This window comes from Lentibacillus cibarius, assembly GCF_005887555.1.
Classification (GTDB): domain Bacteria; phylum Bacillota; class Bacilli; order Bacillales; family Amphibacillaceae; genus Lentibacillus; species Lentibacillus cibarius.
In genome coordinates, this window is record NZ_VCIA01000001.1 from 980,412 (window position 1) to 1,038,082 (window position 57,671).

General features: G+C 43.6%; 50 protein-coding genes, 1 tRNA gene and 1 pseudogene (1 of these 52 only partly in view). 11 read left to right on the forward strand and 41 right to left on the reverse strand.

Annotated features, from left to right (window positions below):
* Positions 1-209: 209 nt before the first annotated feature.
* From FFL34_RS04805 to FFL34_RS04880, 16 genes and pseudogenes are all read right to left on the reverse strand, one after another.
* Complete coding sequence (locus FFL34_RS04805) at positions 210-521, reverse strand: hypothetical protein (RefSeq protein ID WP_138601973.1); 312 nt, start codon at positions 519-521, stop codon at positions 210-212.
* Between the two features lie 124 nt (positions 522-645).
* Positions 646-1,590, reverse strand: coding sequence for a ribose ABC transporter substrate-binding protein RbsB (gene rbsB / locus FFL34_RS04810; protein WP_138601975.1), 945 nt, complete (start codon positions 1,588-1,590; stop codon positions 646-648).
* 23 nt (positions 1,591-1,613) lie between these two features.
* A pseudogene (locus tag FFL34_RS04815) lies at positions 1,614-2,548 on the reverse strand (ABC transporter permease subunit).
* A 2-nt stretch (positions 2,549-2,550) separates the two neighbouring features.
* Positions 2,551-4,050: a sugar ABC transporter ATP-binding protein gene (locus FFL34_RS04820; protein WP_138604673.1), complete on the reverse strand. Its 1,500-nt coding sequence runs from the start codon at positions 4,048-4,050 to the stop codon at positions 2,551-2,553.
* 20 nt (positions 4,051-4,070) lie between these two features.
* Positions 4,071-4,466, reverse strand: a complete 396-nt coding sequence (gene rbsD, locus FFL34_RS04825; RefSeq protein ID WP_138601977.1) for a D-ribose pyranase — start codon at positions 4,464-4,466, stop codon at positions 4,071-4,073.
* On the reverse strand, positions 4,463-5,359 hold the full coding sequence (gene rbsK, locus FFL34_RS04830) for a ribokinase (protein ID WP_138601979.1): 897 nt from the start codon (positions 5,357-5,359) through the stop codon (positions 4,463-4,465). Before rbsK ends, rbsD begins: the two co-directional genes overlap by 4 nt.
* A 4-nt stretch (positions 5,360-5,363) precedes the next feature.
* Positions 5,364-6,350 (reverse strand): LacI family DNA-binding transcriptional regulator, encoded by a 987-nt coding sequence (locus tag FFL34_RS04835; protein WP_138601981.1) that lies wholly within the window; start codon positions 6,348-6,350, stop codon positions 5,364-5,366.
* Between the two features lie 395 nt (positions 6,351-6,745).
* Complete coding sequence (locus FFL34_RS04840; protein ID WP_138601983.1) at positions 6,746-7,537, reverse strand: SDR family oxidoreductase; 792 nt, start codon at positions 7,535-7,537, stop codon at positions 6,746-6,748.
* A gap of 314 nt (positions 7,538-7,851) precedes the next feature.
* Positions 7,852-8,511 carry a hypothetical protein gene (locus FFL34_RS04845; RefSeq protein WP_138601985.1) on the reverse strand — a complete coding sequence of 220 codons (660 nt, stop codon included), beginning with the start codon at positions 8,509-8,511 and terminating at the stop codon, positions 7,852-7,854.
* Complete coding sequence (locus FFL34_RS04850) at positions 8,508-9,179, reverse strand: ABC transporter ATP-binding protein (protein ID WP_138601987.1); 672 nt, start codon at positions 9,177-9,179, stop codon at positions 8,508-8,510. The genes FFL34_RS04845 and FFL34_RS04850 overlap by 4 nt, the downstream gene beginning before the upstream one ends.
* On the reverse strand, positions 9,172-9,972 hold the full coding sequence (locus tag FFL34_RS04855) for an ABC transporter permease (RefSeq protein WP_234031548.1): 801 nt from the start codon (positions 9,970-9,972) through the stop codon (positions 9,172-9,174). Before FFL34_RS04855 ends, FFL34_RS04850 begins: the two co-directional genes overlap by 8 nt.
* A 25-nt stretch (positions 9,973-9,997) precedes the next feature.
* Entirely contained in the window at positions 9,998-11,311 is a 1,314-nt protein-coding gene (nosD, locus tag FFL34_RS04860) for a nitrous oxide reductase family maturation protein NosD (RefSeq protein WP_138601991.1), read from the reverse strand.
* Positions 11,304-11,870 carry a hypothetical protein gene (locus FFL34_RS04865; protein WP_138601993.1) on the reverse strand — a complete coding sequence of 189 codons (567 nt, stop codon included), beginning with the start codon at positions 11,868-11,870 and terminating at the stop codon, positions 11,304-11,306. Before FFL34_RS04865 ends, nosD begins: the two co-directional genes overlap by 8 nt.
* A gap of 117 nt (positions 11,871-11,987) precedes the next feature.
* The gene (gene nosZ / locus FFL34_RS04870; RefSeq protein ID WP_138601995.1) at positions 11,988-13,853 is read right to left on the reverse strand and encodes a Sec-dependent nitrous-oxide reductase; all 1,866 of its coding nucleotides are present in this window, start codon (positions 13,851-13,853) and stop codon (positions 11,988-11,990) included.
* 14 nt (positions 13,854-13,867) lie between these two features.
* Positions 13,868-14,329 carry a c-type cytochrome gene (locus FFL34_RS04875; protein WP_138601997.1) on the reverse strand — a complete coding sequence of 154 codons (462 nt, stop codon included), beginning with the start codon at positions 14,327-14,329 and terminating at the stop codon, positions 13,868-13,870.
* Between the two features lie 241 nt (positions 14,330-14,570).
* Complete coding sequence (locus FFL34_RS04880; RefSeq protein ID WP_138601998.1) at positions 14,571-15,254, reverse strand: Crp/Fnr family transcriptional regulator; 684 nt, start codon at positions 15,252-15,254, stop codon at positions 14,571-14,573.
* A gap of 312 nt (positions 15,255-15,566) precedes the next feature.
* On the opposite strand from FFL34_RS04880, the gene FFL34_RS04885 reads away from it, so the two are divergent.
* From FFL34_RS04885 to FFL34_RS04895, 3 genes are all read left to right on the forward strand, one after another.
* Positions 15,567-15,639, forward strand: a tRNA-Ala gene (locus FFL34_RS04885).
* Between the two features lie 346 nt (positions 15,640-15,985).
* The gene (locus tag FFL34_RS04890) at positions 15,986-16,549 is read left to right on the forward strand and encodes a nitroreductase family protein (protein WP_138602000.1); all 564 of its coding nucleotides are present in this window, start codon (positions 15,986-15,988) and stop codon (positions 16,547-16,549) included.
* A 263-nt stretch (positions 16,550-16,812) separates the two neighbouring features.
* Positions 16,813-17,289 (forward strand): hypothetical protein, encoded by a 477-nt coding sequence (locus FFL34_RS04895; RefSeq protein ID WP_138602002.1) that lies wholly within the window; start codon positions 16,813-16,815, stop codon positions 17,287-17,289.
* Positions 17,290-17,346: 57 nt separating this feature from the next.
* Here FFL34_RS04895 and panD read toward each other — a convergent pair whose 3' ends face one another.
* From panD to FFL34_RS04910, 3 genes are all read right to left on the reverse strand, one after another.
* Positions 17,347-17,736 (reverse strand): aspartate 1-decarboxylase, encoded by a 390-nt coding sequence (gene panD, locus FFL34_RS04900; RefSeq protein ID WP_138602004.1) that lies wholly within the window; start codon positions 17,734-17,736, stop codon positions 17,347-17,349.
* A gap of 69 nt (positions 17,737-17,805) precedes the next feature.
* Entirely contained in the window at positions 17,806-19,200 is a 1,395-nt protein-coding gene (locus FFL34_RS04905; RefSeq protein ID WP_138602005.1) for a M17 family metallopeptidase, read from the reverse strand.
* Positions 19,201-19,331: 131 nt separating this feature from the next.
* The gene (locus FFL34_RS04910) at positions 19,332-20,810 is read right to left on the reverse strand and encodes an aldehyde dehydrogenase family protein (RefSeq protein WP_138602007.1); all 1,479 of its coding nucleotides are present in this window, start codon (positions 20,808-20,810) and stop codon (positions 19,332-19,334) included.
* A gap of 340 nt (positions 20,811-21,150) precedes the next feature.
* Between FFL34_RS04910 and FFL34_RS04915 the strand changes: the two genes are divergently transcribed.
* The gene (locus FFL34_RS04915; RefSeq protein ID WP_138602009.1) at positions 21,151-22,851 is read left to right on the forward strand and encodes a thiamine pyrophosphate-binding protein; all 1,701 of its coding nucleotides are present in this window, start codon (positions 21,151-21,153) and stop codon (positions 22,849-22,851) included.
* 538 nt (positions 22,852-23,389) lie between these two features.
* Here the strand turns inward: FFL34_RS04915 and ilvA are convergent.
* The 10 genes from ilvA to FFL34_RS04965 all read right to left on the reverse strand — a co-directional run bounded on the left by ilvA (position 23,390) and on the right by FFL34_RS04965 (position 36,013).
* Positions 23,390-24,337, reverse strand: a complete 948-nt coding sequence (ilvA, locus tag FFL34_RS04920) for a threonine ammonia-lyase (protein WP_138604674.1) — start codon at positions 24,335-24,337, stop codon at positions 23,390-23,392.
* A gap of 90 nt (positions 24,338-24,427) precedes the next feature.
* Positions 24,428-25,009, reverse strand: coding sequence for a 3-isopropylmalate dehydratase small subunit (leuD, locus tag FFL34_RS04925; RefSeq protein ID WP_138602011.1), 582 nt, complete (start codon positions 25,007-25,009; stop codon positions 24,428-24,430).
* Positions 25,010-25,021: 12 nt separating this feature from the next.
* Entirely contained in the window at positions 25,022-26,431 is a 1,410-nt protein-coding gene (gene leuC, locus FFL34_RS04930) for a 3-isopropylmalate dehydratase large subunit (RefSeq protein WP_138602013.1), read from the reverse strand.
* Between the two features lie 18 nt (positions 26,432-26,449).
* Entirely contained in the window at positions 26,450-27,556 is a 1,107-nt protein-coding gene (gene leuB, locus FFL34_RS04935) for a 3-isopropylmalate dehydrogenase (RefSeq protein ID WP_138602015.1), read from the reverse strand.
* 42 nt (positions 27,557-27,598) lie between these two features.
* Positions 27,599-29,140: a 2-isopropylmalate synthase gene (locus FFL34_RS04940; protein WP_138602017.1), complete on the reverse strand. Its 1,542-nt coding sequence runs from the start codon at positions 29,138-29,140 to the stop codon at positions 27,599-27,601.
* Positions 29,127-30,173, reverse strand: coding sequence for a ketol-acid reductoisomerase (gene ilvC, locus FFL34_RS04945; protein ID WP_138602019.1), 1,047 nt, complete (start codon positions 30,171-30,173; stop codon positions 29,127-29,129). Before ilvC ends, FFL34_RS04940 begins: the two co-directional genes overlap by 14 nt.
* Before the next feature lie 44 nt (positions 30,174-30,217).
* Positions 30,218-30,736, reverse strand: a complete 519-nt coding sequence (gene ilvN, locus FFL34_RS04950; RefSeq protein ID WP_138602021.1) for an acetolactate synthase small subunit — start codon at positions 30,734-30,736, stop codon at positions 30,218-30,220.
* A complete protein-coding gene (ilvB, locus tag FFL34_RS04955; RefSeq protein ID WP_138602023.1) occupies positions 30,733-32,457 on the reverse strand; it encodes a biosynthetic-type acetolactate synthase large subunit in 1,725 nt (574 codons plus the stop codon). Before ilvB ends, ilvN begins: the two co-directional genes overlap by 4 nt.
* A 764-nt stretch (positions 32,458-33,221) precedes the next feature.
* Positions 33,222-34,913, reverse strand: coding sequence for a dihydroxy-acid dehydratase (ilvD, locus tag FFL34_RS04960; RefSeq protein WP_138602025.1), 1,692 nt, complete (start codon positions 34,911-34,913; stop codon positions 33,222-33,224).
* Positions 34,914-35,038: 125 nt separating this feature from the next.
* The gene (locus FFL34_RS04965; RefSeq protein WP_138602027.1) at positions 35,039-36,013 is read right to left on the reverse strand and encodes a bile acid:sodium symporter family protein; all 975 of its coding nucleotides are present in this window, start codon (positions 36,011-36,013) and stop codon (positions 35,039-35,041) included.
* 182 nt (positions 36,014-36,195) lie between these two features.
* Between FFL34_RS04965 and FFL34_RS04970 the strand changes: the two genes are divergently transcribed.
* On the forward strand, positions 36,196-37,302 hold the full coding sequence (locus FFL34_RS04970) for a branched-chain amino acid aminotransferase (protein ID WP_138602029.1): 1,107 nt from the start codon (positions 36,196-36,198) through the stop codon (positions 37,300-37,302).
* A 147-nt stretch (positions 37,303-37,449) separates the two neighbouring features.
* Here the strand turns inward: FFL34_RS04970 and FFL34_RS04975 are convergent, their stop codons facing one another.
* Positions 37,450-38,466 carry a proline dehydrogenase family protein gene (locus FFL34_RS04975; RefSeq protein WP_138602031.1) on the reverse strand — a complete coding sequence of 339 codons (1,017 nt, stop codon included), beginning with the start codon at positions 38,464-38,466 and terminating at the stop codon, positions 37,450-37,452.
* A gap of 333 nt (positions 38,467-38,799) precedes the next feature.
* Positions 38,800-39,150 carry a hypothetical protein gene (locus FFL34_RS04980; RefSeq protein WP_138602033.1) on the reverse strand — a complete coding sequence of 117 codons (351 nt, stop codon included), beginning with the start codon at positions 39,148-39,150 and terminating at the stop codon, positions 38,800-38,802.
* Between the two features lie 179 nt (positions 39,151-39,329).
* Between FFL34_RS04980 and FFL34_RS04985 the strand changes: the two genes are divergently transcribed.
* Positions 39,330-39,845: a GNAT family N-acetyltransferase gene (locus tag FFL34_RS04985; RefSeq protein WP_138602035.1), complete on the forward strand. Its 516-nt coding sequence runs from the start codon at positions 39,330-39,332 to the stop codon at positions 39,843-39,845.
* 117 nt (positions 39,846-39,962) lie between these two features.
* Here FFL34_RS04985 and FFL34_RS18160 read toward each other — a convergent pair whose 3' ends face one another.
* Complete coding sequence (locus tag FFL34_RS18160; protein WP_171046275.1) at positions 39,963-40,118, reverse strand: hypothetical protein; 156 nt, start codon at positions 40,116-40,118, stop codon at positions 39,963-39,965.
* 153 nt (positions 40,119-40,271) lie between these two features.
* A complete protein-coding gene (locus tag FFL34_RS04990) occupies positions 40,272-41,213 on the reverse strand; it encodes a carbohydrate kinase family protein (RefSeq protein WP_171046276.1) in 942 nt (313 codons plus the stop codon).
* Positions 41,214-41,325: 112 nt separating this feature from the next.
* On the opposite strand from FFL34_RS04990, the gene FFL34_RS04995 reads away from it, so the two are divergent.
* From FFL34_RS04995 to FFL34_RS05005, 3 genes are all read left to right on the forward strand, one after another.
* The gene (locus FFL34_RS04995; RefSeq protein ID WP_138602039.1) at positions 41,326-42,312 is read left to right on the forward strand and encodes a LacI family DNA-binding transcriptional regulator; all 987 of its coding nucleotides are present in this window, start codon (positions 41,326-41,328) and stop codon (positions 42,310-42,312) included.
* 290 nt (positions 42,313-42,602) lie between these two features.
* Positions 42,603-44,003, forward strand: coding sequence for a sucrose-specific PTS transporter subunit IIBC (locus tag FFL34_RS05000; RefSeq protein ID WP_138602041.1), 1,401 nt, complete (start codon positions 42,603-42,605; stop codon positions 44,001-44,003).
* A gap of 101 nt (positions 44,004-44,104) precedes the next feature.
* A complete protein-coding gene (locus tag FFL34_RS05005; RefSeq protein ID WP_138602043.1) occupies positions 44,105-45,574 on the forward strand; it encodes a glycoside hydrolase family 32 protein in 1,470 nt (489 codons plus the stop codon).
* 88 nt (positions 45,575-45,662) lie between these two features.
* Here FFL34_RS05005 and FFL34_RS05010 read toward each other — a convergent pair whose 3' ends face one another.
* Positions 45,663-45,875 (reverse strand): hypothetical protein, encoded by a 213-nt coding sequence (locus tag FFL34_RS05010; RefSeq protein WP_138602045.1) that lies wholly within the window; start codon positions 45,873-45,875, stop codon positions 45,663-45,665.
* 176 nt (positions 45,876-46,051) lie between these two features.
* Between FFL34_RS05010 and FFL34_RS05015 the strand changes: the two genes are divergently transcribed.
* Together FFL34_RS05015 and FFL34_RS05020 are read left to right on the forward strand one after the other, a co-directional pair.
* Complete coding sequence (locus FFL34_RS05015; protein WP_138602047.1) at positions 46,052-46,930, forward strand: ATP-binding protein; 879 nt, start codon at positions 46,052-46,054, stop codon at positions 46,928-46,930.
* Positions 46,931-46,940: 10 nt separating this feature from the next.
* Positions 46,941-48,857 carry a vWA domain-containing protein gene (locus FFL34_RS05020; RefSeq protein WP_138602049.1) on the forward strand — a complete coding sequence of 639 codons (1,917 nt, stop codon included), beginning with the start codon at positions 46,941-46,943 and terminating at the stop codon, positions 48,855-48,857.
* Between the two features lie 148 nt (positions 48,858-49,005).
* On the opposite strand, the gene FFL34_RS05025 is transcribed toward FFL34_RS05020, so the two are convergent.
* From FFL34_RS05025 to FFL34_RS05055, 7 genes are all read right to left on the reverse strand, one after another.
* Positions 49,006-50,481 carry an APC family permease gene (locus FFL34_RS05025; RefSeq protein ID WP_138602051.1) on the reverse strand — a complete coding sequence of 492 codons (1,476 nt, stop codon included), beginning with the start codon at positions 50,479-50,481 and terminating at the stop codon, positions 49,006-49,008.
* 297 nt (positions 50,482-50,778) lie between these two features.
* Complete coding sequence (gene xsc / locus FFL34_RS05030) at positions 50,779-52,554, reverse strand: sulfoacetaldehyde acetyltransferase (protein ID WP_138602053.1); 1,776 nt, start codon at positions 52,552-52,554, stop codon at positions 50,779-50,781.
* 60 nt (positions 52,555-52,614) lie between these two features.
* The gene (locus FFL34_RS05035; RefSeq protein ID WP_138602054.1) at positions 52,615-53,523 is read right to left on the reverse strand and encodes a selenium metabolism-associated LysR family transcriptional regulator; all 909 of its coding nucleotides are present in this window, start codon (positions 53,521-53,523) and stop codon (positions 52,615-52,617) included.
* 54 nt (positions 53,524-53,577) lie between these two features.
* On the reverse strand, positions 53,578-54,933 hold the full coding sequence (locus FFL34_RS05040; protein ID WP_138602056.1) for an aminotransferase: 1,356 nt from the start codon (positions 54,931-54,933) through the stop codon (positions 53,578-53,580).
* Positions 54,934-54,964: 31 nt separating this feature from the next.
* Entirely contained in the window at positions 54,965-56,101 is a 1,137-nt protein-coding gene (gene ald / locus FFL34_RS05045; protein WP_138602058.1) for an alanine dehydrogenase, read from the reverse strand.
* Positions 56,102-56,378: 277 nt separating this feature from the next.
* The gene (locus FFL34_RS05050) at positions 56,379-57,101 is read right to left on the reverse strand and encodes a GntR family transcriptional regulator (protein ID WP_138602060.1); all 723 of its coding nucleotides are present in this window, start codon (positions 57,099-57,101) and stop codon (positions 56,379-56,381) included.
* Between the two features lie 188 nt (positions 57,102-57,289).
* Positions 57,290-57,671: the final stretch of an EamA family transporter gene (locus FFL34_RS05055; protein ID WP_138602062.1), read on the reverse strand. It continues 479 nt past the right edge of the window; the window shows 382 of its 861 coding nt (coding positions 480-861); its start codon lies off the right edge, out of view; the stop codon is at positions 57,290-57,292.

Sequence of the window (57,671 nt, forward strand, 5' to 3'; positions counted from 1 at the left end):
GCAATAAAAAATTGAATAATAATGTTAATATTAATTATAATCATTCGGTATGTAAGTAACACACAGCTTATACCATACTTAGAAAAACTCAGGCCTATCCTCGTCTTATAGCAAATGTCGAGTTTTTATTATAAGGTTATCCATATTTTATACTTTCTGACGATACAAAAAACAGCTCCTGGTTGCAGCAGCTGTTTTTTGTGAAGACGTTATTTATGCTCCTCGCTGTGGATTGTTTCCTCATGGAAAATTTTAGCATCCGTATGGTCATGAACATCACAATAATAGACAACTGATTTCAATTTGTAGGAGATATTGCATGTTCCTGTATGTTCAATAAAATTTCTCCAAAAGGTATATTCGTGGGTACCAACATCAACAGTCTCAACGTGTGTACTGTATTCCTGCCAGTTGTGTGCCCCACTGTCTTCTGCAGCTAAGGATTTCACTTCTGTTTCATTTAAACTGAACAAGAGACAAACCAGCATGAGTACAGTTATCTGTATGTAGATCTGCCGCATAATTATCACACTCCATTACAAACTCTAACTTAGGATGGCTTATTTGCGGCAAAATATGCTGCTTCCTCAACTTTTTAACGAACAAAAGCCACATCAACGCGTGACATGGCTTTTCTAAATTACTCTATTCCGTCACCAATTGCAATTCAACCGGGATGAATTCATCAACCGAATTACCTTTGGCAACTTTACCAGCTGCATCAATTGCTTTTTCGCCAATCACTTTTGGCTGCTGAGCAATGGTTGCATCCATGGTTCCTTCTTTCACAGCGGCACGGGCATCATCTGTCGCATCAAACCCAACAACAAGAACATCTTCTAGCATACCATTGGATTTAAGTGCCTCGACTGCACCAAGCGCCATTTCATCATTGTGAGCGAATACAGCACCCATTACATCTGTACCCTGGATGATATTCTCCATTACGTTCAAACCTTCCGAACGGTTAAAGTTGGCTGTTTGCTGAGCAACTACTTCCAGGCCATCCATCGAATCAACAATATTATGGAAGCCTTCTCCTCGTTCTCTTGTAGCAGATGCACCAGGTACCCCCTGAAGTTCAACCAGTTTTCCGCTTTCCTCCAGCTTTTCGGCAATGAATTCACCGGCCATTTCCCCGCCGGATACGTTATCAGAAGCAATGTGGGTAACAACTTCTCCATCAGCTGCACTACGGTCAACTGTGATTACTGGCACATCCTTATCATTTGCCGATTCAATTGCAGTTACAACAGCCTCAGAATCAACAGGGTTTACCAATAATACATCAATATTTTGCTGCAGCAAGTCCTCAATGTCGCTCAATTGCGTAGAGGCATCATCCTGTGCATCCGTTACCACAATGTCATGACCAGCCTTTTCTGCAGCAGCTTCCGCACCATCACGTAACGAGACGAAAAACGGGTTATTTAGCGTAGAAACGGACAAGCCAATTTTTACCGTATCATCCGAATCCCCTTCTGCACTGTCCCCTTTATCCTTCGACGAACCAGGGGCGTCCGTGGAACAAGCCCCCAATACGAGGATTAACACTGTCAAAAGTCCTAATCCTTTTAGCCATTTAGCCATTTTAAATTCCTCCTTTTTCATAATTATTTAGATTTTCTATCCATCAATACAGCAAGTAGTATGACGCCGCCCTTTACAATCTGCTGATAGAACGACGAGACGTTCAATAGGTTCAGCCCGTTATCGATCACACCGATAATCAATGCACCCACAAGTGTCCCAAAGATACGTCCGCGTCCGCCCATTAGGCTTGTTCCGCCAATAACTACTGCTGCAATGGCATCAAGTTCAAACATTTCGCCGGCGGTAGGCTGTGCTGAATTCAATCGGCTCGTTAAAATAATTCCCGCCAACACCGAAAGCATCCCGGTAAGTGAGTACACCCATATTTTCACCCGGTCAGCCTTAATACCAGACAATACGGATGCTTCCTCATTCCCACCAACCGCGTAAACCTGCCGGCCAAAAACAGTTTTTGTCAAAATAAAATAAAGTATTAGAAAAACACCAAGCATAAGAATAGCCGGAAATGGGATGCCAAATACATAGCCGCCGCCAATCATTTCAAATACGAAGCTGTCCGATAGACCGGTGATCGGCATGCCATCTGTATAAACGAGTGTCGCACCCCGGTAAATCGTCATCGTTGCGAGTGTCGCAATAAACGGAGCCACTTTCCCTTTAGTGACAATTAGCCCGTTGACAGCTCCTAAACCAAGTCCAATCAACAGTCCAAGAAAAACACCCAGCAAAGGATCCATACCGCTTGCAAGCATTCCCGCTGTCAGTGCACTTCCCAGGGCCAGAAGTGACCCGACAGACAAGTCAACCCAGCTGTTAAGATAACAAACGTCATTCCAAAAGCAATTAACGCGTTAACTGAAATTTGTCGTAATAAATTAAGTATGTTATCAAATGTAAAAAAGTCCTCACTTAATGCACTTAAAAAAATTACCATGACAATAAGCCCGATTAACGGTCCTAATTTAGAAAAGTTTTGGAACAATTTCGCTTTCATTGTTATTCACCTCCTGCTGCAGCAGTCATAATCTTCTCCTGATCTGCTTCTTCTCTATCCATTATCCCGGCAACGGTCCCTTCATGGATGACCATGATGCGGTCGCTTACTCCCAGTATTTCCGGCAGTTCTGAGGAAACCATGATAATAGCTACCCCGCTTTCGGTCAGTTCATTCATAATGGAATATATTTCTTTTTTGGCACCAACGTCCACTCCACGGGTCGGCTCGTCCAGGATGAGCAGCTTCGGCTTAATCCCAAGCCACTTAGCAATGACCACTTTCTGTTGGTTACCGCCGCTCAATGATTTTGTTTCCTGACTCGGGCCGGTCGCCTTTACACCAAGTCGCTTCATCAATTCATCGACAAGCTGCATCTCCCTCTTGGATGCAATGACGCCATTACTGGAAACCGTTTTCAAATTGGTCAAAGCAATATTGTCGCGGATAGAAAATTCCGTTAGTAACCCTTGGGATTTCCGATCTTCTGTAATGAAACCAATTCCTGCCTTGATCGCGTCAGCCGGATGTTTAATTACCAGTTCCTTTCCATTTAGGCGAACCGTGCCACGCTGCTTTTTCGCATAACCGAAAATCGTTTCCATTATTTCAGATCTTCCAGCGCCCATTAAGCCAGCTATACCGAGTATTTCACCCGAGCGAACGAAAAAATTTACATCATCGAACATCCCTTTTCTAGCCAATCCGTTCACTTCAAAAATAACGTCCCCAGGAGTATTGCCCCGTTCCGGGAAGCGCTGGCCAAGTTCACGCCCAACCATCATTTTTACAATAGAGTCAAAATTGACATTGGTAATCAGTTCGGAACCGATATATTCACCATCTCGCAACACCGTAATTGCATCACAGATTCGAAAGATTTCTTCCATTCGGTGTGAAATATAAATAATCGCTACGCCCTGCTGCTTTAAGGATGCTACTACATCAAATAGACTCTCGATTTCTCGATCGGTCAGCGCAGCAGTAGGCTCGTCCATTACAATAAGCTTGGCATTGGTGGATATCGCCCGGGCAATTTCAATCATCTGCTGTTTTCCGACCGATAAATCACCAGCGATGTCATCCGGGTGAATATTGGAAACACCCAGTTTCTGTAAATGCTTCATACATTGCTTCTTCATTTCCTTTTTGTTCAGGATACCTGACTTTCCATAGGTAATATCTTTGCCGAGAAACATGTTTTCTGCCACGGTCAGATGCGGGATAATGTTCAATTCCTGGTGGATGACCATAATCCCTTCCTGCTCCGCCTCTTTCGGATGGGAAAAATGCACCTCTTTCCCATTCAATCGAACCGTACCTTCATCACGTTTATGAATGCCAGTCAATATTTTAATCAACGTGGACTTACCCGCACCGTTTTCACCAACCAACGCATGAACCTCTCCTTGCTTAATGGAAAGATTCACCTTCTTCAGTACCTGGTTCCCAGAAAAAGACTTATCAATCCCCTGCATTTCTACAAATGGTGCTTCTGTCATCATGTGTCACCTCCGCTCCGTTAAAAAATAACACCGGATTGCACAATCGCATTGGCGAACGGGGTTGCTTCCCCTGTTCGGATGACCGCTTTCGCATTTTTCACAGACCGCTTTAAATCTTCGTGGGTCATATAGTTGATAGGAACATCCTGATAGTCCGCACATAGCTTACGATGCAATGACAGGTTATTTGTTTTGATTTCTTCCGCTAAGGTCAGGTCTTCGATATCCACGTGATAGATAATCATTGCCAGCACTGCTGAAAAACTTGGGGTCCCGAGTTTTAAAGAAAGGTCAATGCAAGGCGTATCATCCGGAATCGGTAGCCCGCAATCGGCGACAATAATTGTATCGGTATGTCCCATTCTCGATAGTACGGAAGCCACATCGCGGTTTAATGGACCTGTTTTCTTCATTTTGATGCCTTCCTCTCCTGTAAAAATGCTTCCACTTCCTGTTTGGTTGGCATACCACCTTGTGCACCGACTTTTGTTACCGATAAGGCTGCTGCGGCATTGGCCATCCGAACGGCTTCGTCCATTGCTGTACCACGGGCAATCTCTGCGGTTAATGCACCATTGAATGTATCGCCAGCACCTGTCGTATCCATTACAAATATCCCATAGCCCGGCACATGACGCTCCTGTCCATTTATAGTAAAACTAGCACCTTTATCACCACGGGTAATGATTAATTTTTCCTGAATCATGTCATAAAGCGGATCTTCTGCAAATCCCTTTGCCTCCAGTTCATTCGGCGTCATCCAGTGAACTCCTTGAAGAACACTATCCGGCAACGACTGGTATGGCGCAGGATTCAGAATGACCGGGACACCGCTTTCTGCTGCTGCTTGCACCGTGTACACAATCGTCTCCATCGGCACTTCCAATTGGAGGAGCACGACGTCACTACCAGTAATCTTACTGCGGTGACGCTCGGCAAGTTCCGGGGTTGCACAATGATTGGCTCCCGGTGCAACGATAATGCGATTATCATTATCTGACAGGATAATTGTCGCTGTTCCGGTCGCCGTTTCCGGTATCGTCTCCACTCCGCCTGTTTGAATACCTTCATTCGCAAAATTGGTCAATAGCTTTTCACCAAACGCGTCGTCCCCGACCGCTCCGATGAAATGCACATTAGCCCCCATACGTGCCGCAGCAACGGCCTGATTGGCACCTTTTCCGCCAGGGTTTGCAAAAAATTCACTCCCCATAACCGTTTCACCCTGTTGCGGGATTTTATCGGTAGTAACTGTCAAGTCCATATTTATACTACCAACAATGCATACATTTGGTTCAGCATTCATTCAATCACACCTTTCGCTTTGTTGATTCCCGTTCAATTAGCCTAACCGGCAATTCTTCCGAAATAACGGCAGAAGTTCCTTTTTCGATTTGAGTAATCACCATATCTGCAGCCTTTGCCCCAATATCATAAATTGGCTGTGCCATCGTCGTAAGCGCCGGTGTGACCGTTTCACCAATCGTAATGCCATCAAAACCAATCACAGATACATCCTCAGGCACCTTTCTTCTCAATGCAGCTGCCGCTTGCAATACACCCACACCCATTAAATCATTACCAGCAAAAATACCATCCACCTCAGGATAATTCTGTAATAGGTGCATAGCAGACGTTCGTGCTGTGTCTATATCGTACGCACCTGACACCACATAGTCGCTATGAAACCAGTCCTCATCCATCACTTCATCAAGGTAGCCACGCATACGGAGTGCCGCATTATCTGCATGTTCTAGCCCGCAAATATGAGCAATCCGTTTGCAGCCAATCGACTTCAAGTATTGCACCGCCTGCCTGCTTCCACTGCGGTTATTCACCGTTACAGAGGAAATAGACCGACCAGTAATCCGGTCTAATGCAACCATTGGCACCCTAATCTCTTGCAGTTGCACATCCGAAATCGAACTCGATACAATGATAAACCCATCAGCCGACTTCTGCTGCAGCGCATTCAGATAGGCGCTTTCCTTCGCAGGATCATTATCCGTATTACAAAGAACAAACGTAAAATCACGTTGGTTTGCAATATCCTCCACAGCTCGAGCCATTGCCGGAAAAAACGGATTCGTAATATCCGGAACGAACAGGGCAATCATTTTGGAACGCCCTTTAAAGAGACTCCGGGCCACATCATTGGGTACGTAATTTAGTTGATCAATTGCTTCTGTTACCCGCCGCTTTGTCTCCGCATTCACGTAACCATTCCCGTTAATGACCCTGGAGACTGTTGCAGTAGAAACATCAGCAAGCTTTGCGACATCACGAATTGTTGCCATCAATAACCCTTCTATCTCTTTACTCTATTCAAACTAGTTTATTGAAAAATTATGTAACGGGTTACATAAAGGTAATAGAGGGGATGCATGTAACCCGTTACATATAGCTTATAGCGATTAGATCCATCTGTCAATAACGAAATGATCAGTAGAAGGAATAATCTTTGAAGAGCTGCGAAGTGTTTTTTGTTTAGAAAAAAGCAGTTTTTTGCATCAAACGTAAAGAATGATAGAGTTAGTTGTGGATTCAATCTATATAAAAAAAGATGCTTAGGATTACATACTGGGAAATTTCAAGAAGATGGCGGAATATGCACTTGCAAAATAAATCCGCCATAAGCCTCAGTTAGCCTGAGGCTCTTTTAAGTTATAGGCGGGATAACAGGAATATTCAGCTATAACGCTTTAACCATGCCTCCATCAACAAGCAATGATTGTCCTGTAATATACGTATTTGCTTCCGAACAAAGGAACACGGCCAGCTTGGCAAATTCATCAGGTTCTCCGTACCGCCCTATTGGAATTTCTTTTTCATTAGCTGCTTTCAAATCTTCCACTTCCATGTCAAGTGCATCCGCTTTTATAGAATCGAGCGATTGTACACGGTCTGTAGAAATTCTTCCTGGTCCTATAGTATTAATTAAAATGTTATCACCCGCTAACTCCTGCGATAAACTTTTCGACAAACCAGTGATACCTGCCCGGAATGTGTTGGATAAAATCAGATTGTCAATTGGCTGTTTAATCGATGAGGACGCAAAATTGACAATATGACCACCCCCACGCTTTCGTATATGCGGCAACACTTCCCGAATAGCTCGGGTGAAACTTAGTAAATTTAGTTCAAACGCGCGCTGCCAATCCTGGTCGTCAACATCATCAAACAATCCAGCTGGCGGCCCACCTGTATTATTCACAAGCACATCAATCCCGCCATTTATTCGGGCAGCATCCGCAACAAGCTGTTTGATGGAGTTGTAATCTGTCATATCACAAACCGAAAAAGCTACATGGGGGTTATCGGTTTCCCTTTTAATTTCTTCAGCCGTCTGCTGTAATGCTTCCTCGTTTCGGCTTGCCAAATACACCCGTGCTCCCTCTGCTGCAAACTGGGCTGCCGTTGCTTTTCCCAGTCCTTTACTAGAAGCCAGTACTAATACTGATTTATCTTTGAGCCCAAGATCCATGGAATCATCTCCTTTTACTTACAGAAGTTATTTTGCCATTGAAAGTGGTCCATGTTTTGTATCTCTTTTAGTGAAGACCCTTCCTAAAATAATAATTAAAATAGTGAAACCAGCTGCATCCGTCCAGATACCAGGCAACAGGCCAGTCCAATGCTTCACAGTATTATTTACATTTATCTTAACATAGATTAGCTAATGATAAGACAATAATTGGTATTACTTTTGTCTAGCAATACTAAACAAAAAAGCTGAAAGAGACGGTTATCCTTCAGCAATTTTTCACCATATAAATTTGTGGTGGGACTTCTATCGGCTTAGAGATCCTCCAAGTGAACCTCCACATCCATATCTGACAGCTTTTCCTGAATTAATTCATCCAATTCCTTACGTGCATCAAACTGTAATGCTTGCTTCTTATAATCCGGATGGTCTTTTCGAATATCTTCCATCAACATGCTGATAAGTTTCTCTGCTTCAATAATGATTTCATACCGGTCCATTTCCCTGGACCAGAACGCTTCTTCGTCCATCCCTTTTAGTGCTTCATCATAACCGTCAGCTGTTTCTGCATCTTTCCGAACCTTTTGCACCCGTTGTTCCTGTACCGTTTGTTCCACTGTGATTCCTTCTTGTTCAGCAATTTCGTGAATCACTAAATTTCGAATGCTTTCTTTGACAGCTATTTTCGGTGACGGTTCTTCGTTACCTGGACCGCCCCCTTGTAACGCATTGATTAACGCAAGTCGTTTCATTTCATACTTTAGATCGGCACCTGTAATTGTATCATCATCTACTTCAGCGACAACTGTTTCCGGGTCTATTGTTTCAAGATCAATTTGTTGTTTGTTTTCAGATGGGCTAGTCGTTTCCGTTTGTTTGTCTTGTTTCGGTTCATCCGCGTTATCTGTTTCCGAAGACGGAGAACAACCAAATACAGCTAACGACAATCCAAGTAAAAGCATTAATTTTTTCATCGTAAGTCATCCTCTTCCAATTGTTGTAAAAACTCTCCCACCTCTATTTTTTCAACGGTTTTATCGTTGAAATATAGAACATGGGTTGCCAGTTCCCGGACTTCATCCATATGATGTGTCGTAAATAACAGACTTCTATCTGGTGAAGTAATGTCCCCCATAAGTTTAAGCATCTCTCGTCTGCCAAATAAATCCAGTCCTGATGTAGGCTCATCCAACACCACCCAATTTGGTTCCCCTAGAAGTGCAATGCTTAAGCCTACTCGTTGCAGCATCCCTTTGGAGAGTGCGCCTATTCGTTTTTGTCTGTCATCCCACATACTCGTGTGCATAAGGACTGTTTGTACATCCTCCATCCCCAGCCCCATTATTTGCGCAAAATAATGGACATTTTCCTCTACTGACAGTTGACTATAAAGCTGGAACTTTTCCGGCAAAAATGAAAAACTACCTTGCCAGGCATTCGGTTGATGAACTTCTTTTCCATCAATAGTAATCGATCCTTTCGCCAGCCGGGAAAAACCGGCCAATGCATACAGAAAAGTTGACTTACCTGCCCCATTTCTGCCCACAATCGCCACGCATTCACCATGTTCAATGGTAACATTTACTTGATCAAAAACTATCTGTGAACGATGCTTCTGTGCTGCATTTGTAATATTAATCATGAGAGACACCCTTCCGTTTTAATACGAGAATGGACAACCCGATTGTACCAGCAACCCATATCACCATATTTCCAATCAGAACGAGCCACGGTGATTGAAACGTGAAATGGTCGTATAGAACACTCATATCGGAAAATTCGTATACATTCAGCTTTATAAATAAAAAATACTGAACAGCATGTAATGGAGATAAAAAGTAAATAATAGAAAATCCCAAAACATCCTTCATAGCAACATTCGGAAGCCAATACATAAGCAAAAGATCAATGAAATATATAAAAGCTAACCAAGTACCAATAATAAATCCAACGAGTGTCAGTTTTTGACTGATCACCGAACCGAGTAGCATCCCGATTGCAATAAAAATCACTGTCAAAAGAATCGTTGATATAGCAAAAAGAGCAAATTCTTGTGGCGGAAAGTCCGCAAATACGCTTTTCGCCGGTATCATTGCAACCACATAAGCCGCTAGTATCGCTGGTACAAATACAGTCACAAGGGAAATATATTTTCGCAAAACGAACTGATTAATAGTCATTCCCCTCGCCACTAGCATAGGTAGGGTACGTTGGTTCTTTTCCTCTGCCATTGAGAAGGCCCCGTAGACAGTCGCAAGTAAAGGTAAAAAGTAAACAGAAACTTGAAAAACGGACACAATTCCCGTTCGAAAGGCAACTGGGATATCCATACCGCCATACGGAAACAGTACAAACCAACCTGAGACGATGATCAGACCAGCCGTTATAATAAAGAGAGCACTTCGGTAAAATTCTTTCCACTCTTTAGCTATCATTATCAATTTTATTGCCCCCTTTCTTTCAGTACCTTTTTGCCCTGACACGTAACAGGACCACTACTGCTAACACGAAACCAAGAATCCATAAAACGCTGGAAAAATTAAACAATGCCTGTTGCCTTGCTTTGATTGGATGTGGGTCACGGATTCCGCCTTCTGTATGGATTAGCTGATTCCATTTCTCATATATCGTTAAGGCAGGACTGTAGAGAAAAAGATTGCCAAGCTGCTGATCAGCTAATACGCTGCCAAAAGCTGAGCTATATTCATAAGGCTCATCACTGACACCATCTTGATCAAGATCAACTGCCGTATGATCAGACCAAGTGTTTCCAATTTCCTCCACGCTCCAATCATTGGCATCTTCTCCACCGTTGGTCGTGTATTGCAGATTGTTATCCAGTATTTTATTTTCCGTAAACTGGTTATCGATAGAACTACTCCAGACATTAAGGCCAATCTGATTATTTGAAATATGATTCCCTTTTATAAGGTTCCGGTTCGACTGATCCATAAAGATTCCCTTTTGATTAAAGTAGATTTCGTTTTTTTCAATCCTTGTATCGTTAGCCGTCTGTAGTAAAATACCAAATGATTGCATATGGTGATGATCGTAAAATTGATTTTTCACCAATGTGACTCGGTCTGAGTACATGATAGCTGCTCCACCTATATTATCTGTGAATACATTTTCATAAAATTCGTTATCATCTGAATACATATAGTGGAGACCGTACCGCGTGTTCGTGACATGATTTTGTTTTATACGATTGTTTCCGGAAAAAGAAAAATATACCCCGTCCCTAGATCCGTCAATCGTATTATCCTTAATCACGTTTTTGGATGAATGAAACAAATGAATACCATTACCACGGCGGGATTGATTCCATTCCTGATTACCAAGAATCTTGTTGCCAGTTAATTTATTTCCTTTGTTTTCGTTTAAATAAATACCATGCAAACTATCCTTAATGGTTGTATTGATGACTTGATTGTTGTCGGAATATATTTTAATACCGGCATCATCATCGTCAAGAACAGAACCGCTATTTTTAATAGTAACGTTCTTTAGTGTAATGCCATCATGCTTAATGGTGATGACATTTCCATCACCAGTTCCTTTTATGACTGTCCCTTTCGTTCCTTTGAGAATAACCGGCTTATCAATAACGACATTTCCTTGATAAACACGATCCTGAAGTTGAATAACGCTGCCTGGCTTTGCTTGTTCCAATAATGTTTGGATAGAAGGAAGCTCCTTTGCAAAAGAAGTTCCCGGTAACAACGTGATCATAACACCAAGGATAGTGATGAATATACCGAATCGCTTAATCATGGTTTGCCTTTCCTTTCCAGAGTACAAGCAACAACAAAAGGATGCCTAATCCGACAAACCCCGTCCCATAGGAAAAGAACGAAAACGTTTCAAAATTAGCCAACTGATTCGTTCCAAAAATAGGTGGTGTGAAAGGTTCAATTTCGATAGGGGCGTTTGGTGACAAATTCGTCCCGAATGCATGCAACCAGCGATAAATATCATAAATCCCGACCGCCGCAAGTACCAGCACAATTCCCGTCCAAACAGCAAGCAATGTACGATTTCGGATAAGGGCAACGATTATTGTTAATAAGGCAACAGCACCTACAATATAGGCGAGGAACCCCAATTCCGGGAAAGAAGCTTCACTAAACTTTTCCATCCCAATATAATGGTTCAAACCATTGATTATGTCAATATCACCTTCCATTTTATAGGGATAAACCCACATATATAATCCTTCTTTATATTGTGGGGCAATCAACCGCAATGCCCACCACGGAAAAAAGATGGATACAGCAAAACTTAAGCCTGCGATCATCAGTCCAATCATACCCTTAAAGCTAATGCGCCCCATATTCTACGCCTCCTTTAATTTGAAGGGAGTCCTGTAATAGGACTCCACTCCAAAAGTTCAGTTCCATTTTACGAACCGGTATTCTCCTGTCACACAAATGTTCACAATTTATCCGCTTTATTTCGGTTCAACAAGAAGATACCCAGTCATTTCTTGGTGTAATGCCGAACAGAAATTCGTACAGTAAATAGGGAACGTTCCTGATTCATCCACTTCAACCTTCAACGTCTTCGTATAGCCTGGTTGAATTTCAAAGTTTTCATTGTATCCGTTAATTCCAAACCCATGTGTAATATCTTCATCTTGGTCGATATTGGTTATATGGAAATAAACCGTATCTCCTTCTTTAGCTTCGACGACATCCGGTCTATCACTTTCTGCATCGAATACAAATCGTGACCGCAATGCAACTCCGTAAACGTGCAACTCATCACCTTCACGTTCAATATGCGCATCATCCGTGCTCCAAACAGCATTTTCGCGGTCTGTATCTTTTTCGGCTACTTCCGTTGTTTCAATCTTGTCTGCATCGATAATTTGGGCGTAATGCGGCTCCGGCTGTGATGGTGTATTGGCAACAAGTTCCATTTTTTCGCCACTGATATCAATCAGATCCATACTTTCCGGGTGAGATGGGCCAACCGACAGATATTGGTCTTTTGATATTTTGTTTAAGGAGACGAGCCATTCACCACCCGGGTTAGTCGTATCACCGCCAACTGCTGCCAAATGTCCTGATGAATACGAAATTTCCGTTTTATCGATGACTTTGCCGGAATCAAGATTCCACTTGACCACTTGAGAATCAATAAACAGCCCGGTATACGCATTACCTTTATCATCGAACTGCGTATGGAGCGGTCCCAATCCGACTTCAATTTCTTTGTCAATAACGCTGTCGTAATTTAAGACAGGTAGTCCTTGTGCTTCTCCTTGGAAGTCTTCGTTTTTTATGGCTTCCTTCGCTTTTTCGACACTAAACACCGATGTCGTTGGTGATAGTTTTCCGTTTGCGACAAAATAATCGCCATCCGGTGTTACGTCAACCCCGTGTGGTGATTTCGGAGCGGGAACTAAATAAATCGATCCGGAATTTTCTTCAGGGTCAAACATTTTTACACCATTGACCTCGGTGTAATTACCCTTTTCTACTTCCTTCGCCATCTCCTCCCAATTAAACATCACGATATAATCGCGATCGTTTTGCGATGCGTTGATTTCCAAGGTAGTAGTTGCTTCCTCCGTATTATATGTTGAAAGGAAGCCCCATCCATCGGATTTGTTTTTTCCTGCGTCTGATAAATCATAAGACCATGGCGGCAACATTACCTGAAAGGCAACATCTATCTGATTGTTCTTGAAGTCAGGTTTTAAAGCCGTCATCACACCTTTATACGTATCACTATACTCGTCAAGATCGGCATATTCACCACCGATTGGTACACTGAAACGTGTCGGTGCAAAGAAATATTCTGAATTAGGCGTTACAAATGCTGCACAATGCGGACCGGAAACGTTGGGAATTTCCTTTATATCAGTTGTTTCAAATGTTTCTAAATCAACATATGCAGCCCTGTTGTTTCCGACATCGGTTGCAAACAATGCACGTCCGTCATAATCTCCCTCTGTTTCGGAAATGGCCGGATGGTGGAAATCCCCCCATTTGTATCCGCCAAGCATTTCTTTCGATTCTTCTTCAAACCCATAACCGGTAGCAGGGTCCGGGCTGAATACAGGTACTTGACGGATCAAACGCATGGATGGAAGTCCGTACACAAACAGCTGCCCGGAATGTCCTCCAGAGGCCATCATGTAATAATCATCTAGTTCACCCGGTGCAACGTAAACCTTTTCAGCATTTGATTTGTTCGTTGCATCGGAATTAGCAGTATCATTTGCCGCGGTATTGCCAAAAACAAGAAATGCCACCAGCAAACCCAATGCTATTCCAGTAATGCCATAAAGGACTTTCAATTGTTTCATCAAGTTTTACCTCCTTATTCCGCTGCTTTTTTCAGCGCTTCAATAATGGCTTCTCTTTCCTCATCCTCTAAAGGATTATCACTTATAACTGTTGACATCACTGCAGATGTAGGTTCCTTCAAAAATTCTTCCAGTGGTTTTCCATGTTTATCCTCCACTACATTATATGCATTGGAAAGGTCAGGGCCAGTAGTTCCCCCTTCTGCACCAAGTGATTCGACTGCATGGCAAGATAAACAATTATTTCTGCTTAGCGGTTCAGCCTCGGCAGGTACACTTGTCTCTTCTTCACCCTCTGATGCTTGATCATCCGTTGCACCCTGTCCATCAGAAGAATCTGTATCATTTGCCTTCTCTTCCTGATTTCCGGTGTCTTGTCCGCCTTGATCCGCGGTGCTATTACCACCAAAGAACAAATAACCTGCTGCAAACGCAACAATGAAACCTGCGATGAAAATAATACTATTCACCTTCATTCATTATCACCTCCATTAAAATTCAAATAATCATATTAGCAGCCTATTTAATCGGGTGCAAGTTAAAAAGCAGCTGCTTTATGATTAATCATAGTTCCCATGATAAAAAAGAAAAACAAAAAGAATCACTATAAAAGTGTGAAGGATTTGGCATTTACAAATAGGAACTTCTCCTATGTCTTTTGCGCAATAAAAAAACCAGACACATCAAAATGTTTGGCACATAAGGGATGAGCAATACTTATATATTTTTTTCCCTAAAGTATTTCCAATTATGAATGGTAATTTGTCTTTTATTCAGCGTCATAATTCCGTCACACTTCAATTTCTTAAAAACTTGAGATACCGTTTCCCGACTTGTACTGGATAGTTTTGCTAACTCCGTCATCGTCATTGGTATATCAATAACTAAACAATCACCTTGGTTGACTGAAAAATTTTGAACTAGGTAATTAAGTGCTTGTTCGACCCTATCAGAGGCAAAATTAGTCGAGACTGTCTGTAACCGATCCTGATGCCGCTTCGTCAGTTGGTCTAATTTTTTAATAACGAGCATGAGTTGCTCCGTGTTATATCTAATCAGCGATTCAAATTCTGTAACCGGAAGATAATAGACACTGACATCAGTTAAAGCGTATGCAGAATAACGATAGTTTTCCTCTGTAAACAAACCAACATATGGGAAAAGTTCATTCGGTTTCACATAATTAATATATAGCATATTTGCTTCCTGGTTTGTCTTTTCCAATTTAATATAGCCTTTTTTCAAAAAGAAGAACTTTCCCCTTTTATCCCCTTCCGCAAATAATTGTTGGTTTTTTTTGTACGTTCTTCTATTCAAAACAAGTTTAAATCTTTTCAATTCGTCATCACTAAAAAAAGACAAAAAGTCAAAATCAGTTAATTCCTCTTCCAACTTACTCATCGTAAATTCACCCCCTTATTAAAGCTTACAATTGTATCTTACCACCAAATCGCTATTAGCAAACAACCACTTAATATAATTGTTGAAAAACGGACAAAACTTATTTTTAAGGGACAACGCTTAACAAACAGATAAAGTGAAATTTCATTATTGAAATGACTTTATCCACCACCAGTATGTGCCGACCCTTTTTGACAAATATTGCCCGGGAAATATCCCTGTTTACTATTGGTAATAAATAAAAAATTAAAAATTAATTATATGCCCTTGAAAACCTTTGGATAAATGGATATAATAAATATCGTAATCAATGGGGCATTAGCTCAGTCGGGAGAGCGCATCGCTGGCAGCGATGAGGTCATCGGTTCGAGCCCGATATGCTCCATCCATTTATAAAGTTAGGTCAGCAACTAAAATTGCTGGCCTTTTTTACGCTTTGAAAAAGTATAAATTTTAAACTCCGAAAAGTATGATCGTCATAGTACCTTAAATTCAATGCTAAACTGCAGCGAACTTCCCTCACTGACCCTCCTTGATCAGTTATGCCATATCGCGTGCATTTCTCGTATTATTTGTTAGTTGGCGAATGGTCTTCCAGTTCATAGATGTTCTGGAAACGTAAGCATGTTTTCACTGACTTCATTTGTTCATGAACAAGTATTTTGATTTCAACAGCCATTTTTATTATAATATCGACTATTATGTACTTTACGGTAGGAGGAGCACATGTAATGACAACTGATATAAAAGATTTTCGTCAGCTTGATTATGATATTGACTCAATCTATATCAAGCGCTGGTCGCCACGTTCATTTCAGGAAAAGGAAGTGCCTGAAAACGTGCTAATGAATATATTTGAAGCAGCTCGCTGGGCACCTTCCGCCATGAATATCCAGCCGTGGCGATTCATTGTCGCACGTACAAAAGAAGACAGAGAAAAATTTCACTCCTTCATCATGGATGGAAACCGGAAGTGGTGTGAAAAAGCACCTGTCCTGACACTAATTATTTCTGATAAGCAGGATTACACACATGCTTTTGACACTGGTGCCGCATGGGGGTATTTATCCTTGCAAGCGGCAAAAGAGGGACTTATTACTCATGGCATGGGTGGTTTCTATAAAGATAAAGCGCGTGAGGTATTAAACATCCCGGAAGAATATGACATCCAGGCGCTTGTTGCCATTGGATATCAAGGAGAGAAAGCAGCACTTCCCGAAGAACTACAGGCACGTGAGAAACCATCCGACCGACGCCCGGTACAGGAGTCGATTATGGAAGGCACATTTATATAATAGGCATATGTTTTGTCGTGATGTGTGAGCAGGCCGGTATGATTCCCGGTCTTTTTTACAAGCTGAATCAATTTCAAAGGTGCTAATTTCCACAAAATACACGAACCTTAACGATTGATTCAGCGGGCAAACAAACTAACTTTCGGGTTCACGCAAACGCATACAAGGTCGGCATCAAAGTGATTTGCAACACAAACACAACCACTGCAAATGTGCTATAATCATGTACAATAAGTTTGCTTTCACATTGCACGGGGGCGCCTATGAATAAATGGTTCATTTTTAACTTTCTATTACTTGTACTGGCAGTATGGCAAATTACCGAAAGAACCCAATTGCCGATTATACCGATACATATTGCATTCGGAGCGGCTGGGATGTTTCTTTTCCTGTTTAACTGGACGCGACATGCGGTGTTCTCAACCATCCGCAACACGACTAATAAACAGACAAAAATTAAATTAGCCAACATGTCGAAAAAAATCGTGCCATATCATCGTTGGATCGGAACAACAGCACTTATTTTAATCAGTATCCATGCCACGCTGGTAATAAACTTATTTGGTCCGGATTTTGAAAATATGAAATTGCTAAGCGGTCTGCTGGCGGGTGCTGTGTTAGGGGCGATGGTTATAAGCGGCTGGCTGCGGCTGATTTGGCCTTCTGTTACAAAACGAATGGTTCATATATGGCTCGGGATTACATTATTTTTCCTTATAGCTATTCACTTGATCATGTGATTTGTTCAGTAAATGAAAAATCCAGCTGATACCTTTCCAGCTGGACTTTTATCTTTTCTATTTGACTCCTTCCGGCCAATGCAGATCATGTTCTTCCACACTCGTAATCTCGTTATTTTCATCGACAAAGACTACCTTTGGCTTGAGACCTGCAATTTCTTCCTCTGTCATGAGCCCTTGACTTAATATAATGACCAGATCACCCGGGGAAAATATATTGGCTGGCGGTCCATTCAGGCAAATCCGCCCTGATCCCTCCGGCGCCGGGATAGCATATGTCTTCCATCTTGCCGCATTTTTCAAATTGGCAATCTGTACCATTTCGTATGGCTTAATATCCGCTTCCTTCATTAACTTTTCATCTATCGTGATACTACCGACGTAATCCAAATCAGCCTCGGTGACTGTCGCTCTATGAATCTTTCCTTTGCACATCATACGTTGCATCAAGCATACCTCCTCAAAATATCGTCCTCTACACTCTATAACACATGCAAGCGAAATAAGGGAATAGATTCATTGCCCTTGTGAAACGTGTGTGGTAAAGTCCGCCAACAGTCTTGCCCCGTAGCCGGTTGCTGCCTTGGTATAGTAACCATTCGCTTCACTCTCCATCGTTCCCGCCATATCCACATGCAGCCATTTACTCGCTTCCGGAACAAAGCGCCGTAGGAATAATGCGGCAACAATAGAGCCTGCCTCCGCTTTTTGACTTGTATTATTAAAATCGGCATAATCGCTTGCTAAATAGCGGTCATACGCATCAATCAATGGCATTGGCCAAATGAAATCACCATTCTCCCGGCCGATATATTTCATCTCATCCGCAAGTTTCTCGTCACCAAATACCCCAGCAATTTTTGTACCCAAAGCGTTGACAATAGACCCGGTCAACGTTGCAATATCCACCACATATTCAGCATTTAATTCACCAGCACGAATAAGCCCGTCTGCCAGAATGAGTCTTCCTTCTGCATCGGTATTACCGACTTGGACATTTAAACCATTTTTATACTGAATGACATCGCCTGGTATAACCGCGTTACGATCTGGGATATTCTCGACAATCGGAATAAGTGCAACGACGTTCACGTTGGCCTTTGCATTTGCCAACAGCTTCATTGCACCTGCGACAGCGGCCGCACCGCCCATGTCAAATCGCATATTGCTCAAATCTTTTCCCCTTTTTAGGCTAATACCGCCAGTATCAAAGGTTACACCCTTTCCAACAAGTGCGACGAGCGGTTTGGAGCTATCTCCCTGGTAGACAAGCTCGGCAAAAGCTGGTGGGTGTTTACTGCCCCGGCAGACAGTCAGCACACCATTCATTTCCCTTTTTTCTATTTCATCTTTGTCATAGACGGACACTTTGACATCTGTACCGGCAAATTCCTCTTTTAAAATAGAAGGAAAGGTTGTCGGATTTAATGCAGCTGCAGGTTCATTCATTAAATCACGCGAAAATGCTGTCGCTTCAGCACGGATAGTACCAGATGCAGCAAACGACTGGATCTTTTCATTGTTCCCGCTAATTTGCAATGTTGTTTGAAAGAGGCTTTCTTTTGAATGGTATGTTACAAACTGATATGACCCTAACTGCCAACCTTCTGTAAAGGCCGTTACAACTGCTTCTGCTGATAACGTGTGAAATGCTTCAATTAATTTATTTCCGTTAATAACGGCATTTTCTACTTGAAGCTCTTGCAACATGCGGGCAAGTGTACCGGCAATCATCCGCACCTTTTCAGACGACTGCCCAGCTGCATCAATCTTTTTTATGACTGCATACAAGCTTCCGTCAATAAAAACAGTCGTAACGTCTCCCTTGCTGTTCTCTACATATCCTTTCACAGATTCATTATCTTCCATTTGCGCATCATCTGTAAACACAATCATTACACTTTTCCCCATTTATTTTCTATCCTCCCCTGCTGCTTATGGAAAACAGGTCAATCAAGCATCAGTTTTATCGCTAAATTTTATATTTTCTTATCCCTTCTAATAGTCTGATAGGACATTACTTACTGATTACCAAAAACGACTCATTCAGAAAACCATCCGGTTGGCTCCGGCTGTAAATTGATGTTGATTTGCTTTACTTCTTGAAATTCCTCTAGTCCATGTTTACCAAGTCCACGGCCGATACCGCTCTGTTTGTATCCGCCCCATGGAAAATCGTTAAAATTAGTATGATATGTGTTGATCCACGTGATTCCGGCACGCACTTTCTTGATGACGCGCATCGCTTTGGCATTATCTTGGGTGAAGACACTGCCGGCCAGCCCATAATCCGTGTTATTAGCAACCCGAATCGCATCCTGTTCATCCTTGAACGTCTGGAACACAGCGACCGGACCAAAGATTTCCTCTTGAACAATGCTCATTTCCTCTGTCGTGTCGGTAAAGGCGGTAGGTTCGACAAAATAACCGTCCTTCAATGCATCAGTTTCGATGCGGTTACCGCCGCAGACAAGTTTCGCCCCTTCTTCCTTGCCTTTAGTAATATACGATAGAACTTTATTCATATGGTCCTCACTGACAAGCGGTCCCATTTCAGATGCTGGATCATTTCCCGGACCTACAGTGATTTTTTTTGCCCGTTCAGCAAACCGCTCAACGAAGGCATCATGAATGCTTTCCTCAACTAGAATGCGCGATCCGGATGAACAGACCTGTCCCGCACCAAAGTAAATACCAAACAGAGCGTGGTCGACCGCCGTATCCAGATTCGCATCCGAAAAGACAATATTCGGTGATTTGCCTCCAAGCTCCAGTGAAATCTTTTTCAAATTGCCAGCAGCGGATTTCATAATGGCCCGGCCTGTTTCCGTACCGCCCGTAAACGAAATTTTGTCAACATCACGACTGGTAGCTAATTCATTTCCGACAATCGCGCCATGCCCCAACAGCAGATTGACAGCCCCATCCGGGAACCCTACTTCATTAAAAATGTCGAACATCTTCACAGCCGTAACCGGTGTGACTTCAGACGGTTTTAGGATGATCGTGTTGCCGGCAGCCAAAGCCGGAGCTATTTTCCATACACTCATCAGAAGCGGAAAATTCCACGGGACAATCAGGCCGCAGACACCGACTGGTTCATGGACGACCGTCGTGTGAATTGACTCCGGCGCATCGGCTGCTTGTCCCTCTGGTGCGCGGATTAGTCCGGCATAATACCGGAAACAATCGGCAGCTTCCGTTACGTCAAAACCTGCTTCCGTGTGTGTTTTGCCATTGTCCAGCGTTTCCAACCGGGCAAGTTCATCATGATTCTCTTCCAATTTAGCGGCAACCTTGTATAGATAATCCGCTCGTTCGGCAGGTGCCATGCGCGGCCAGGAACCTTCTCCATTCTGAAACGCTCTTTTAGCTGAACGAATCGCTTCCTTAGCGTCGTCGACCGTTCCTTCTATCGCTTCGGCAATCACTTCCCCATTCGCCGGATTGCTAATCAATCGTCGTTCGCTTTCGTTTGTGTTTTTCCATTTTCCGTCTATGTACATGGATAATTGCATCATGTCGCTAGAACCATCTCCTCTCGTGTTGTTTACTTCCATGTTCAGTCAAAGCTTGTAACATCAATCTTGAACTAGAATTGTCCTGAATTCATTCATTTAAATTTTTCCCTTTTTCTAACAATAATAGTTTAGCTGTTCTTTCTAATTTCGTCAAACTGACATGTGCGTTTTTTCAGGGAAATTTGACAAGTCAGCTGTTCATGTTAAGATGTTTTACTAAAGGTTCACATAGGTTGGCCTAATGTGAATTAAATTAAAAATCAGAATTGTAAAAGGAGGGTAGTCTCATAAATTCATAGAGTATGATGTAACATAGAAAAATAGTCATGGAGGTTACTTAATGAATACGACAAAACAGAAAAGCTTTACATCCGCAGACGTGATTGTTAACGAATTGGTCCAAGCTGGTGTAGAAGTTGTTTATGGCATTGTCAGCATTCATAACATGCCAATTTATGATGCAATCGTAAGGGAAGGCAGTATACGCGTTATTGCTGCACGAGGTGAGAGCGGTGCCGTCAATATGGCGGATGGCTATGCGAGGTCAACCGGAAAGCTCGGAGTTGTACTGACAAGCACGGGAGCTGGAGCTGGCAATGCGGCTGGCGCGCTGACGGAATCCTGGAACCAGGGTACACCACTATTACATATTACCGGTGAGGTCGCCGCTGACTATATCGGAACTGGCAAGCGGTACATTCATGAGTGTAAGGATCAGCTTGCCATGATGGAGGGTGCTTCTAAGCGAGCTCATCTACTAAGGCAACCAAATCAGACCGCTGCACTTATTCAAACAGCAATAAACGAAGCGGCAACTCCACCTTTAGGGCCGGTTACCATTTCCATTCCTACCGATTTGCAAACGGCCATCATTCCGGAAAACACGATGTTAACACCAGACAAAGCTGCCAGTGGCATGACATATGACAATCATAAGGATACGATTGATCTGCCGGATACATTAATCGAAAAAATTGCCCAATCCAAGCGGCCGGTTATTTGGGCTGGTGGTGGCGTAATTACCTCTGGTGCATCGGATGAGCTCCAACAATTGGTGGAACGTTTGCAGCCGGCAGTCGTCACTAGTGAATCAGGTAAAGGCTCCATTCCGGAAAACCATTCACTCTGTATTGGCAATTTCACCACCGAAACAGAAGTGGAATCACTGTTTCAGCAATCCGACTTGCTAATTAGCATTGGTACCCGTTTTCGCGGCGAAGAAACAAATGACTGGACAATACCACTGCCTAATGAACACATTACTATCAACGCTGATCCGAAAAGCTTGTATCTCAACTATACCCCGTCTCATGCACTTCTAGGAGACGCCAAACAGATTTTGCAACACCTTAACCATAAGCTAAGAGAAAAACATATCACGCGAGATCAAGCGTATCTGGACGAAATTAAAGCTATCCGAAACAATGTACGTACAGCACTACAAGATGCGGTAGCTCCATACGATGCATTTGCTGATGAAATGCGCCACTTGATGCCGGATAATGCAATCTTAGTTCGTGATGTAACGATGCCCGCCTACATTTGGGGGAACAAGCTGATTGAAACCTATGCGCCACGAACATCCATTTTCGCTTCCGGTGGTGGAATCGGTCAAGGTCTGCCAATGGCTATCGGGGCACAGATGGCTGATGAAGATCGTACGGTTGTGTTAATGGCTGGAGATGGCGGGTTTATGGTAAATGCCGGAGAACTTGCTACGGCCGCACAAGAAAATCTTCCTCTTGTCATTGTGTTGTTTCATGATGGTGGATATGGGATTTTGCGCTACTTGCAGACAGCAGCCTATGGCAGGACAAGGGCGGTTGATTTGAATTATCCGGATTTTGCCATGATGGCTGCGTCCATGGGCTTCACAGCAGAAAAGGTCGATTCCGCTGAAACCTTTGGTAAAGCATTTGATAATGCCATCAGCCAAAGAAAACCAACCATGATTATTGTCGATATGGAAGCAGTCGGCCCAACCAACAAACCATACGAAGAATCCGAAGCCTATATCGACTCCTTCAGACCCGGAAATTAAAACGGGACAAGGGGACAGGCTTGTTGGCCCACCATTTCCTTCCATTATTGGTCTGAGCTATTAGAATTTCTGTCTAATAGGTAACAAACAATAAAATGAAATGCCAATCAGTAGGGGTCTTTACTTCCACTGATTGTTAGCTGAGCAAATCAGGGATAGTGCATTTGTTAATTAAAATAGCAAGGGAGTGTGTTTATAAGCTCTCTTGCTATTTTTTAGCAATGAGTGCTCGATTACAGCAAAGAAACAGAGCTAAAGGCACTCATGTCCAATGATGCTAATAAATTTACTTGTACTACGACGCAAAGCACATCGCGTTTTAACTTACGCAGTTACTCAACACCTTCGTATTTCTGGTTCAACCACGGATGAAAATCGGCGCACTGCGATCCCTTCATGCTTGCATTCAGTTCTTTATCCGTCCGTCTCCATGTCAATCCCATTAATGGTCCATCTTCCATTCAACGCTCGTCAAGCATTATGATAACAGCAAAATAGGGACAAGCAACCTGTCCCTATTTCGCTACATCCTTTATTCTTATGCTGAGTGGTGGTGTTTGCTGGCGAGCTGTTGGATCATTGGGAGTGTGCTAATGTCCATATTGCCGCCGCTAACGACAATGCCGCAATGATCGGATTTAATTTTGCTGTTATGTGCGAACAGAGCTGCCAATGCAGCGGCGCCAGCCCCTTCAAGCAATGTTTTATTCCGCTCTAACATATAAACGGTAGCCGCGGCAATTTCTTCATCACTAACGGTAACTATGTCATCAACATATCTTCTTATTAGCGGCAATGTCCGCTCACCAGGCTTTTTCACTGCAATCCCTTCAGCAATCGTCGATACCTTGTCAAGACGAGTCACTTGCCTGTGACAATAACTTTTATACATGGCCGATGCGCCAGCTGCCTGAACACCAATCACCTTAACGTGTGGATGCTTATACTTAACTGCACTCGCTATCCCGCTGATCAGTCCACCACCGCCGATTGGTACAATGATGGTATCAATTCGATCTTCCTGCTGCAGCATTTCAATGGCAACCGTTCCCTGGCCCGCCATAATGTCATAGTCATCAAACGGATGAATGTATTCTGCACCTGTCTGCATTTGCCGTTTCATCGAAGCTTCGTACGCTTCCTGAAATGATTCACCTGTCAAGACAACCTCTGCACCATACGCCTGTGTAGCGTTGACCTTGGCTGCAGGGGTTTTTTCCGGCATGAAAATAGTTGCCTTTGCGTTTAGCTTCGCGGCGGCATTTGCTACACCCTGTGCATGATTTCCTGCCGAAGCCGCAATTACCCCATTTTTCAACTTTTCATTCGACAGTTGCATCAGTTTAAAACTGGCGCCCCTGAATTTAAATGCACCGGTTTTTTGCTGATTCTCCATTTTAAAGTAAACATGTTTTCCCACTAACTTATTGGTCGTTTCGGATCTTATTATAGGTGTGCGGTGGACAACAGTTGCTAATCGGTCCATCGCCACATCAGCCATGTTATTTAGCTCGCAATTCCCAACAGATTCACTCTCCTCTAATAATGGTCTGTTATTGTCACTCACTGTTTCTCATCATTTCGCTTCTTGTTCAAACGCACTAATTTTGGCTTCATGTTTTAATGTCAGCGCAATTTCATCCAATCCGTTCAGTAAATTCTCTCTGTGATAAGCAGGGATATCGAAAGGTACTTCTCGCACATCATCACGAACAATCTGTTTTCGCAAATCAACCGTCAACACCAATTCGGATTTCTCAGCCTTCTTCATCCACTGCTGCACCTGTTCCTCGTTCATTTGAACTGGAATAATGCCATTTTTAAGTGCGTTGTTGTAAAAAATATCCGCAAAGCTAGGCGCTATAATAACGCGGAACCCATAATCCAAAAGGGACCATGGCGCATGTTCCCTGGACGATCCGCAGCCGAAGTTTTCCCCTGCCAAAAGGATCGTAGCCTTTTGGTAGGCCGGGTTATTTAGCACGAAGTCCTCCTGCATGTTTCCGTTATCGTCAAATCGCCAATTGTAAAACAGGAACTGACCGAATCCTGTCCGTTCAATTCGCTTCAAAAATTGTTTCGGGATGATTTGGTCTGTATCTATATTCGACCGGTTCAGCGGTACAACGACCCCCTGATGCTCCTGAATTGCTTCCATCATTGCCACCTCCTAACTATATACGTTTGCTGCGAATTGCCGCACATCGACAAAATGTCCTTCAATCGCTGCAGCGGCTGCCATTTCCGGACTGACCAAATGCGTACGGGCGCCATTACCTTGTCGTCCTTCAAAATTACGATTTGATGTAGATGCACAGCGGCCGCCCGGTGGGACAATATCGTCATTCATCGCCAAGCACATGCTGCATCCGGCCTCACGCCACTCAAACCCGGCTGCCTTGAAAATTTCATCAAGTCCTTCTTTTTCAGCTTGCAACTTTGTCCCAAACGAACCTGGTACGACAATGGCCCGAACACCTTCATTTACTTTTTGACCTTCCACAATGCTGGCGGCTTTACGCAAATCGGTAATACGGGAATTCGTACACGATCCGATGAACACATGATCTATCGCAACAGACTCAATCGGCTGGTTTTCTTCCAACCCCATATAGTCCAGCGCCCGAGTAACTTCATCAGGGTTTTCCGATTCATTGACAATCGGTGTACTGCCACTGACCGGTACGCACATCCCAGGATTGGTGCCCCAAGATACTTGCGGCTCGATTTCTTCCGCCTTAATCGTGACCGTTTCGTCGTAAACCGCACCTTCATCGGTAGCAAGGGATAGCCATTCCGCAGCTTTTGCATCAAATGCTTCCCCCTGCGGCACGTTCGGTTTATCACGCAAAAATTCTATCGTCGTCTCATCCGGGCTGATCAGACCTGCTCTTGCACCAGCTTCAATAGACATATTGCATACAGTCATGCGTCCCTCCATGGACAAATGACGGATGGCCTCGCCCGTATATTCAATTACATAACCAGTACCAAATCGAACACCGAATTTCGAAATGATAGCTAGAATCAAGTCTTTGGCAGTCACCCCTGTGCCGAGGTCGCCTTCCACGTGAACATTCAGCGTTTTCGGAGGCTTCTGCCATAGCGTCTGTGTTGCCAGAACATGTTCGACTTCGCTAGTGCCGATACCAAAAGCGAGTGCCCCGAATGCTCCGTGGGTCGACGTATGGCTGTCACCACACACAATCGTTTTGCCGGGCTGCGTCAAGCCAAGTTGCGGACCAATGACATGAACAATGCCCTGATCAGGATGAAACATATCAGCAAGCGTAATACCGAAATCACTACAGTTTTTGCGCAACGTTTCCATTTGTTTTTTGGAAATATCGTCATTGATGACGTTGCGGTTTTTTGTTGGCACATTATGGTCCATCGTAGCGTATGTCAAATCAGGACGTCGGACTGTGCGGTTGTTCAGACGCAATCCCTCAAACGCTTGTGGGGACGTCACTTCATGCACCAGATGCAAATCAATATACATCAGGTCTGGTTTTCCTTCTTCTTCGTGCACTAAATGATTTTTCCAAATTTTTTCTATAATCGTTTCCGGTTTTGCCATTCATCTCACCTCCATATACTAAACATACATACCACAAATGCTGTCTGAGACACTTTTGCACGTTAAATTTTCCACAACAGCTTCGGTCATTTCGCGGGTGCTTACTTCCTGACCGCCTCGCATGTCAAGATCTGCTGTATGATAACCTTGGTCCAGACATTCACGAACAGCCTGCTCAATGGCCGCTGCCTCAGCCTCCATCTGGAACGAATGGCGAAGCATCAGCGCTGCAGAAAGAATCGTGCCTAAAGGATTCGCAATCCCCTTCCCCGCAATATCCGGTGCTGATCCGTGTACAGGTTCGTATAAACCAGCTCCATCTGAACGTATGCTTGCTGATGGCAGCATTCCGAGTGATCCGGTTAAAACTGACGCCTCATCACTTAAAATATCACCGAACATATTTTCCGTTACCATCACATCAAATTGATTTGGATTGGTAATCAGTTTCATCGCGGCGGCATCAACCAGCAGGTGTTCCACGGTGACATCCGGATAAGCTTTCTTTTTCTCTTCAACAATTTCGCGCCAAAGCCGGCTCGACTCCAACACATTTGCTTTATCGACGGAAGTCAGGTGTCGGCGACGTAAACGGGCACTTTGAAATGCTTTATCAATAATCCGTTCCATCTCTGTCCGCTCATATGCGAGTGTGTCAACAACGGCATGACCATTATCCCGCCGTTCACTTGGTGTACCAAAGTAAAGCCCACCTGTCAGTTCCCGGATAATCAGAATATCACTGCCTGCAATGATCTCCTCTTTTAAAGGGGATGCATGCAATAATGATGGGAATCCTTTGACCGGGCGCAGATTAGCAAACAGTCCCAACGCTTTACGAATGCCGAGCAATCCTTTTTCCGGTCGCTTATCAGCAGGTAGCCCATCCCATTTGGCACCACCGACAGCGCCTAGCAAGATGGCATCAGCGTTCTGGCATGCGTTAACTGTTGCATCTGGCAGTGGTGTCCCGTAGTTGTCAACTGCAGCACCACCAATTGCATGCTCATCAAGTGTGAACGTGTGGCCAAATTCACCTGCCACAGCGTTCAGCACCTGTACAGCTGATTCAATAATTTCCTTCCCAATACCATCTCCAGGAAGCAGAATAATGTGTTTATTCATGTGCTCCCCCTCCTTTGCAGTAATAGCTGATTTTCTTGACGTTTACTTAACCACTTCTTCTTTTGGCGCTTTCGCTTGAATAAAATAGCGGTTGACTGCATTTAAAAAGGCATTCACAGAGGCTTCCAGTACGTCTTGTGCTGTTCCTCTTCCGTTCATTGTCTCCCCATTGACTGAAAGCTGCACATGCGATTCTGCAAGCGCATCTTTGCCGCGTCCAACCGAGTTAAGCTGGTAATCAGTAAGCTGCAATTCTTCCTCGATTAAGGAATCCAGCGTCTTATACAGCGCCTCGACACTTCCATTTCCTGTACAAGCTGTCTGCACTGTGCTGCCTTCCGGTGTCGTTAGTGAGACAGTCGCCGTTGGAATATTGGACGTTCCATACTGTACTTGGAACATTTCCAACTCATATTTATTAACTGCCGATGTTTCAGTCTGGACTTCCATCAGAATCGTATACAAATCATCATCTGTAAATTCCCGCTTATGATCGGTCAGCTGCTTAAACATGTTGAAAGCCTCTTGCAATTTGTCTTCGGATAGTTCAACACCAAGCTCACGAACCCGGTCCTGGAATGCATGTCGTCCGGAATGTTTACCGAGAAACAACGTATTAGCCGTGACACCGACCATTTCCGGCGTGATAATTTCGTAGGTTTCTTTGTTTTTCAGCACGCCATCCTGATGAATTCCAGCTTCATGGGAAAAGGCATTACGTCCAATGACTGCTTTATTTGCCTGCACATACATACCGGTCAATTTAGCGATTAAATCACTCGTTCGCTTTGTTTCATCCAGCTTTAAACCAGTGCTGTATGGATAGTAATCAGCGCGGACACGTAATGCTACAGCAACTTCCTCTAGGGATGCGTTTCCTGCCCGCTCACCGATACCATTAATCGTGCCTTCTACTTGTGTTGCACCATTCTCAACGGCCGCAATTGAATTGGCAACAGCCATTCCCAGGTCATTGTGGCAATGACATGACAGCTCTACCCGGTCAATATTCGGGACCGTTTCCCGGAGATAGCGGAACATTTTCCCGTATTCGTCTGGTGTCGTGTAGCCGACTGTATCCGGCAAGTTAATAACGGTTGCGCCGGCATCAATTACTTGTTCAATGATCTGGGCCAAAAAGCTCCAATCCGAACGTGATGCATCTTCTGCTGACCATTCCACTTGCGGAAATTTCTCCCTGGCATAGCTGACCATACTGACGGCATTGTCAATTACCTGCTCTGGTGTCTTTTTTAATTTATACGTCATATGAATCGGGGACGTCGCCAAAAACATATGCAGACGCGGTTCTTCCGCATATTTCAAGGCTTCCCAAGCAGTATCGATATCGGATTTGGTTGTACGAGCCAGTCCTGTAACCGACGTTTCTGTGATGGTCTCGGCAATCGCCTTAACCGCTTCAAAGTCACCCTGGGAGGAAGCAGGGAATCCTGCCTCCATCCGATCCACTCCAAGGCGTTCAAGCTGTTTGGCAATTTCAAGTTTCTCCAATTTATTTAAGTTGACCCCTGGTGACTGTTCGCCGTCCCTTAGTGTCGTATCAAAAATTTTAATTCGTGACATGCGCCTTCACATCCTTTTGCTTATTTTTTTGCTCTTCCTGTAGCGGCTGTTTCACAAAAGGCATTAACTCACGCAGCTCCCTTCCAACTTGTTCTACCTGCAGTTTCTTCTCTCTAGCATTGATGGCGTTGAATTCCGGCCGGTTCGCCTGATTTTCCAAAACCCATCCTTTAGCAAATGCACCTGACTGAATTTCATTAAGAATTTCCTGCATCCGTGCTTTTGTTTCATCATTAATAACACGTGGACCGGAAACAAAGTCACCCCACTGGGCGGTATCTGAAATCGAGTAGCGCACATTTTCCAATCCGCCTTCATACATTAGGTCAACAATGAGTTTCATCTCATGCAAACATTCAAAATAAGCTACTTCCGGTTGATATCCAGCATCAGTTAATGTTTCAAAGCCAGCTTTGACAAGGCTGGTCATACCGCCACACAGAACGGCTTGCTCCCCGAACAAATCGGTTTCCGTTTCTTCCTGAAAACTCGTTTCAAGAACGCCGGCTCTGGCTGAACCGATGCCTTGTGCATAAGCAAGTGCGACCTCCTTGCATTTGCCGGTAACATCCTGGTAAACACCGTACAGGGACGGTACACCGCTACCATCTTCAAACGTACGTCTAACAAGATGGCCCGGTCCTTTCGGTGCAACAAGAAAAACATCTACGTTGCTCGGAGGAACAATCTGGGAAAAATGAACGTTAAAGCCGTGTGCGAAAGCAACTGCATTACCAGGTTGCAGATTTGGTTTAATGCTTTCTTCAAAAACAGTTGGCTGGTGCTCATCAGGCAGTAATATCATAACGACATCCGCTTTTTGGACGGCTTCGGCTACTGGAAAAACATCAAATCCATCTTCTTCAGCTTTTTGTTGAGATTTTCCGGGTCTGAGACCGACAATGACATCATAACCGCTTTCCCTTAGATTCAAGGCATGTGCATGCCCTTGTGATCCATAACCGACAATCGCCACTTTTTTCTCCTGCAATACCTCTTTTTGAATGTCTTTTTCATAAAGTACTTTTGACATAATGAAATCCTCCTTGATTTTGTAATGTGTGTTTTACCATCCTGTCAGGCAAGATGTGTATTAAGATCAGTAACTTCCTGTGGCTGCTGGCCTCTTAAAAATGCTGTTACACCAGTTCGCGCCAGCTCCTTGATGCCATATGGTCTTAAAAGAGAGATCAGTGCCTCTACTTTATCCGGCTTCCCGGTCACCTGCACTGTCAAGCTATCCCTACTGACATCGATCAGAGAGGCACGGAACGGGGTAATAACCCCCTGTATTTCAGCACGCGTCTGGCCGCTTCCTACAACCTTTATTAGGGCTAACTCCCGTGCCACCATCGCATGATCAGTAATATCTTTGACTTTTAGCACATCAATCTGCTTATTTAGCTGTTTGGTCAGCTGCTCCAGTTTTTGATCGTCACTAACATTGACAACGAATGTCATCTTGGATATCCCGACACGTTCCGATTTGCCCACTGAAATACTCTCAATATTGAATTGACGTTTATGGAGCATGCCAGTAATTCGGTTGAGTACACCACTATGATCCTGAACATCAGCTGTTATTACGCGTTTCATTTTGTCACCCCTATCATTTCATGGATACCCTTACCCGGAGCAATCATCGGGTAGACGCATTCCATCTGGACCACACGGCAATCAACAACAACGGGGCCATCATGATGGAAAGCCTCTGCAAGCGCTCCTGGTAATTCGGCTTCCTGCTCTACCCGCATACCGCGTATGCCATAACATTCGGCCAATTTTACGAAATCGGGATTTTCTGAAAAAATTGATTCTGAATACCGCTCATCGAAGAATTTTTCCTGCCATTGGCGCACCATACCAAGTGACTGGTTATTGACGATAATTACTTTAACGGGCAACTGCCGTTCCTTAATGACTGACAGCTCTTGACTGGACATCTGAAAACCGCCATCCCCAACAACGGAAACCACAAGTTCATCCGGTGCACCAATTTGTGCTCCAACTGCTGCCGGAAAACCGAATCCCATTGTTCCCAATCCGCCTGAAGTGACCCAACGCTTGGGTTGATCAAATTTGTAAAACTGAGCGGCCCACATTTGATGCTGCCCGACATCTGTTGTTACAATTGCCTTCCCATCCGATTCGCGGTATATTTCTTTTATTAGCCATTGCGGTGATATACATTCCTCGGCATGATCATACCACAGTGGATAATCACGTTTGTTCTGTTCCAACGTATCTATCCAAGCATCGTGTTCAAGGGTGGTAATATCTTTTTCAAGTAACGCTCGTAACGCTTCGGCGGCGTCTGCTACAATCGGTATTTCTGTTTCAACATTTTTGCCGATTTCAGCTGGATCAATATCGATATGGGCAACTTTTGCATTTGGGGCAAAATGCTTCAGATTTCCGGTAAGCCGATCATCAAACCGTGCCCCGATATTGATAAGTAAGTCGCATTCATAAATGGCCATGTTGGCTGTGTAATTGCCGTGCATACCAGCCATCTGCAATGACAAATCATGGGTTCCCGGAAAACTTCCAAGGCCATGCAACGTGTTTGCCACCGGCAGCTGGTTTCTTTCAGCGAATTGTCTTAACAAATCAGCTGCTCCACTAAATACAACACCTGCACCCGAGAGAATCAGCGGTTTTCTTGACCGGCTTAAGGCATCAGCCAATTTGACAATTTGCAACGGATTAGGTTTCGTGTTCGGCTGATAACCAGGTAAATGGCACGATGTTGTTTCATCTTTACGAGTCGTGACCGTCTGCGAAATATCTTTCGGAATATCTACCACTACCGGTCCCGGACGTCCGGTCGATGCAATATGGAATGCCTCGCTGACGACCCTTGGCAGTTCTTTTAAATCCCTGACCTGATAATTGTATTTGGTGATCGGTGTGGTAATGCCCATCACATCTGATTCTTGAAATGCATCTGTCCCGATAACATTTGTGGCAACCTGACCGGTAAAGACAACCAGCGGCAGTGAGTCCATCATGGCATCGGTAATCCCGGTCACTAGATTGGTTGCACCGGGTCCGGAAGTTGCCAGGACAACCCCAGGCTTACCAGTAACACGCGCATAACCTTCAGCAGCATGCACGCCTCCCTGCTCATGTCTTGTTAACACATGGTTAAACGGGGTGTCATTTTGATACAGCGCATCATAGATTGGCAGCACCGCCCCACCCGGATAACCAAATACGGTATCAACACCAGCTGCTACCAGTGCCTGAATAAGCACATCGGCACCGGTTACCTTCTCCTCCACTTGTTCCAATTGATGCTCAACCTTTACACTCATTGTGCTCGCCTCCTTTTATACTTTTAAACCCGGCAATCGTTCTTTTTGAACAAGTGCCAACGTAAATCACAATCTTGCAAACGAAAAAAGACCCTTCTCTCCCTGAAAACTGTATCATTACAGAATCATTGGGGAGAAAAGAGTCATCTTTCCACGGTACCACCCAGTTTTATAGCACTCTCGCGAATACTACCTTACCAGCTGACAACAGAACAGCTGCGATTTTGATAACAGGTGCAAAATACCAGCACCCGGCCCTGCCTAGTAGGATAACCCGTTCGACACGGCACTCAGGGAAGATGTCGGAACATCATGCACTTCCGGGCTTCCAGCAACCCCGGCTCTCTGTGAGTGCATAGCTACATGTTCCTTTTATCCCTTCATCGTGTTGGAGCTTATTTTATTAAATGCTTTGTACGCTTTTATAATTTGTATTGCCGATAATCATATAACGGTTTTAGAAAAGAGTCAACAGTATTTTTAAATTTTTTTGATACTTCACATAAGTTGAAAATACTGTATACGCTTACATCGACAGCATGTCAAAACTTCGCATAAATGTTTCAATTTTGTTACAAAGTGGACTTTTCTCTAAATCCTTTAAAATATACCCACTTTTTCCCTAAATGGCATTCTGCAGCCCCTAAACCTGATGAGTAACGGCTGTGCCAATCGCATCACCCTCAATGAAACGTTATCTGTGGCAAAATCACATAAAAATAACTCCAGTAATCCGAACTGGAGTTATTTCATGTGATATTGAATTATTCATCCTGATCCAAGAAATCAGTTACTGCACCCTTAGACGAACAAGATACGTTATGGGCATATTTACCCAAGACACCTTTTTTGTACAATGGCGGTGCGATCCATTCCGCTTTTCGCCGAGCAAATTCATCCTCAGAGATAGCGGCGGATATTTCTTTTTTCTCTGAATCAATCGTAACACTGTCACCCTCCTGCAAAAGCGCGATAGGTGCACCGGTCTGTGCTTCTGGTGCGATATGACCTACAACAAGCCCATGTGTCCCACCTGAAAAACGGCCATCAGTCAATAGGGCAACTTTTTCACCGAGCCCTTTACCAACAAGCAGGCTGGATACAGAAAGCATTTCAGGCATACCAGGCCCACCTTTTGGTCCAACATAGCGGATAACGAGCACATCGCCTTCCTGTATTTCATTTCGTCTGACCGCATCCGTTGCCTCCTGTTCAGTGTTAAAGACACGCGCCGGGCCTGTGTGTCGTTTCACCTTGACTCCGGATACTTTGGCAACAGCTCCTTTAGGTGCAAGGTTACCTTTCAGGACAATCAGTGGACCATCGGCACGTTTAGGATTGTCAAGCGGTGCGATAATCTGCTGATCCGCTGCCAGTGATGGTGCATCAGCAAGATTTTCAGCAACCGTTTTTCCAGTAACCGTCAGACAGTCCCCATGCAGATATCCCGCTTCATACAAGCGTTTCATGACGGCTTGTACACCTCCGACTCGGTGCAAGTCCTGCATAACATACTTCCCGCTCGGCTTTAAATCAGCCAGATGTGGGGTTTTTTCCTGAATCCGATTAAAATCGTCAATCGTGATGTCGACACCAATCGCATGAGCCATTCCAAGCAGATGCAGAATGGCATTGGTCGACCCGCCAAGTGCCATCACAACGGTCATGGCATTCTCAAATGCCTCTTTTGTCATGATGTCTTTCGGATAGATACCTTTGTCCAGAAGCTTGTAAACGGCTTCACCCGCCTTAGCACAGTCCTCTGCTTTTTCATCAGACTCAGCAGGGTTCGACGAGCTTCCCGGCAAACTCATCCCCATTGCCTCAACAGCGGATGCCATCGTATTCGCCGTATACATACCGCCACATGCACCCGCACCAGGGCATGCACGGCATTCAATATTTTTTAGTTCCTCATCACTGATATCGCCATTATTGTGCTTGCCAACCCCTTCAAATACAGACACGATATCAATATCTTTACCATTGTGCGAACCCGGCGAAATAGTTCCACCATAGACAAAAATGGCCGGAACATCGGCGTTGGCAATGGCAATCATACAGCCGGGAATGTTTTTATCGCAAGCACCGATGGCAACAAACCCGTCCAAATTTTCGGCACCGACAACTGTCTCAATCGAATCGGCAATGAGATCACGGCTGGGTAGTGAATAACGCATGCCTTGTGTCCCCATGGAAATGCCGTCGGAAACGGTAATCGTATTAAAAATGAGCGGCGTGCCACCCGCTTCTCTCGCCCCTTTTTTAGCACTTACAGCAAGATCATCAATATGAATATTACATGGTGTTACCTCGCTCCATGTACTGGCAACACCAATCATCGGCTTTTGAAAATCCTCGTCAGTTACACCTACTGCCCTTAGCATAGCACGGTTCGGAGCACGCATCGTATTATCACTGAACACTTGACTTTTAATTCGTAAATCTTTTTCCATCCTGCAGTCCACCTTCCTTTTTGAGTAATTATAGACCTAATTTTCAAATCGTTCAATATTTTTTATTTAAACATACTATTGTTTCGAAAATTTGATCTGCACAGGCTCGCTTGTTGTTCTTTGTGCTACCTCGTTTTAGCCTGCTTTTGAATGATCATCGTGGCCGACTGTTTTCTCTGCATCCTTTTTTCCCCACCATGTTGCAGTACCGGCCCGGAAATGTTGTGCCAGACACTGAACAAGGCACTTGGTACTGCTGCTGCTGGAGCAAAATGGGCGAGTGCCAACGTCGAACCAAGTCCAGAATTTTGCATACCAACCTCAATCGAAACAGCTTTTTGATCTCGCAAATCGAATCGGAACAGCTTTGCCAGAAGATAACCAATGAAAAGTCCTAACACGTTATGCAGCATAACAACTGTCATAATCAGCATACCTGTCGTAAGAATATACTCCCGATTGACCGCTACAACAGCGGAAGCTACTGCAACAATGCCAATTACCGATACAAGCGGCAGCACTGCCACACTTTTGTCAACTTGCCGGCTGAATAGAATACGAATCACAACACCCAGCACAACAGGGATTAATACAATCTGCACAATCGAGATAAACATATCGCCTGCGGATACCGGTAGCCACTTGCTGGCAAACAACCATGTCAGCATCGGTGTTAAAACTGGTGCAAGCACTGTCGATACCGCTGTGACTGAAACCGAAAGTGCTGTATTCCCTTTCGCCAGAAATGTCATCACGTTGGACGCCGTTCCCCCTGGGCAACAGCCAACCAGAATGACTCCAGCCGCAACCTCTGCAGGCAGCTGAAAACCAACAGCAAGTCCAAACGCAAGAAGCGGCATGATAGTATATTGCGCTGCAACGGCCGTTAACACACTTTTCGGTGCACGTACAACGCCTTTAAAATCGTCCAGTGTCAACGTGAGCCCCATTCCAAACATAATAATTCCTAATAGCAGTGCAATATGCGGGGCAATCCAGGCAAAACTTTCCGGTGAGAGAAGACTTAATACTGAAAATACAATCACCCAAACCGCAAATGTCTTTCCTGCAAAATTACTGACCTTTTCCAACACTTTCATCTGAATCCTCCTCCAATAACCTAATAATTAAATATTTGAGAATCTTATCATAAATGCTCGTATTTTGGAACCGGTGCCCGCAATTGTTTTGGCTATTTTGTGAAAAATTTTAAATTGGGCTTGCTTTTGCGCGAATTTTATTCTAATATGGGATACAACTTTTTACACAAGGGGATGGGGACATGGAGAAGGAACATGCTATTCAAATAGATCTCTGTTCTTCACGCAAAGAAAAACCGCGCGATGACGAGTTGGAGTTTGGCAGAACGTTTGCCGACCACATGTTTGTAATGGACTATACAGAAGGAGAGGGCTGGCATGATGCACGTATTGTTCCATACGAGCCGATAACGATTGATCCGTCAGCTATGATTTTTCACTATGGCCAGTCCGTATTTGAAGGAATGAAAGCTTATTTGACAGCGGAGGGAAATGCACAATTGTTCCGGCCTGAACGCAATTTCAAGCGGATGAATCATTCCAACAGCCGCCTGTGTATACCGCCGATTGATGAGGCGTTTGCATTGAAAGCTTTGAAGCAGCTAATAGCATTAGAAAAGGAATGGATCCCTAAGGCTGAGGGCACATCACTGTATATTCGGCCATTTATTATTTCCACCGAGCCGTTTCTTGGTGTTGCGCCAGCACGTCATTATAAATTTATGATTATTTTATCGCCAGTCGGTGCTTATTATAAAGAAGGGATTAATCCAATTAAAATCGCCGTTGAAAGCGAATATGTACGTACCGTGAAAGGCGGAACCGGTGAGGCGAAAACCGGCGGAAACTATGCAGCAAGTCTTAAGGCACAGGAGGCAGCAGAAGAAGGCATTGCGCAGGTGCTATGGCTAGATGGTGTAGAAAAGAAATATATCGAGGAAGTCGGCAGTATGAATGTGTTTTTCAAAATTGACGGGAAAGTAGTGACACCTGCGTTAAACGGAAGTATTCTTGAGGGGGTTACACGAAATTCAGTCATCCAACTTTTAAAACACTGGGACGTTCCGGTCGAGGAGCGGAAACTCTCCATGGATGAGGTGTTCCAAGCACACCAGGAAGGCAAGCTGGAAGAAGCATTCGGTGCAGGAACCGCTGCTGTTATTTCACCAATAGGAGAGCTTGTCTGGGGTGAACATCGCCTGAACATTAACAGTGGGAAAACAGGCGCTGTCGCTAAAAAGCTATATGATACCCTGACAGGCATCCAGTACGGTAAAACAATCGACCCATTTGGTTGGGTAATGCCAGTGGAAGAACGTGATCTACAGAGTCTTAAAGCCACTGTATGAACGGACTGATATTGATTTCATTTTCTTATACAGCACAAGCATAAGGCTAGACTGCTACAGACGATAATAACCCCCGGGATAACAACATATCCGGGGGTTGTTTACCTTTCAAATGCAAGAAATGATTATAGGTTTAATAATTTTCCACTAAGATGATACCTTATCTTTATTTTTTCTGCGCCATATGGCAAGTGCGGATGCTGCCGCAATGGCACCTCCAGCAATAACAGGTCCTTTTTTCAATTTATTATCTTCCGTATATAAGGCATCCTTCATGACTAGATTTAAGTTCTGCGGGCGTTCTGCCAGGCGGCGCATGAAATAGCCGAACCAATCATCACCAAATGGAATGTACGTACAGAAGTTATAGCCTTCTTCCGCCAACTTATCTTGCATGTCATTGCGGAACCCGTAAAGCATCTGAAATTCAAACACATCCGTACTAATGGCATTCTCTGCTACAAATGTCTTTAGCTCCTCAATAATATGATGATCATGTGTAGCAATGGATGTGAATGTATTCCCTAGCAATCTTTGTTTCGCAAGTCTAATGAAATTAAGATCAATATCCTGCTTGTTGGGATAGGCGACGTCTTCTCCTTCTTTGTAAGCACCTTTAACCAACCGTATACGCACGTCTTTCAGTTTATCCATATCTTCCTGTGCTCTATAAAGATACGACTGGATAACGGTTCCAACATTGTCATAACGCTCACGGAGAACCTCTAGCACTTCTAGTGTCTGCTCATAGTGTGTATAGTCTTCCATATCAATATTGACAAAAATATTATATGCCGCAGCTGTATCCAGTATCTCTTTCATGTTTTCGATACAGTACGATTGGTCAATGTCCAATCCCAGCTGGGTTAATTTTACTGATAAATGACAGTCCAGCTGTTGCGAATGGATAGCCTCTAATATATGAATGATTTGATTTTTAGCCTCCGTTGCCTCTTGTTTATCTGAAACAAATTCACCCAAATTATCAAGCGTACAGCTAATACCTTTTTCATTCAGTGACTTGACAGCTTCTACGACACTTTGCACAGTTGTGCCTGCAACAAACTTATCCGCACCAAGGACGAATCCCCACTTTTTTGCCTGTGCATTTAAGAAATGATTGTTTGATAAACCGATAAAAAAATCCCTTGTCACATTTGTCATGCTGAAAACTCCTTCAGTCCAAATTTGTAAATCTGCTCGTTGCAACCGTATTCATATTTCAAAATTAAAAAGCTGAAAAATTCGAGCGAGCAAACTTATAGAATTCATACTATTTTTAAGTCTATAAATCTATTATACTATAAAAATGCGAAAAATTTAATATTACTTTTTAAAAAATGTTAGGCTAAAGAAACAACATTACTATTTTAAGAAGTTTTCGGTTTCGTCTTCTCTGGAACCGGTGGAAATTTTTTCAGGAACGGTGGTGAAGTTAATTCGTGGGGTGGAGTTGGATTACAAGTTGAAAGCTAATTTAAGATTCAATCAGCAGTTTTAAGACTGAAGAATGGTGCGAAGTTTTCTTTCATGCTGTAGATTTTTGCTTGATAAGTAATCAACCGTTTCCTGTGTTTCCGTCATATCCACACGAAGCCCGTCAACTTTTTTCTCCAATTTATCAAACCGTTTATCCATCTTCTCAAACCGCTCGTCCATCCGTTCTTCCATCGATTTCATCTCACCATATATACGTTGTTCCATTGTTTGCATCTCGCCATATATACGCTGTTCCATTGTTTGCATTTCGCTATATATACGCTGTTCCATCGATTGCATTTCTTCTTTGATTGTACGAGAAAAATCATTCAATGCTCCTAAAATTTGCTGCAGTTCTGACTGCTCCATTTTGCTGCACCTCCTATCTTCTATGATTTTGTAATTACCTTTTTCTATTATAATACATCCATATACTTTTTGCTAGTCAACTAATGAAATAACGCTTCCGATCCGATTGGTAGCAAGTGACGGTCAGTCCAAGTTTTGATACGATAATAACATTACAATAAACGAATGGGGGAACAACAATGCAGCAGGAGTTGCGGCTTAGATCACTGGAAAAAGATGACTTGGAATTTTTGCACAAGCTTTACAATGACCCGAATGTGATGGATTATTGGTTTGCTGAATCACACTATTCATACCAACTGATCAAAAACCAATTCGAAAACAATCTGGAAAGTACAGAACACCGGGAGTTTATTTTATGTTCTAACGAAGAACGGATTGGATTTGTAGGTATATTCTCCATCAGCCAGCGACATAGAAATGCGGAATTTGCCATCATGATTGACCCCAACCACCAAGGAAACGGTTACGCGATCACAGCCACAAGACTGGCAATGGATTACGCGTTTAACGTACTGAATCTGCATAAGCTGTTCTTATACACTGATAAAATAAACGAAAAGGCTATCCATATTTATGAAAAAGCTGGATTCCGGTTTGAGGGCGAACTACCTGAGCACGCATTTGTAAACGGCCGCTACCACGACCTCATCACCATGAGCGTCTTCCAACGTGATTATCGACAGAGATTCTAAAACCAAGGGGACAACCCCCCTGGTTTGGCAATCCGGGGGAGAAAGGGTATGATGGCCCGGACAGGGGGAGGTAAATCAAAGGTACACTACTCTCCCAGTCCGGAACAAGAAGCTAAATTAACGGTCATGTCGCTTATTGCGTTTGTTATCTAAATTAAGAAACTCTCTGTCCTCTGCAAGCTCCATGTCAGGATCAGGCTTTTGTCTCATAAATCTGTTTTTATTGTTTTGGTTGCCTTTATCCTTGTTACGATTTTTATTTTTCTCAGACATTTCCTCAAGCCTCCTAAACCAGTATTACCCTTATGTTTCCCGCAACCTACATCTTTATGAGCGAAACTACCGCACCATAGTTCTGCTCTTTCCACGATGTCAGTGATGGCGTTTCAACTGCCTGTACTGATACGTCCAGCCTAAGGTTGCCACTTATAAATATTGCTTCACTTCTGCCAGAGTTGGCAATGCCTGCATAGCACCTTTCGTGGAGGCTGTTAATGCACCAGATATGGCTGCAAATTCCGCCATTTGCTTAGCATCCTCTAACGTAAGCTTGTCCAGACTTTTCTCAAATTGGCACAAACAATATAGCATGGCTGATACGAAAGCATCGCCGGCACCAGTTGTATCCACTGCGGTTACATTCATCGCTGGTACATACGCTGACTTTCCCGCAGCAATGACATAGCTACCTTTTGCCCCAAGCGTAATGACAATGTATGGGATATTATACACAGCGAGTTGTTTCACCCCTTCTGCAAAGGAATTACTTTCGGTTATAAATGTCAGTTCTTCTTCAGACAGTTTTAAAATGTCAACTTCTTGCAGTATTGATACAATCGCCGTGCGTGCCTGTTCCTCCGACTCCCAGAGCATCATCCGCAAATTAGGGTCGTAAGAAATAAGCATACCATTCTCTTTTGCCCGTTTGACAGCATGCCTAGTCGCTTGTCTTGCAGGTTCCTGTATCAAAGAAATAGAACCAATATGCAGGATTTTATGTCTTAGTAAGTCTGTTTCATCAATATCTGATGAAGCAAGAAACCGGTCAGCACTTGGGTCAATGTAGAAGTCAAAACTGCGATCACCGTCTGCTGTATTGGTTACAAACGTCAACCCTGTCCGATATGCACGGGTGAACGACAGTTGATTAGTTCGAACTCCAAACGAGGCAAGGGTGTCTTTCATAAATTTTCCAAGTACATCGTCGCCCACTTTTCCTAGAAATGTTGCCTTCTCGCCAAGTCGTGCCAGACCTGCTGCAACGTTGGCAGGTGCTCCACCTGGACTTCGTTGAAAAGTGGTATTTGTCGAATTGGCTGGAATGAAGTCAACTAAAGCTTCTCCCAGCATAATGGCGCCCTGTTTCATCGTTATTGCCTCCCTGTGTTATCATGTGGATATTACTCACTTTATCATTTGCCATCATCCTAGGCAAAGATGATTCGTCTAGAGACAACTACTTGTAAAGGGGGGAGAACCGGTGCATACCATTAAAGAAATCGCAGAAATGGCAAATGTGTCCCGCTCGACCGTTTCCCGCGCATTAAATAATTCCGGTTATGTCAGCGAGGAGGCGAGGAAACGAATTAACCAAGTTATCGAAAAAACAGGCTATGTGCCAAGTGAACATGCCAAATCACTTCGCACAAAGAAAACAAAAGTCATTGGGGTCATTGTCCCAACTATCCATACGGAAACATCCGGGAAAATCGTTGCCGGTATTGACCATGAGTTGGCAAAGCACGGATATCAAATTTTACTCGCGACGACCAATCTTAATCGAAAAAAAGAGCTCGAATACCTTGATTTGCTACAAGTTCGTCAAGTTGACGGTATTATTCTGCTGGGCACGAATACACAGCAACAGCTGGTGGAAAAGCTCAACACACTTTCGGTACCTGTGGTTGTGATTGGTCAAGAACTTGAAGGCATTATAAGCGTTGTGAATGATGATGAAGGTGCTGCAATGGAGCTGACGTCTTATTTAATCAGTCAAGGTCATACTCGTATCGGATTTATCGGTGTTGACGAAACAGACCGTGCTGTTGGATATATGCGTAAGCAAGGGTATCTAAAGGCGATGAACCACCATCGGCTTCCCGTCAAATCAGAGTGGATGCAGGAAGCCGTTTTTGACATTGATTCCGGTCACGACGCCATGCAAAGAATACTACAGCAACCCAATCACCCAAGTGCTGTTTTTGCCGCAACAGATCGATTGGCAGTCGGAGCCATCAGCTTTCTGAAACGAGCTGATTTTCGCATCCCCACTGATATTGCTGTTGCTGGAATAGGAGCGTCTGAAATCGCAACATACATTGACCCGCCTTTAACAACCGTGGAATACCAATATGAACTAGCTGGAGAGCATGCTGCCAGACAAATTCTATCACAAGCAAGCGGTAGTACAGAGGTACATGAAAAAATTGTTCTCGACTATAGACTGAGTATCCGTGATAGTGTATGATAAATACATGGAATCGATTTCACTCACATTCAACAAAAACAATCAGTAAACGAACAAAGTGGCCCGCTATCGTTATCTGTTGCCAATTACCTATAAGGGAACGATTAGCATAAACTTGCCCATCCCTCGACGAACAAGGTGAAAGATTATTTGGACATGAGGTGGGATCGATTCCAGAGGAGCGCTTGACCGAGATAAGATGCCCCAGCGTTCAATTGCTAGGGTTTCTATTATGTTCATTATGGAATCGATTCCAGGGGAATAATAAATCCAAAAAGGAGTGAATCAGAATGGCTGAAAATAAAAAAATTGCTAAAGAACTCATTGAGGCTATTGGTGGAATAGAGAATATTCAGTCCGTCGCCCATTGCGCCACCCGGCTTAGGTTTATGGTCATTGACAAAGAACAGATTGACCAAGAAGCAGTGGAAAACGTAAATAAAGTGAAAGGTGCTTTCTTTAATTCCGGCCAATACCAAGTAATCCTTGGGACAGGAACAGTGAATCAAATTTACAACGAAGTGGACAAATTTGGAGTTAATGCAACCGATAAATCCGAACAATCGAAAGCGGCCGCGAAGGATAAAAACGCACTGCAGCGTGCGATTCGTACATTGGGCGATGTCTTTGTTCCAATCATCCCGGTTCTTGTAGCTACCGGTCTGTTCATGGGTGTTCGTGGGCTTGTGATGCAAGAGCAAATTTTAGCATTGTTTGGCATGACTCCCGCTGATATTTCAGATAACTTTCTGTTGTTCACGCGAATTTTAACCGATACAGCATTTATATTCTTACCTGCCTTAGTGGCGTGGTCGACATTCCGAGTTTTTGGTGGAACCCCAATTATTGGGCTTGTCCTTGGATTGATGCTTGTTAGTCCGGAATTGCCGAACGCGTGGAATGTGGCAACCGAAACTGAACCATTGTACTTTTTCGGTTTTATTCCTGTTGTTGGCTACCAAGGGGCTGTATTACCAGCCTTTTTCACGGGCATTCTTGGAGCCAAACTCGAGCAGTTTATTCGTAAGCGGGTTCCAGAATCACTGGATTTAATTGTTACCCCATTTTTAACATTACTGCTTATGATCATTACTGCCTTGTTTGTTATTGGCCCAATTTTTCATACGGTTGAGGAGTATATTTTACAGGGAACGCTTGCTGTTTTGAATGTGCCATTTGGCATTGCCGGTTTTTTAATCGGCGGATTGAACCAGATTATTGTCATTACTGGTGTGCATCACATCTTTAACTTAATGGAGATTCAGTTACTTGAGAAATTTGGAAATAACCCTTATAACGCTATCATCACTTCATCTGTTGCAGCACAAGGTGGGGCAGCGCTTGCGGTTGGTATGAAGACGAAATCAGCCAAATTGAAAGCACTAGCCCTACCGTCATCCTTTTCCGCGTTTCTTGGCATCACGGAACCAGCTATTTTTGGGGTGAATTTGCGTTATGTTAAACCATTTGTGGCCGGACTCATTGGTGGTGGAGTCGGTGGTTTTATCGCATCTATTCTTGGGCTAAAAGGAACTGGCATGGCAATCACGGTTATCCCGGGTACACTTTTATACCTGAATGGCCAAGTATTGCAGTATATTTTTGTAAACATTGTTGCTATTGTTGTTGCTTTCGTTCTGACATGGCTTTTCGGCTTCTCGGACGGTGATCGTAAGCAAACAAACACTTAAACACTGATGAACTAATCTGCCTAAATGAAAAAGGACAAAATCCCTGGTATCCACTGTCAAGTTGACGTCTATCAGGGATTTTCAGAAAGGATGCAACATCAATGAATCAATCAACATCACTAATCACGAAGGCCTGGAACTATATGAAGGACCATCAGGAGCATGTGACGGCTGATCCTTACCGCTTGCACTACCATCTGATGGCACCGGTCGGTCTGCTCAATGATCCAAATGGGTTCGTTTTTTTTCAAGGCCGGTACCATCTTTTTTTTCAATGGAACCCATTTGAAACAAACCACGGGAAAAAGTTCTGGGGACATTATATCTCGGACGATTTAATTCACTGGAAACTGACAACACCGGCATTGGCTCCGGACCAATGGTATGATAAAGACGGATGCTATTCGGGAAGTGCCATCGTAAATGATGATAAGCTTTATATTTTTTATACCGGTAATGTAAAAAACAAGCATGGTGATCGGGAGTCTTATCAATGTCTGGCTATATCGAAGGATGGGCATCATTTTTACAAAGAAGGACCTATCATCCATTTGCCGGACGGGTATACTCCTCACTTTCGAGATCCAAAAGTATTTTATAAAAACAACAGTTGGTACATGGTGGTTGGTGCACAGACACAAAACCTTGAAAGTGCAGTTGTGCTATACGCTTCTAAGGACTTGAGGCAATGGACCTTTCAAGGAAAACTGGCCGGTTCAGCTGATTTTGGAACGGAAGGGCTTGGCTATATGTGGGAATGCCCGGATTTATTCGAACTGGGAGATTCTGATATTCTCATCATATCTCCACAAGGGCTAGAACCGAATGGGTATTATTTTAACAATATTTATCAAGCTGGGTATTTATCCGGTTCGGTTGACTATGCATCTGTTTCATATGAGCATGGGGAATTCAACGAGTTGGATCGTGGCTTTGATTTTTATGCCCCCCAGACAACTGAAGCATCAGACGGAAGGCGACTCTTAATAGCGTGGATGGGAAATGCTGAAGACGGGGAAACACAGCATCCAACCGCTAAATATGACTGGGTGCATGCCCTCACCGTCCCCCGCACCTTGGAATACAAGGACGGGAAAATACGCCAACACCCTATTGAAGAGCTTACCAAGTTACGAACGAGTGACTGTTCTCATCTCCATGTTACACTTAAGGATGAAGAAAAAAAGCTTAAGTATCCGTATGACAATACGTTCGAATTACAGTTGAGCATTGAGGAATGGAGTGCCAGTCGCTTTCAAATAATGTTCGGGACAACTACTTTTACCTATGATGAAACAACACGTACATGCACATTAGAGCGAATGCGCTTTGACCAAAAAGGGATCGAAAAAAGGCACTGTCATTTAAGCGCACTAAGTCATATACAAGTGTATAAAGACACCTCATCAGTGGAAGTCTTTCTTAATAAAGGAGAAGAAACATTCTCCGCACGAATATTTGACAAAGCAAATGAAGGGCATATTACCTTCCGTACTGAAGGACACATTGCCTTCAAAGCTCACCAATGGAAACTCAAGACTTGTGTTAATTCAGTTGATTTTGCAATATGAGCCGGAGCCACTTCCACGGACAGTCAAAAAACCGCCGGCATTCGATATTACAGAGATGCCGGCGTTGTTTTTCATAAACGCATCATTTTCACTTGTTGTTTTGCGATTGCTGATTCTTCCGTCTTACCTCTTCAACATCAGTGTCACTATAGATATTTGTGCCATGACCTCCTGTGGTTCTAGCGATATATTCCTTCGCTTCATTATAAGTCAGCCCGGAAAGACGGCTTTGTTCCAGCATTTCATCACGACTGGTCTGTGCTGAGCTAAACTTGCCATTGTTCGCATGATTCTCCTTCATCCAAACCCTCCATTTCGTTTTCCTTTAGTTTGTTCAAAAAAGCCTTTTTCATGAGGCAGATAGCTGCTGTTTGAAAAGAAAATGATAACATAACTTAGCCAAAACATATGCTGAAATGGCACACTTTCTTTTTCTGTGCTCAAGGGGTTACAATGTGTGTGGAAAGGAGTACGATGATGACACAATATACACAGTTGCCTGAGGCGATTAGGCATTTAATAAAGGAAAACAGACGAAACCATAATCATGAATTAGGTGATCTCATTCGGGATGGTGGGTATGTGCCTCCCCATATGGATCTGCTGATTGATGCAATTACTGCCTTAAGTATGGGCAAAAATGTTCTCTTGAAAGGGCCGACTGGTTCCGGGAAAACCCGCTTTGCCGAAACGCTTTCCAACTTATTTAACCAACCGATGTTCAACGTCAATTGCTCGGTTGATTTGGATGCGGAAAGTCTAATGGGATTCAAGACACTCGACTATGAAGGTGACAGACAAATCATTGAATTTGTTCCCGGTCCGGTTACGAATGCGATGAAGCACGGTACTTTTCTATACATCGATGAAATTAACATGGCCAAACCGGAAACACTTCCGCTCATCAACGGTGTGCTGGATTACCGGCGGACAATTACAAATCCATTCACTGAAGAAATCATTACAGCTAAAGACGGTTTCGGGGTAGTTGCTGCGATCAACGAAGGCTATATTGGCACGGTACCGCTGAACGAGGCGTTGAAAAATCGCTTCATCGTCATCGACATTCCATATTTGCAAGGCGAACAATTAAAACGATTAATTCAGGATGACAGCCGGCTACAGGACAACCCTACCATCGATTTGTTTGTTCGGCTTTCCGGTGATCTGATCCAGGCGGTCGCTCAAGGAAAACTGGCAGAAGACGCTGCTTCGATTCGTGCATTACTCGATGCATGCGATTTAGCTGCGATGATCCCGCCAAAACGGGCTATCTGCCGCGCCATCGCCGATAAACTTGATGAAGATAGGGAAAAAGCATTCGTCATCACCATGGCTGAAACATTATTCGGATAGGAGAATTCATATGTATCGTTTCCGTGATACGAACATCGATACCCATTTGTACCTGCAGTTGCAGGATTTAACCAACGTTTTGTCCGGTATTCCTGACTTAACCTTTGACTACGCTTATGGATCAGCTATTGATATCGAAAATCGCCGGATAACAGCCAGTGCGAATTGGGGAATCGGCAATAAACAAGTTCAAGTCGCCGGCCTTAAAACGGATATTTTATTGCGGACAGTCGGGACCCTTCATCATGCTGATATTCCTGTGATGCGGGACTATATGGATGTTGTTTCCGAATCACCATTCCCGAAATTTGCCGGTCAACTATTTACATTATTTGAAGATATCCGCCTTGAAGAAATGGTCAAAAAAGAACGCCCCGGCACAAAAGAACTATTCGCTATACGTAGAAATTATCTAAAGGCGTTCTTCCATCAGCAGCTGCAAACTAACGTCACACGTGGCTTTTCCCTGGATGAACTGTACTGCCTTATTTATCTGCTTATCCAATCTGATAAACCTGATCCGTCCTTTCCGGCAGCAAACAAGCGACAGACAGATCAACTAGATGTGCTGAAACCACTGCTTTTTCAACTGTTTGACGCACGTAGCACACGTGAAGTCACTCGGATTAGTGAATCGATTGTTTCTCGGCTGCCAGATGACGTTACGGACATGATCAATGATTATTTCGTTTTTCCAATTGCTAAACTTGAACGCTTAACTGCCCGAAATGCGTTTGATGAGCTCACTCGTACCGATCCGTTAGCCAATGATAGTACAGAAGACGATGTCAGCGAGGAAAATAGCGATACGTTTGACGAGCAATTCTCCACATGGCACGAAGAACGGAAGAATACCGGTCAAGAGCAGAACTTCATGCAATTCGAGCTCGACCAGGGTAGCCGCTCCACCCTGATGGGAGAAGGGGCACGTGAAACCGAAGAAGGTGATCAGGCAATGGCATCCATTCAAGGATCATCGGGTGAAAGTGAACAAAACGACTACTCTAACATGGAAGCGATGGAAAAACGCCAGAACAGTTCAAACGATGCATCATCTAGCAGAAACTATAGTAAGGAAAATCAAAATGCGTTCAACGTGATCAAACATGCTGAAAAACCATCTGAAGAAGATCAGCGGTTGTACCGGATGTATGCCGAGGAAATTGCTCCGTTTCAGCGCCGGCTTTCCAAAACGATTGAGAAAGTACTCGAACATAAACAGACAGCACCTCGTCAGAATCTAATTGCCGGGCGACTTTCGAAAAACTTACTATCCGCCGTAACTGACGAATATCCTCGGTTGTTTTATAAGAAAAATGAAAAATCAAAAGAGATGGATGCTGCCTTTACCCTAATGGTGGACTGCTCAGCATCGATGCTGAACAAGATGGAAGAAACCAAAAAAGGGATTGTCTTGTTCCACGAAGTACTTAAGAACCTGAACGTCCCACATTCTATCATAGGCTTTTGGGAAGAAGCGACAGCAGTTAAAAATCAGTATCAGCCCAACTACACTCATGTGATCCATTCTTTCAGTGATTCACTTTATCAGGATAACGGCGCCAAGATTATGCAACTAGAGCCGCAGGAAGACAACCGTGACGGCTTTAGCATTCGCATCGCTAGCGAAGAACTCGAAACCCGCAGTGAGAAGAATCGGTTTCTGCTTGTCTTTTCCGACGGCCAGCCAGCTGCATCAGACTATACAGAAAATGGTATCGTTGACACGAATCAGGCTGTTTTTGAAACACGCAAAAAAAACATCGAGGTCATCGGTATGTTTCTGGCGGAAGGTGACATCAGCGAACAAGACGACACCATGATGAAAAACATTTACGGTCACGAACGCATCATGGTCCCAACCGTCACCCAACTGCCTGAACACTTCTCCCCTCTGCTGAAAAAATTGTTGCTGAAAACCATTTAAACCGGGACATGGAATTAGTTATGGGGGGAGACAAGTTCCATGCCCCCCATTTTTTATAACCACCTATTTTAATAAACTGCTTTCTTCGGCGCGTTCAACTATTTCTATAGTTTCTTAGTAAAATGAAGAGTCTGCCCCTCCGATTCACTCAGCTACTACTAGCTTCAGCGTCCTCGTCCTCTCCATTTGTACCTAAAATTAGGTGTTCCAGTTGTTTGTACTCAATTTTATTGAACCCAGGTCCTTTGAAAATGAAAAAACCAGTGCCGACTACAATCCAGATGGCTAAAGCAATTAACGACGGTACCCCCATAAACGCTGGTGAAGCGGGGATAAGCAATAAACCAAGAAAAACAAAGCCTATCAAAGCACCAAACAGACTAAGCATTTTCTTAACTGGTGCCGCGACCGACGGAAGGGTTCTATATTGATCAATCAGCGATGATTCATTTGACCATTTAAACAGTTTAAATGCAACAATACATGTGTAAATATATGCGATTGTTACACCGACAGAGGACATATCAACAATCCATGTTAGCACTTGCCGGCCAAACCAGGGCGATATCAGACAAACAGCACATGTGAAAATAATACCCGCATATGGTGTCCGATGTGTAGGATGCAATTTCGCAAAAACACTAGGAATGATTTTGGCACGTCCCATTGCGAACAACAAACGACTGCTCGCCACATAAAAACCATTTAACCCTGTACACACGCCCATGGTTAGAGCTACAGCCAGAATTAATATACCAAATTTTCCGAACAAGCCGGACATAGCATCCCCTGTTCCCCACTGCAAGTTCGTCATGTTTTGCCAAGGTGCTGCGATGGCCGTTGCAGTAATCATAAAGATATAAACTAAACCTGCAAACAGGAGGGATAAAATAATTAGCATAAACCCCTTTTTTGGTGAAAAGTCAAATTCCTCCGCTGCTTGAGGTATATTATCAAAACCAACAAATGCCCATGGCGCGATGGCCACGATCACTATAACGCTTGACCATATAGATACATCGGGTTTAAATAACGGCTGCATGCCACTGATTGAAGTAGATGGATGAAAAACAGAGCCAACAAATAAAATTCCTACCCCCACAAGCATGCAAATGACAAATATATATTGTAACTGGCCTGATACCGTACTTCCTCGTACATTCATAAAGGCAAAAACTATCAGCGCAACACTGGTAATAACTACCTCAGCAAAATATACATCCCATCCCGCTACACTATACATATAACCCTGTTCAGCAATAGCCGGAAAAATATACTTGATTACCAGAGACAGCGCAGACGCATTTAAAGCAACAATGCATATATATCCTAAAACTAGAAACCATCCTGCCACATAGGCGTGATTACGATTAAAGCCCAGGAAAGCATAAGCAAACTCTCCGCCGGAAACCGGAAAATGCTCAATTAGAAAACCGTAACTAACAGCTATAATCATCATTAAAACTGCACCGATTCCAAAACCGATAATAGCTCCAAGCGGCCCGGACCCACTCATCCATACAGTCGGCTGTACAAACGCCCCCCAGCCAATCGCTGATCCTAACGCAATCGCCCAAACCCATTGCGGCTTTAACGTCTTAGCCAGTTGATCCCTTTCCTCCATAAAGAAAATTTCCTCCTCTAAGCAGAGACGCGGGGACAAGCACCTTGTCCCAGGTCCCGTCCGCTTTGATAAATCCGTCTCCTAGCCTTAGTCCCTAAGTATTTTACAACTTTTGGCGAAACAAAGAACCTGTCCCCGTGCCCTGTTGATATCGCTTACAATTATTTTTTATAACGTCATTTGGGAAAACCCTGTAAGAAAAAGCTTCAGCACTAGCCATAAGGCAAAGGTAAGCCTATATTTTTTAAAAAACCTCTCTGTCAGTTTGAACCGACAGAGAGATTTACTTTTACTGGATTACTTGCCCCAGACGCTATAATCAAGATGTTTATACTTATCAAGCATACGAGTCGGCATCTTTAATGCATCTTTACGGAAAGGCGGAGCAAGCTGTGTTCCGTCGACGTAGATATTCAACACGGTTGGCTTACGTTGTTTCAATGCATCTTTAATTGCCGGTACAATATCTTCCGGTTTGTCAATGCTATAGGCGAGTGCGCCCATTGATTTAGCCACTTCAGCGAATTCAGGACCTTTAATATCGGAGCCGACATAACGATCGTCATAATAATCTACTTGGTTTTTCTTCTCAGCAGCCCAAGCCTGATTATTAAACACGCATGCAACAACAGGGATATTTTGCTCTACTGCTGTGCTGACTTCATGCAGACTCATTCCCCATGCACCGTCACCGACAATAGCGAATACTGGTGCATCAGGTTCTGCCAGTTGTGCTCCCAAAGCGGCAGGATACGCAAATCCAGTATTACCGAATGTCAAAGCAGCAATATGGCGGCGTGTTTGATTAAACTTCAAGTAAGCATTTGCTGTCGAGGAAACATTACCAATATCAGACGAAACAATGGCGTTTTCCGGCATTGCTTTTGTCATTTCCAGTAATGCACGACGCGGATTGATTGGGTTACCATCAACCATTGCAAGGTCAACAAGCTCTTGCTCCCAGTCCTCTTTACGCTTAGCTATCGTCTGCAAGCGTTTTTCATCTTTTTCAGGAGAAGGCAACTCAGATTGAAGTAGACGATAAATTTCATCACTGGCAGCCTTGGCATCCCCTATAATTCCTACTTCCACTGGATGTGTACGCCCAATCTGACGTGGATTGATGTCAACCTGAATAATCTTAGCATTTTTCGGGAAGTAATCAATATCGTAGCACGGTAGTGTCCCGAATTGTGACAGTCTTGTACCAATTGCTAGTACGACATCTGCCTCCTGTAATGAGTACATTGCAGCTTTGGATCCCATATAACCAATCGGACCAACTGCTAATGGATGGTCTGCCGGAAAAGCATCATTATGCATATAAGCACATGCTGCTGGTGCGGATAGATGTTCTGCAATTTTCACCACAGAGTCAACACCATCAGCATCAACGGAGCCGCGTCCGGAAATAATTGCTGGATTCTTTGCGTTTTTCAACAGTTCTACCGCTTTCTCGATAGAAGCCGGATCACCGCTTCCCCGCTTGTCTGCACGATATTGATTAGGCTGTAAAATATAATCTTCTGTTTCCCCGTAGAACAAGTCACGCGGAATATCAAATAATACCGGTCCACGTTCGGCATAAGCAATCCGGAAGGCGGTACGCAGGCAATCAGCTACACGATTCGTGTGTGTTACCCTGACCGTCTCTTTTGTAATATCTTCAAAGATTGATACTTGATCTGCTTCCTGGAACCCGTCAAGGCCAATGGAAGGCGTACCGGCAGATGGTGAAATAACAACCATCGGGCTATGTGCCTGATTAGCCGCAGCGACAGAGGTTACCATATTGGTAATTCCCGGACCATTTTGACCTACAATAACGCCGGCTGTTCCTGAAACGCGTTCTTTCGCATCAGCCATATGTCCGGCAGACTGTTCATGACGTACCGGAACGAACCTGATTCCTGCTGTTGGGAATAAATCCAGCATATCCATAAAAGCAGAACCAACGATACCGTATACTTCTTTTACATTTTCGGCAACGAGTGTTTCAACGATTGCTTCACTTGGTGTCATCTTTTGCTTTTTTCTTACTGCCTGCTGCATTTCTTCTTTTTGTTTTACCATAAAAATACCTCCTAAATATTTGTAGTAGTTTTATATCAGCTATTGTTATTTAGTAGTCATTTAGTGAACCGTCACTGCCTCCCGCGCAGTACTCCGCAACGATTCCAAAAAAAGTTCTGTTGCCGATTTCAGCACTTGCTTTTTACGGTAAGCAATGTAAAAGTGCCGGTTCAACTCCAGGCTATTGATGGAGTAAGCTTTCAAAAGCCCCAATTCTTCTTCCTTCTGGATAGCTTTTTTAGAAATAAAGGAAACCCCTAAACCTGATTCCACTACCGCCTTAATAGCTTCAGTACTACCAAGTTCCATCACTATATGCAGGTCATCTTCAGATAATCCCGCTTGCTGTAAATAATGCGTAACAACTTCCCGTGTTCCTGATCCCTCCTCTCGAAAGATAATAGGTGTTCGCTGAATTTGTTCCAGTGTTATGGTTTCCCCAGCCGCTAAAAAGTCAGGGGGTGCAATCAGTACAAGTTCATCCTCTAAAAAAGGCTCAATTTGTATTTGGTCATCCTCGATTGGCGTTTCAATTAACCCGACATCAATTAATTGATCCTTAATACGTTCCACAATCGAATTGGAATTGGCAATACTGACTTGAATTTGTATTAAAGGATATGTTTTGTTAAAACGTTTTAGAAACGCCGGAAGGAAATACTCCCCAATTGTTAGACTGCACCCCATCCCTAAATCCCCATAAGAATTACTGTCCATTTGCGTGATTTCCTTACGTGCCGAATCATTCATTTGTACAATTTCCCTAGCATATTTCAGTAAAACTTTCGCTGCTTGCGTCATCTCTACTTTTTTAGTCGTACGCTCGAACAATTTGGTGTTCAATTCGTCTTCCAAAGACTTCACCTGTGAAGTAATCGTCGGCTGAGTCACAAACAACACTTTAGCAGCTTCGGAAAAACTATTTTTCTCGGCAACCGTGATAAACGTTTTCAACCGTTCATAGTTCACTTCTATAACCTGCCCATCCAAGTGTTTTGCTACCGTTGTCCGGCACGAAAATCACTACATACTGTGAATGACTGACTTGACCGTATCGATGACAAAGTCTAAATCTTCTTCTGAACTAGTTAGCGGTGGCGCAATAATGATTATATTATTACCACCCGGCACTGTATCACCATTTTTTCCAATAATTAATCCTTTCTGCTTACATTGGGAAACAATCTGGCCTACTTTTGCTTCTGAGAGTGGTTCTTTTGTATCTTTGTCTTCTACCATCTCCAGCCCAACCAGGAAACCCTTTTGACGAACTTCTCCGACATTTTTATGGTCGGTCAGATCGTGTAGCTCTGAAAGTTTTGTTTGACCAAGTTGCTTCACACGGCCAACAATATCTTCTTCCTCGATAATTCTAATGTTCTCAAGCGCTACTGCACAAGCTGCCGGATGACCACCGTAAGTCGAAACATGCCGGAAATGACTGTCTTTTCCGTCTTGTTTAAATGCCTCGTAAATGTCATTTCTTACGGAAGTGGCTGCAAGCGGCAGATATCCACTGGTCAAACCTTTTGCCATGGTCACCATATCCGGTTCCACACCATTGGCATGCTTGAAACCGAACATTTCTCCTGTTCTTCCAAAGCCGGCAACGACTTCGTCCATAATGAGTAGCACCTGATGCTTCTTACAAATTTCAGCGACGCGTTCGATATATTTTAATGATGGGATAATGACACCACCGCCGGAAATGAATGGCTCCATGATGACAGCTGCAACCGTTTCTTCGCCTTCCCATATAATCTTTTCTTCCAGCTCATCGGCAGCAGCCAGGTCTTTCTCTTCTGGTGTACCTGCATACAGTGACCGGTAGCTATATGGTGGTGCAACATGCAAGAAACCTGGTGCACCTGGGTCATATTTAACCCGACGATTCGCCTGAGCGGTAGCACCCATCGCACCCATTGTTGAACCATGATAAGCCCGATATCTGGAAATAAATTTATACTTTGTCGGATTCCCCGTCTGTATATGGTATTGACGAGCTATTTTAAAGGCAGTTTCATTTGCCTCTGAACCACTGTTGGAGAAAAATGTCTGGTAATCCCCGCCAAGCAGTTCACTTAGTTTATTGGCCAATTGAATCGCTGGTTTATGGTTCATGGTTAAAGGAAAATAGGCCAGTTTCTTTAACTGCTCTGCAGCCGCGTTGGCAATTTCCTCTCTTCCGTAACCTACGTTAAGACACCACAGCCCGGATACACCATCCATATACTTATTTCCCTCTTCATCCACGAACCATGATCCTTTACCTGAGTCAGCTACCATCGCTTTTGCTTCAGGATCATATTTGTGCATGGCGTTCCAAAGATGTGATTCATTAGCAGCAGAAGTTTGATTCATCTCTGTTTGCGCTTTCATTTTTCATCCCCCTTTAAATATTCTTTATTTATTAATGTGCAGAGACAGTTTTATCACTTAATACAGTGGTAATTGGCTTATAGTCCATGTTGTGCGTCTCAGCAACAGATTGATGCGTTACTACCCCCGCATGCGTATTGACGCCTTTAGCAAATGCCTCATTCGATTTAACTGCCTCTTCAACCCCTTTATTTGCTAAAAACACACCATACTGACTTGTGTTATTTGTCAGAGACATGGTTGACGTCCGTGCGACAGCTCCCGGAATATTTGGAACCGCGTAATGGAGGACACCGTGTTTTTCATAGGTTGGATTATCATGTGTTGTAATTCGGTCAACTGTTTCAATCGACCCCCCTTGATCGACCGCAACATCAATGATAACTGAACCTTCTTGCATTTCTTTGATCATGTCTTCCGATACAAGTTGCGGTGCTTTTGCTCCCGGAATCAGTACTGCCCCAACTACAAGATCCGCATCTTTCACCGCTTCCTGTATATTAAGAGGATTAGACATCAGCGTATTAACATTTCCGCTGAATAATTCATCCAGTTCACGCAGCCGGTTGGTGTTGATGTCAAGGATAGTTACATTGGCACCATAACCGTGAGCGATTTTCGCTGCATTTGTGCCAACTGCTCCCCCGCCGATAACTGCTACATTGGCAGGTTTCACGCCCGGTACACCACTAAGCAGAACACCTTTTCCGCCTTTTGTATTTTCCAGATACTGAGCACCAATCTGCACAGACATCCGACCGGCGATTTCACTCATTGGTGCAAGTAAAGGAAGTGCACCTTTTTGATCCTGAATGGTTTCATATGCTATTGCAGTCACTTTCTTCTCTGCAAGCTGACGTGTTAATTCTGGTTCCGCAGCCAAATGCAAATACGTAAACAAAATTAAACCTTCACGTAAAAATGCGTACTCTTCCGGCTGTGGTTCCTTTACTTTCATAACCATTTCTGCAGACCAAGCTTCCTCGGCTGTATCCACAATTTTAGCCCCAGCATCCGCATATTCACTATCAGCGAAACCGCTTCCAATTCCAGCGGATGCTTCCACCCATACATCATGACCAGCGTTTGTAAACACTGTGACTCCGGGTGGGGTTAGAGCAACACGCCTTTCATTGTTTTTAATCTCTCGTGGGACTCCAATAATCATATAATCACTCCAATCTAATTGAAACTAGCCAATTAAACCAGTGAACATTGTAGTGAACATCGTGACGTCCGTACCAGTTGCTGGTTTATTTTCATTATATTCAAATATGGCCATTATTTCAATATATTTTTTAATTTCTGTCATTCAAATGATAATAAGTCTTATAATATTTTTTTATGAATGGTGATGTAAAAAAATTAAGTACTGCTCAAGTTTGCAAAGCAGACAAGGGAGTAAGCGGTTTGATCGACCGAATAGAACTACTTAAAGGATTGTTTCATCCAAATTTTCTTGACAGGTTAATGGTGAATTTGTACATATCACTGCGGTAGTAAGCCTTTTCCAGTTCGATAATACGTCCATCCTGATTCTTAATCGTACGTTCAGCGATTAAAACATGCGAATGCGGAGGGATATTTAAGTAGCTTGCATTCTCTTCAGCTATCGTACCGCTGCCAATCGTTTGGCTCGCTTCCGCAAACCAAATACCGAGCTCATTCTCTTCAAATTCATAAAGGGATATATCGTTTAAGTCATACTGGACAAGCGCCTTTCCAATAGAAACCGGAAAGTAGTGGCATTCAACACCAATTGGTATACTGTCTGCATATCGTACCCGTTTAATAAAATATGCTTCGTGAAAACCCGTTTGCTCCAGAATAGGAGAAGGAGGGATTGTTTTATAATAAGTTATGAGCTTTGCACCTGGTTTCATACCCATCTGCCTGATTGTATCGGTCGTACTAGTGAGATTACCCAGCCATTCATTGATCGGCTTGAGGGAAACAAACGTCCCGGTACCGTGCCGTTTCTCCAAAATACCCTCTCGCACAAGTTGGTTAATTGCCTCTCGTACCGTACTCCGGCTAACTTGATACTCTTCCATAAAATTGCGTTCACTGGGGATTTGCCCTGTAAGCACCCCATTAGCCACTTGCCCCTCAATAATACCTTTCAATTGAACATGTAGCGGCAACGAACTCTCATAATCTAATCGCATGAGGAAAACTCCTTTTGGCCGGGGAAAGACTACAAACCCCATATTTTTTGAATTTTAATATATATTCTATTAACTTACCATATAATCATAACCATTTTCAATAAATGGGATGACAACGGGGCTATAAGGATAGAAATCTTATTCCGGTAACTAAAACCAAATGACACCGTAAATAGCCCCATATGCCATTATTGAAGCGCCACAGCAATCACACCAGCGACCATTGTCCCGGCTGCGGCTATTCTGCGTGCACCAAATCCTTCTGAAAGCATGCGACTGCCCATAATCGTCCCAATAACGATACTCATTTCACGTACTGGAGCGACATGGCTGACAGGTGTAAATGTCATAGCTGTCAGCACAAGAATATAGGCAAGCTGATTTAGTACCCCTACACCAATAGCTTCTTTCCGGTGCAGCCGCCATTCACGACTGATTTCACTCCGTCGACGTAGAACAAACGGTGATAAAAAAAGGACCTGACCGATCATACTGCCATATGTTAATAACAATGGCGAAATCATAACAACACTGACTGCACCCTTATCCAGCAGCGTATAAGAAGCAATC

Excerpts from the sequence above, each read along its gene's own strand:
- FFL34_RS04805 (WP_138601973.1), bottom strand. The coding sequence starts at position 521 with ATGCGGCAGATCTACATACAGATAACTGTACTCATGCTGGTTTGTCTC.
- rbsB (WP_138601975.1), bottom strand. The coding sequence starts at position 1,590 with ATGGCTAAATGGCTAAAAGGATTAGGACTTTTGACAGTGTTAATCCTC.
- FFL34_RS04820 (WP_138604673.1), bottom strand. The coding sequence starts at position 4,050 with ATGACAGAAGCACCATTTGTAGAAATGCAGGGGATTGATAAGTCTTTT.
- rbsD (WP_138601977.1), bottom strand. The coding sequence starts at position 4,466 with ATGAAGAAAACAGGTCCATTAAACCGCGATGTGGCTTCCGTACTATCG.
- rbsK (WP_138601979.1), bottom strand. The coding sequence starts at position 5,359 with ATGAATGCTGAACCAAATGTATGCATTGTTGGTAGTATAAATATGGAC.
- FFL34_RS04835 (WP_138601981.1), bottom strand. The coding sequence starts at position 6,350 with ATGGCAACAATTCGTGATGTCGCAAAGCTTGCTGATGTTTCTACTGCA.
- FFL34_RS04840 (WP_138601983.1), bottom strand. The coding sequence starts at position 7,537 with ATGGATCTTGGGCTCAAAGATAAATCAGTATTAGTACTGGCTTCTAGT.
- FFL34_RS04845 (WP_138601985.1), bottom strand. The coding sequence starts at position 8,511 with ATGAAAAAATTAATGCTTTTACTTGGATTGTCGTTAGCTGTATTTGGT.
- FFL34_RS04850 (WP_138601987.1), bottom strand. The coding sequence starts at position 9,179 with ATGATTAATATTACAAATGCAGCACAGAAGCATCGTTCACAGATAGTT.
- FFL34_RS04855 (WP_234031548.1), bottom strand. The coding sequence starts at position 9,972 with ATGATAGCTAAAGAGTGGAAAGAATTTTACCGAAGTGCTCTCTTTATT.
- nosD (WP_138601991.1), bottom strand. The coding sequence starts at position 11,311 with ATGATTAAGCGATTCGGTATATTCATCACTATCCTTGGTGTTATGATC.
- FFL34_RS04865 (WP_138601993.1), bottom strand. The coding sequence starts at position 11,870 with ATGGGGCGCATTAGCTTTAAGGGTATGATTGGACTGATGATCGCAGGC.
- nosZ (WP_138601995.1), bottom strand. The coding sequence starts at position 13,853 with ATGAAACAATTGAAAGTCCTTTATGGCATTACTGGAATAGCATTGGGT.
- FFL34_RS04875 (WP_138601997.1), bottom strand. The coding sequence starts at position 14,329 with ATGAAGGTGAATAGTATTATTTTCATCGCAGGTTTCATTGTTGCGTTT.
- FFL34_RS04880 (WP_138601998.1), bottom strand. The coding sequence starts at position 15,254 with ATGAGTAAGTTGGAAGAGGAATTAACTGATTTTGACTTTTTGTCTTTT.
- FFL34_RS04890 (WP_138602000.1), top strand. The coding sequence starts at position 15,986 with ATGACAACTGATATAAAAGATTTTCGTCAGCTTGATTATGATATTGAC.
- FFL34_RS04895 (WP_138602002.1), top strand. The coding sequence starts at position 16,813 with ATGAATAAATGGTTCATTTTTAACTTTCTATTACTTGTACTGGCAGTA.
- panD (WP_138602004.1), bottom strand. The coding sequence starts at position 17,736 with ATGCAACGTATGATGTGCAAAGGAAAGATTCATAGAGCGACAGTCACC.
- FFL34_RS04905 (WP_138602005.1), bottom strand. The coding sequence starts at position 19,200 with ATGGGGAAAAGTGTAATGATTGTGTTTACAGATGATGCGCAAATGGAA.
- FFL34_RS04910 (WP_138602007.1), bottom strand. The coding sequence starts at position 20,810 with ATGATGCAATTATCCATGTACATAGACGGAAAATGGAAAAACACAAAC.
- FFL34_RS04915 (WP_138602009.1), top strand. The coding sequence starts at position 21,151 with ATGAATACGACAAAACAGAAAAGCTTTACATCCGCAGACGTGATTGTT.
- ilvA (WP_138604674.1), bottom strand. The coding sequence starts at position 24,337 with ATGGACCGATTAGCAACTGTTGTCCACCGCACACCTATAATAAGATCC.
- leuD (WP_138602011.1), bottom strand. The coding sequence starts at position 25,009 with ATGGAAGCAATTCAGGAGCATCAGGGGGTCGTTGTACCGCTGAACCGG.
- leuC (WP_138602013.1), bottom strand. The coding sequence starts at position 26,431 with ATGGCAAAACCGGAAACGATTATAGAAAAAATTTGGAAAAATCATTTA.
- leuB (WP_138602015.1), bottom strand. The coding sequence starts at position 27,556 with ATGAATAAACACATTATTCTGCTTCCTGGAGATGGTATTGGGAAGGAA.
- FFL34_RS04940 (WP_138602017.1), bottom strand. The coding sequence starts at position 29,140 with ATGTCACGAATTAAAATTTTTGATACGACACTAAGGGACGGCGAACAG.
- ilvC (WP_138602019.1), bottom strand. The coding sequence starts at position 30,173 with ATGTCAAAAGTACTTTATGAAAAAGACATTCAAAAAGAGGTATTGCAG.
- ilvN (WP_138602021.1), bottom strand. The coding sequence starts at position 30,736 with ATGAAACGCGTAATAACAGCTGATGTTCAGGATCATAGTGGTGTACTC.
- ilvB (WP_138602023.1), bottom strand. The coding sequence starts at position 32,457 with ATGAGTGTAAAGGTTGAGCATCAATTGGAACAAGTGGAGGAGAAGGTA.
- ilvD (WP_138602025.1), bottom strand. The coding sequence starts at position 34,913 with ATGGAAAAAGATTTACGAATTAAAAGTCAAGTGTTCAGTGATAATACG.
- FFL34_RS04965 (WP_138602027.1), bottom strand. The coding sequence starts at position 36,013 with ATGAAAGTGTTGGAAAAGGTCAGTAATTTTGCAGGAAAGACATTTGCG.
- FFL34_RS04970 (WP_138602029.1), top strand. The coding sequence starts at position 36,196 with ATGGAGAAGGAACATGCTATTCAAATAGATCTCTGTTCTTCACGCAAA.
- FFL34_RS04975 (WP_138602031.1), bottom strand. The coding sequence starts at position 38,466 with ATGACAAATGTGACAAGGGATTTTTTTATCGGTTTATCAAACAATCAT.
- FFL34_RS04980 (WP_138602033.1), bottom strand. The coding sequence starts at position 39,150 with ATGGAGCAGTCAGAACTGCAGCAAATTTTAGGAGCATTGAATGATTTT.
- FFL34_RS04985 (WP_138602035.1), top strand. The coding sequence starts at position 39,330 with ATGCAGCAGGAGTTGCGGCTTAGATCACTGGAAAAAGATGACTTGGAA.
- FFL34_RS18160 (WP_171046275.1), bottom strand. The coding sequence starts at position 40,118 with ATGTCTGAGAAAAATAAAAATCGTAACAAGGATAAAGGCAACCAAAAC.
- FFL34_RS04990 (WP_171046276.1), bottom strand. The coding sequence starts at position 41,213 with ATGAAACAGGGCGCCATTATGCTGGGAGAAGCTTTAGTTGACTTCATT.
- FFL34_RS05000 (WP_138602041.1), top strand. The coding sequence starts at position 42,603 with ATGGCTGAAAATAAAAAAATTGCTAAAGAACTCATTGAGGCTATTGGT.
- FFL34_RS05005 (WP_138602043.1), top strand. The coding sequence starts at position 44,105 with ATGAATCAATCAACATCACTAATCACGAAGGCCTGGAACTATATGAAG.
- FFL34_RS05010 (WP_138602045.1), bottom strand. The coding sequence starts at position 45,875 with ATGAAGGAGAATCATGCGAACAATGGCAAGTTTAGCTCAGCACAGACC.
- FFL34_RS05015 (WP_138602047.1), top strand. The coding sequence starts at position 46,052 with ATGACACAATATACACAGTTGCCTGAGGCGATTAGGCATTTAATAAAG.
- FFL34_RS05020 (WP_138602049.1), top strand. The coding sequence starts at position 46,941 with ATGTATCGTTTCCGTGATACGAACATCGATACCCATTTGTACCTGCAG.
- FFL34_RS05025 (WP_138602051.1), bottom strand. The coding sequence starts at position 50,481 with ATGGAGGAAAGGGATCAACTGGCTAAGACGTTAAAGCCGCAATGGGTT.
- xsc (WP_138602053.1), bottom strand. The coding sequence starts at position 52,554 with ATGGTAAAACAAAAAGAAGAAATGCAGCAGGCAGTAAGAAAAAAGCAA.
- FFL34_RS05040 (WP_138602056.1), bottom strand. The coding sequence starts at position 54,933 with ATGAAAGCGCAAACAGAGATGAATCAAACTTCTGCTGCTAATGAATCA.
- ald (WP_138602058.1), bottom strand. The coding sequence starts at position 56,101 with ATGATTATTGGAGTCCCACGAGAGATTAAAAACAATGAAAGGCGTGTT.
- FFL34_RS05050 (WP_138602060.1), bottom strand. The coding sequence starts at position 57,101 with ATGCGATTAGATTATGAGAGTTCGTTGCCGCTACATGTTCAATTGAAA.